Source organism: Desulfitibacter alkalitolerans DSM 16504, assembly GCF_000620305.1.
Lineage (GTDB): Bacteria > Bacillota > DSM-16504 > Desulfitibacterales > Desulfitibacteraceae > Desulfitibacter > Desulfitibacter alkalitolerans.
On sequence record NZ_KK211105.1, the window covers coordinates 60,172 to 117,842 of the forward strand.

The window sequence follows — 57,671 nt, forward strand, 5'->3', positions numbered from 1 at the left end:
TACATACAAATGATGCAGCCGGTGCCATATCTAGATTAGCAGATATGGGGATAGAGCCATATCTAACTGCTTCTTCTTTAATAGGTGTAGTAGCCCAGAGATTAATACGTACCTTGTGTCCCCATTGCAAGCTGCTTTACAATTTGTCAAGACAGGAACTGTTAAAAAGTGTTCCTGATTTTCCACTAGACAAGGGTGAGGAGGTCGTTGGTTTATATAAACCTCAGACCTGTGTCAAGTGTAATGAAACAGGTTATAGGGGCAGGGTAGGAGTCTTTGAATTATTGCTTGTAAGTGATGCCGTTAGCAAGCTGACACTATTAAGAAGCTCAGCCAGGGAAATAAGGGAAGTTGCTGTTCAAGAAGGAATGAGCACCCTTCGTCAGGAAGGCCTGATAAAGGCCAAGCAGGGGATTACATCTCTTGAAGAAGTGCTTCGAGTAATCGTGTAATTATAGGAGTTTTATTCTTTTTGATGAATTTTCTTAATTTAGGAAGGGAAGTGCTGGTGGGTGAGTGAGCCTAATATCAACAATGAATTAGAAAGGGAAACTAGGCTAAAAGATTTTATTTTAAAAAATAAGAGATTAGTTTTTTTATTAGCTATATTAGCAGTTGTAATAGCCGCTGGAATTTCAGTAAACTTATGGATTAACCAAGCAAATACTCTTGCTGAAGAAGACCTTTTGCCTCCAGATTCGGGTATTATCAAGGATCAACTGGCTGAAATTCTTCCCAAAACTGAAAGGACAGATGAAACTGAACAATACTCAACTGGCAGCACTTTAATCCCCATGGACCCTTTCATGGGACCAATGGTATTGTTGGGTGTGGTAAATTCAGGCAAGGGTGAGTGCCTGGCAATTATTAAAGCCGGCAATACAACCTTCGTTGCAAAGGAGGGAGAACAGATAGTCGATTATTGGACGCTTAATGAAGTAAAAAGAGATTATGCAGTGCTAATTTCTGAGGAAAGGCAAACCACTTTAAAACTTTCTGGCACTTCCATGGCAAAGTCTTCAACAGCTATTTCAGGAAATAACATTTCTTTTGACTTTAGAAACGCTGATGTGAGAGATGTTCTGTCAACCCTTGCAATCAAGCTAAATGCTAATCTTATCTATACAGAAAGCCCAACAAACATAACTTTAAAAGCAGAAAATGTTTCACCAGTTAAGGCTCTGGAGCTGCTTTCTCATCAGCTTGGCTATGGTTATGTTCAGCAAGGTAAACTTATTGTAGTTGGAAGCACGAATAAGCTTCATTCAGATTTTTTCAACCAAATGGTCATTACAAGATTTAATCTTAGCTTCGTTGAGGCAAGTATTATAGAGCCTATAATATCAAAACTGGCACTACCGGTAAAGAGCATTACCATTTCAACTAATCAACAGGCAATTTGGATTCAGGGTACACCACAAGCCCTTCTTAAAGTCCAGGAACTTATAGCTGCAATTGATAAGCCAGAAAATGCTGGCAAAGCCGAGGAGACAATATCCCTTGCCTATAGAAGCATCTGGACTAATGTTATCTCACCAGAGAGAGTTATTGCACTTCTTGGTCAGGCTGGTTTGGAAGTGCAGAATTCAGTTATAATTGGCAGCAGAATTCTAGTATTTGATTCAGATTTGTTTAGTAGATGGCAGGAGATAGAAGCCCTTGTAAGAGAATTAGATAATATGAACGCTATTGATTACAGAGTATTTTCCTTTTCCCTTAGGAATACTGTGGCTGGAGATGCTGCAGAAAGACTATTAGAATTTGGATATGGGGAATCTGTAAAAACAATTACATTTAACTATCCTGAGTTTGGCAGAGAATTACTTGTTATTTGTCCGCCAAACTTAGAAGCACAAGTATATAGCTCTTTAGTTGCTATTGATGGAAATAGATCTAAAGTAAAATTACCTATTACTAGTGCAACTGGCAGCAATGCCAGATCTGAGCTAATAGCTAAACGCAAGCTCCTTAGTGAATTAACTGGAATATCTGTTAATGAAATGTATATATCAGATAACATTTCAGGCAATAGTGACAGTCCGCACCATGTACTATGGATTGAACAGACACCAGATAATGTTAGACTTTTAAACAATTATATTAAGATGTTTGACCAAAAAATTCATCCATAATTTTCATTGAACAATGCTCAAGCAAAGGACGAGGTGAGTGCTTATGTTTAAGAAGAATGAAGAAGGAATCGCAATGATTGCAGCCATCCTTGCTGTCCTTGTCCTCACTATACTTGGCTTTAGCCTATGGAACTACAGCATGGCAGAAACCATTCAAACCCAAAGAGAAGAAATGAGAATGCAAGCATATTATATTGCCAGGTCAGGTGCAGAGTCTGTAGCTAATCACCTTGTGAATCAACCTATGGGCCCACTAAAGGAAGAAATTGATGATGCTTACCCCAACTCTGTTACTTCAAGTGTGGTAGATATGGGCAATGGAAGTTTTATCATAACTGCCACCAAGCTTGATTCCACCTCAGTACTAATAGAGTCAGTAGGTACTGTTGAAAATGTAACTCAAAAGGTATCTATTACACTGCAGGGTTTTTCGCAAAATTGGAGTCTATTTGAACATGCCCTCTTAGCGAAAGGGAAAATTGCCCTTGGCCCCAATAGTCAGGTTACAGGAGGCAGCATTGCCACAGTATTATCCCAATCTGATAATCCAATAGATAATAAAAGCCATAACATAAATAACGACCAATTACTCTATGGTGTAAATGCTGTTTTTCCGCCCATTGAAATTCCAGATACAGATGAATACGGGAATGCAGTGGTATATACGTTCATACCAGGGACTTATAGACCTAATTCTAACCAAACCATAAACACACATACACGGTTTAACTCTGTTGATATAAGAGGTAATCGCATTATAACGTTTGATACTAAGGGAAAAGACTTGTATATTTTTTGTGATGGTCAGTTTAGTGTTGGCGGAAACGCGACCATCAATGTCATTGGTGGTGGACGTACGTTGATTTATACTTCTAGTTTTGATTTAAGCGGAGCCATGTCTACATCAGGGAACAGCGGTATTTTTGTATTTGCTTATGGTTCCGGAACGGCCCTTCGGGTTCGTGGTACTATTAACGCAGCAGTAGCCATGTATGCAGATCAAGGCACTGCCAATTTAAATGGAGCTACAGCAACCATTTACGGCTCCATTGTTGCAACAGAAATTAATCTAGGTAACAGTAATGTGCATTTTACCCAGGTTAACGATTATGGTATTTTCAATGAAACTGCCAATGCTTACAAGATTATTCAGTGGGGAGATTAATGATGGTCACCATGTTAAGAAACAGAACTTTTCAAAAAAATAATGGCTTTACCCTAGTGGAAGTCCTGGTGGCACTATCTATTATAACAATTATTGTTATTTCCTTTACAACTCTCCTTGCGTCCAGTTATGTTAATATAGTTTCTGCTGGCAAAAAGAGCCTTGCCAGCTATAGTGTGCAGGAGGAAATGGAAGAACGCATAGCCCATGAACAGGCCACAGATGTTGGCGATCTTCAAATACCTTTTCCCAAAGCAGGTAATATCAACGTTGCTGGTGGGTTTATAGAACTCCAAAACACACAGGGTGTCCACACTTCTCAATCCACGGCATTTTTGCCGGTTCTTGTGGTAATCATTGAACCGGATCCTGAATATCACCTGGTTGGTCTTGCCCAGACAATTACTGTCAATATCAAAACCAGAAATGTAATTGATGGAAAAGTTGTTAAGGCAGCTATTTATAAACTTACAGATCCAGAAACAATTTTAGATGATACAACTGGTGTAATTAATGGCAATACAGCAACACTTTTTCTGGAGGTTTCAGCTGACTATAATCCAGGTACTAATGAAAATGATTTCAACCATATTATTAGTATTGAAATTGATGATGTTGATCGTGTATTTAAAGTGCCTTATCGAGTTTTTAGGCCAGCATTTCTTGCAGGAGCTGCTTCAGGCAAAATCTATGCTGCTTCAAATCCAGCCGATCTATGGGATGAGATAAATACGCCAGTAACCCATGATATATTGGATATTTATAGTTTGGCAAATACCTTCTTTGCTGTAGGCAGAGGTGGAACGATTCTTTTCTCTGAAAATGGTAGTACTTGGGATTCTTTAGCAAGTGGTACAACAAATGACCTATATGCAATGGCTGCTAATGGTTCTAACCTGATCATTGTTGGTCAGAAGGGAACCTTATTGTCTTCAAATAATAATGGAGTAACATGGATTGATAATAGTTCCTCTATTATTGATTTTTATGAGGAAGTGGATGATACTCCAGTATTCAAAAGTATTACAAACAATCTCCATGCTGTGGCGAATATTGGGACAAATTTTGTGGCCGTAGGCAATGGCGTTATTTTATTTTCTCAGGATAATGGTGTTTCCTGGGAAGAGGTAGTGGTTAATGGCAATATTATTTTTAATGATGTTATTTATACTGGCTCTAAATTTATTGCTGTAGGTAATGGCGGAATTATTTATATTTCATTAGATGGTGTCAATTGGTCATCACTAAATATTACTCATGCAAATTTAAATGGCATTACCTACACTACAGGAAAAATTGTTGTTGTAGGTACTGGAGGAAGTATTTTATATTCCACAGACCATGGGTCAACCTGGTCATCAGCCACAAAGGGTACTACAAATAATCTTACAGATATAACCTATGGGTATAATTCCTTTGTAGCTGTCGGTGCTAACGGTATTATTTTAAAATCAATAAATGGTGAACAATGGCAGATTATTCCAACCCCAGATATAACATTCAACCTGCTTTCGGTCACTGATCGTTAAATAAAATGTAGGTGAGCATATGAAATGTCTGTCAATTATTAAGAATATTAAAAACCAAGCAGGTCTTTCGTTAATAGAACTTGTATTAACACTAGTTTTATTAGGTATGATTTTAGCCATTGGTTATAATTTTTTCTTCCTTGGATACACATCCTTTGTGAGAGGAGAAGCCCAATCAATTATTCAGAGCTATACAAGAAATACAGCCGCTATTATTACTAAAGATTTGCGTAACGCAACTAAAATAGGGGTTTTTAATGATTTAACAGATGCTGCCGTTCAAGCTAATGAAAGGGTTTTCTATTTAGAAAATAATAGGGTATATCACCAGCAGGGGACCAGCCAAATCCTATATGAAACAGAGCCTTTCATTTCTGATATTAACTTTGAATTAGAAGTTGCTAATGATAAATATGTTTTAGTCTTTATAATTGAGGGCAATAAGGATGGAAAAACATATACTTTAGAATCAAATGTTTTATTAAATAACATTTCTGTCGGAAAAATTTTTGGTGAATCAGATATTACTGGCAAAGTCCTAAAATATAAAAAATAACTGTCCCTAATATTATAACCGGCCAGACAGGCATTTGTAATTCAACTAATTAAAAGCCAAGATATAGCATTTCAATGGGGGTGCTTAATGAATGAAGAAAATGAGCCTGATTTTTACGCTGCTTATATTAAAAACCTTTGTATTTGCAACAAGTGCTTATGCTTTTGTTACCATTCAGGATAAGTACTATGCTGCAGATAGAATGGTCAACCTGGGGATTATTCAGGGTTTTCCAGATGGATTACTTGGGCTTGAACAAAGCATTACCAGGGCTCAATTTGCCAGGATTGCTATGACATTAAAGGGTTTTAATGAAGAAGACGCCTTAAGAGAAAATTATAACTACTTTAGAGATGTTGCAGGGGGTCAGTGGTTTACCGGTTGGATTAACCTTGCATATAAGCATGAGTTTATAAGGGGGGATCCTTCGGGACATTTTAGACCCAATGATGCAATATCCTATCAAGAAGCAATTACAATAATACTTAGGCTTCTGGGATATGAAAATCTTCCAAATCATTGGCCAACAAATTATCTTGAAAAAGCTGAGGAGATAGGTCTTATTCAAGGAGTATTCCAAGGGCCGCACCTGCCTGCACCACGTGGAGATGTTTTTGTCCTTTTAAACAGGGCTTTGGACATGCATGTGGTTTCCTGGAATACTCAGGAAGGCAAGTTTTTACCCAATGAAGCTAAAGATACACTGCTAACAGCAATGCTAAGGAAGGAGAAAGAAAGGCAGATAGCAGGACAGCTCTACTACGGCATTGCTGCTGAGAATCCCATTAACAGGGGAGGCCAATGGGTTGTTAAAATCAATGTTGCTGGAGCGGGTATTGGTGAGTATATTGTAGAAAAGCGAACCACCCTTCAGCAGGGAGATTTAGTAAAGTTTAAAGCGTACAGTGATGGAGAAGTTAATATTCTTACCAGACTTAGCAGCAGTACAGCTACAAGGTTCAGAGATGTGTACAAAACAGTTGGCTCTAGAGAAGGAGATTATATTGAGTTAGAGCCCACAGCAGAAGGAGGCAGTACATTCTGGTACCAATTTACAGACGACACCTTGATCTTTGATTCTGATAATTGGCGGTACAACACCAGCCTGCAAAGATCTGCCATTAAGGAAAGGGATAGGGTTATAGTACTAGAAGAAAATAGGGTTCTTAAGGTCATCTTGAAAGTGAACTATATTAGATGACAGGAGAATAAATAAGGGTTGCTCTAAATTTAAAAAGTGTGAAATCTATCAAAATGAATTAAGAAAAAATACATGGAAAAGGGACTTATATTTGGCCATTTGGTAAAAAATAAATAGGAAATTTTGTAGTTTTTCAGACTACAGTCAGTCAGAGGCGGGGGCATAGGTGAAGGGTTATGGTATAGTTAGGGAAATAAATGGATCAAATTTAAAAAATCCAAACTGTTTATTGATTAATTGCACATTAAAGCCATATAATTAATATGTAATATTTGTATCAATAAAATGACAACGTGAGGCGGTTGGGGATGAATAATAATATTGTTTTGATAGGATTTATGGGTTCAGGAAAAACTGCTGTAGGGAAGAGATTGGCAAACAAGTTAAAAATGGGTTTTTTTGATACTGATGAAAACATAGAAAAGGTATCAGGAATGAGTATTGGAAAGATTTTTAATGATTATGGAGAGATAAGGTTTCGTTCTGAGGAAACATTAGCAGTTAAAAGGGCTTGTGCTCTTAATAATTCTGTTATAGCCACAGGTGGGGGAGCTGTGTTAATTCCTGAAAATCTTGAATTGCTTAAAAAAAGTGGAGTTATTGTGGCCCTAGATGCAAGTCCTGAAGAAATTCAAAAAAGGGTCTCTAAGAGAAACAGTTTTAGACCACTTCTAGGTAATGATAAATCCCTAGAGAACATCACCAGACTGCTTAAAAAAAGGGTACCAGTCTATCAACAAGCCAACTATAGGGTGGATACTACTGGTAAAGAGTTGGAAACAGTTGTTGATGAAATAATGGAGTTGCTAAAGAATAATGAATAAACTACACATTGGATTGGGACAAAACAGTTATGATATTTTACTATACCATGGTGCTTTAAATGAAATTAAAAATCAACTGGGTTTCTTAGGCAATACTAAAATGTGCTGTATTGTTTCTCAGAATAATATTTTCAAGCATCATGGCCTTGAACTATATAAAACATTAAAAAAAGCAGGCTTTAAGGTTCATATACATATTATTCCAGATGGGGAAGTGGCTAAAAGTACAGATTACTGCAATAGGTTGTATGAGTTTCTCCTGGCAAAAAACTATGATAGACATTCACTTCTTGTAGCCTTTGGTGGCGGCGTTGTGGGAGATTTAACAGGCTTTGTTGCTGCAACTTATATGAGGGGTATCCCCTATATACAAATTCCCACGACACTACTGTCATCTGTTGACAGCAGTGTAGGTGGAAAAACTGGCATCAATTTTGGTGGGATTAAGAATATTGTGGGATCTTTCTATCAGCCAAAGCTTGTAGTTATAGATACTAACTTTTTAAAAACCCTGCCCCTTGATGAATTTAAAGCCGGCCTGGGGGAAGTGATAAAGTATGCTATACTTGATGGCGAGGAATTTTTCACAGATTTATATAATGATATTCATATAATTAATTCTAGTCATGCCAAACTACCGCAAATTATAAAAAGATGCTGTGAAATTAAAGCCAAAATAGTGGAAGCTGATGAAAAAGAAACTTCAGGCAGCAGAATGCTTCTAAACTTAGGCCACACAATGGGCCATGCAGTTGAAGTTTTAGCAGGCTTTAAGCATGGAGAAGCTGTTAGTATTGGTATGGCTTATGCAGCTAGATTATCCAACCAATTAGGTCATTTATCTGACCATGATACTAGTCGGATAATAGAAATAATCAAAAAGTCAGGTTTGCCCTGGGAGGTACCGTGTCATTTAAGTAGTGCTGCTTTATTTAAGCTTATAGAAAAGGATAAAAAGCAAAGCAAGGGCAATATGAACTGGATCTTACCTCATGGAATAGGCGATGTTAGAATTCATTCAATAAGACAAGTGGACGCTTCCTATCTTATTAAGGTTCTCAAAAAATGCTAGCTGCCAACACTAAATAGAAACATATGTCATATTAGTATATATAAACACTAAATTAACACTTGCAAAGCAGGTGTTTTCTTACTATCAGGAAGTATAAGTTCTAAATTTTTTTAAAAATTTTCTTCAATTTTGCAGGAAATTGTATTAGTTACAAGAAATATAAGATAAAACATATTTAAACAAATTTAAAAGGATTAAGCAGGATTACCATGGATAAGAAAAATACTCAAATCAATACAGAAGTTTTAAATCTCATACCAAAATCTATTATCCTACGACACAGAGTATTTCCTATGGAATTACAGGAAAAGGTTCTCAAAGTGGCGGTAGTGGATTCCTTTAATGTAGTTGCCTTTGACGATATCTATCTTGCAACAGGTTATGAAGTTGAGCCTGTTGTAGTCAGTGAGGAAGACCTGGATCAATTGCTAGATAAATACTTTGGCTATTCGGAATTAGACAGTAACACCATTAAAGAAATTCTAGAAATAAATGAAGATGACAATTCTAGTCTTGATATTAATCAAAATTCCATTTCTGAATTAGAAATAAATGATGCTCCCATCATCAAGGTTGTTAACTCTCTGATTCACAGAGCTGTAATGCTAAAGGCCAGCGACATACATATTGAACCACTGCAGGACATGGTTAAGGTTCGCTTCCGAAAGGATGGAGTTTTAATTGACATTACAAACCTGCCAAGAGCCTTTACGTCATTAATAGCCTCAAGAATAAAGATTATTGGCAAAATGGATATTGCTGAAAAGAGACTTCCCCAGGATGGCAGAGCAAATATAACGTTGAATAAAAAACAGGTTGATTTGAGGATATCTTCCCTGCCTACAGTACATGGTGAAAAAGTCGTCATTCGTATTTTAGATAAATCAACTATGTTCCTTGGGTTGGATATGCTTGGCATGGAGGAAAGGACTCTAAGCATCTATAAAAAGCTTATCAAAAGGCCCCATGGGATGATTTTATTTACTGGACCAACTGGGAGTGGGAAAACAACATCTTTGTACGCAACTTTAAACTACTTAAAAAATCCTCTTCAAAACATTGTGACCATAGAGGACCCAGTTGAATATGTACTTCCAGGTATTAATCAGACAGGCGTTAATAATAAAATAGGATTAAATTTTGCATCAGGGTTAAGGGCTATCTTACGTCAGGACCCTGATATTATTATGTTAGGGGAGATTAGAGATAGTGAAACAGCAGGGGTAGCGGTACAGGCTGCCATCACCGGGCATCTTGTTTTTAGTACCCTGCATACAAACAATGCCTCTGGTGCAATAGCAAGACTTATTGATATGGATATCGAGCCCTTCTTGGTGTCCTCTGCAGTCATAGGAGTAATAGCCCAGCGACTAGTGAGAAAAATATGTGATGACTGCAGACTAGAATATGTGGTTCCAATAGATTCAATTGAAAGGACTATTTTAAAAAAATCACCTAATGAATCATTAATTTTATACAAGGGCAGGGGATGTAATAGATGTAATCATACTGGGTATAATGGCCGAGTGGCTTTATTTGAAATTCTCCTTATTACAGGTGATATTCATAAACTAATTCTTAATAAAGCATCTACAGGAGATATTTTTGTTAAGGCTGCTGATGAAGGTATGATGACTTTTTCTCAGGATGGTATTTCCAAGGCTTTACAGGGCATTACAACATTAGAAGAAGTAAATAGGGTTGTTTTTGGAGTAATAGATGGATACTCTTAAAAATACATCTAAAATGAGTGGTGTAAAAAATGACTATATATAACTACCGGGTAATGGACCATAAGGGTCAGTACCAGGAGGGTACAATTGAAGCTGAAGACATAAAATCTGCTGCAAATAGATTAAGAGAGCAAGGACTTTATGTTGTAAAGCTTGATACTAATAGAAGAAGTTTAGACCTTATTGATTACTTTTCCTCTGTTAAATCCATTGACCTTGCAAGTTTAAATCAGCAGCTTGGTGTACTGGTCAATGCGGGTATACCCCTTGTTTCCGCCTTGGAGGTTGTTGAAAAACAGACAGATAACCCTAAAATGCAAAAGGCTATAACCAGTGTTAAAGCTTCTCTGAGAGAAGGTAAAACCTTCTACCACAGCTTAAAACAGCATTCAAATATATTTGATTCTATGATGCTAAATATGGTGCAAGCAGGAGAATTAGGAGGGGTTTTAGGAAATATATTATTTAGACTAAGTGAGCATTACGAAAGAGAGCACGAAGTCAAGGAAAAGGTAAAGGCAGCAATGACCTATCCAGTACTGGTTTTGGTAATGTCAGTTGCCGCTGTTATATTTATGATCATTTTCATATTACCAGTATTTGCAGGAATGCTTGGCGAAATGTCTAATGCACTTCCTATACCAACCAAGATTCTAATAAGCTTTAGTGGTATTTTATTAAACTACTGGCATTTAAATCTTTTAATTTTATTTAGTATGTCGGTCTCCTTTATCCTGTATTCACGTTCGTTAACAGGAAGAGCATTAGTGGATAAGATAAGAATTGGGTTTCCCTTGCTTGGAGATTTACATAAAAAGATTATAGTGGCACGTTTTTGTAGAACTCTTGGCATCCTTCTGGGTGCAGGAGTGCCTATCCTACATGCTCTAGAGGTTACAAGTCAGACAACAGACAACTCAATTTTTATGCAGGCCTTGACCAGGTGTAGAGATGTTGTAATGGATGGTAAAAGCATGGTAAAGCCCCTGCTGGATTCAGGCATATTCCCCTACATGGTTGCCCATATGGCAAAGGTGGGAGAGGAAACTGGCAAATTAGATGTGCTGCTTATACAGGTTGGAGATTATTTTCAGAGGGAAGTTGACCGTAAAATGGATAACCTGTCTAAACTCATTGAACCGGCTATGATAATAATTGTAGGTGGCTTGGTTGGATTTTTAGTATTATCAATGGTCCTACCCATGTTTACAATAATATCCTCCTTTTGAAAATCTGTGGTGAGGTTGATTTTAATGCTTAATAAAAATTATTCAAAAGGGTTTACGTTAATAGAGCTTGTGATAGTAATTGCAATATTAGGAATTCTTATGGGAATTGCTGCACCTGTGATAAATCAAACTGTAGAAAGACATGCACTTGCTGCATATGCACGTGAATTTGCAGGTGACATCAGGCTTGTACGTCATAGAAACATTAACGGTGAATCAACAGTTAAGGTACAAATCCTAGGTGATAAATATGTAATTAAAAAAGGCACGGTAATTTTAGAAACCAAAAATGCCCCCAAAGGGGTAAGATTTCTGGACATCTTTGGCTCAGAAATATACTTTTCTGGTTTTGGAGTTCCCCTTGGAGTAGGGCCAGCTACTATAGATATAACCAACAGCTATGGAAACATTTATGAAGTTACTATTATGGTTGCCACCGGCAGGGTACGTGTTAGACCTCACCCTGATAAGTGGTGAAATTTTTTGATAAGTGTGGTGGTTAAATGATTTTTTTTTCAGATTCAAAAGGATTGACACTCATAGAGGTGGTGATAGCCTCACTTTTGCTGGTTTCAGTCCTGGCTCCCATATTTACATTGATGCACTCTTGTTTAGGCAGCTATCATTCCGCTGGAGATAGAAGTCAGCTTGTTGTGGCAGGCAAGGGTATAATGGAAGAAACCCTTGCATCAAAGGACTATACCATAAAGCAACATAGTGGATTAACCTATTCTGGAGACATCAATTTAAAATATGACTTATCCATCAGCTCTTATCAAGGTAACCATAATCTACGAAATATTGAAGTCAGGGTTTATGTAAGTGGCAAGCCTGACAAACAGCTCTATCTTAATACAATTAGGACTGTAAGATGAGAGATGAAAAGGGTTTAACCCTAATAGAATTAATAGTAACATTAACAATTATTTCCTTTCTGCTGGGTGGCATTTATGTAATATTAGGGGGTACTTTTAAGGTTTGGCTGCAGGGAAGTGAGAAGATGGATATTCAGCAAAATGCCAGGATTGCTATCAATACCTTGGAAACTGAAATTCGAAGGGCTGATAGAGTAAACGTCAATAGTAGTCCTACTAGTTTAAATCTTACCATAAATGGCCGACTTACCCGCTACTATTTAAGTGGCACCCAACTATTAAGAAATGTAAGTGGGGAGGGAAATAACCCTGTTGCTTACAATATAAAACAGCTAAAGTTTACATATTATCCAACAGTTAATTCTTGCTCACTAGTAGAAATATATATGGAGCTTGAAAGTCAGGGCTATGTGTATAAGATTGCTTCAAAGGTTAATGTTCGTGCAGCAGACTTCTAAGCAGATGATAGATAAGGAGTATGAACCATGGGAGAAAAGGGCGTTGCAATGCTTTCAGTGATACTTGTAATACTAATAACAATAGTGCTCCTCAATGGATTAATGGCAATGACAATTACGGAAGTAAAGATTTCTTTTAATGATCAATATGCAGCACAGGCTATTTATTTAGCTGAGGCAGGAAATGAACTGGCTCTAGATTATCTCTATGACAATCCATATTTTCGTGGTGAGCTTTTAAATTTATCAGCTTTTGATAAGCCTTTCTATCTAGGAGAGGGGAGGATCAATAGTATTAGAGTTGAAAACAGCTCACCTAATGTAAGGATTACTTCAACAGGGGAGGTGGAGGGAATCGTGAGAAAAGCAGCCCTCCTAGTAAGAATAAGCTTAATTCAAAATGAAGGTGAAGGTGAGGAGGTTACTGAAATTTTTATAGATAAAATAAAATGGCTATATGCTTTTTAGTTTAAAAAACCAGAGGTGGGGTATCTATGGTTATAAAGTTTAAAAGGAGAAATTCAAGACAGCTAGGAATAGAGATAAGCGGTAAAATCCTTACAGCAGTATTATGTAAACATAATACTCGTGACTTTGAATTAGAGCAGATTTCAATAGAGTTAGATGATAATTGCGTAGAAAATGGACTTTTTGTTAAACCCCGAGAAGTTTCTACATTACTTAATCAACTTGTAAAAACACACAACTGGCAGGGAATAGATACAGTTACAACCATTGTCAGTCGTCAAATGGTTGTAAGGCATTTAGATTTTCCAATAATGCAGGATAAGGAACTTAATGAGACAGTAAAATGGGAAATCACACAACATATACCCTATGCTGAAGAGGATGTAATTTATGACTGGTGCAGCCTGGGTCCCATGAAAAAAGATCAACCAAATATGAACACAATTCTTCTAGCAGCTATACCAAATGCCACAGTTAATTCATATTATCATGTTTTTAATGAGACCGGAGTTACCCTTAAGGCAATAGACATAGTTCCATCAGCTCTTCGAAGATGGCTCTTGTATTTGGGGATGAAGCAATGGCCAGATGTTCAGGTGCTGACAATTGGGGTTATTAATGTTGGAGAAGAAATGACTAATCTTGTAATTATTAAGGATGGAAACATACAATTTGCACGTTCCCTTGCATATGGAAAACAGCATCTTGCAGTGACAGGGACTGAGGAGCTATTTATAGAAGAACTTTACAGGTCAATAGAATATTATCAAAATCATTATAAGGGACAATTGGCTAGAATCATAATTACAGGTGTAATAGATGAAAAGAATCGGTTACATAATATGGTTTCCCAAATTGCCCAGGTGCGTGCAGAAGTAGGATATATAGAGATTAATAAACTAGGCCCTAAATATGCAGTAGCTGCTGGACTTGCTTTAAAGGGGGTAGTGTAAATGGCAGAAATAAACCTGCTTCCTAAAGAGAAAAGGCCCAGAAAGTCACTAATGCTTAACAAAAAACTTTTACTCGTTATGATTTGTTCAGTTTTTTTCTTAAGCTATCTATTAACACTTAATCTCCAGCTCAATAGTCATTTAAAGACAGCAGAGGAGCTAAGGATAGAAATAGACAACTACCACAGTTTAATTGAGGATATTGAAGAGATAAAAGCTTATGGGGACCTGCTGGAAAAGCAAATTCAAATATATAGTGAGTTATTAGAAGGCAGCAGTTCCTGGGGTGAAAAATTAGAAGAGATAAACAAAATGGTTCCTGAAAACTCTTTTATAACAGCTTTACATATGGAAGATAATAAGTTTCTGATGATTAAGGGCTATGCATTAACTTTGGGAGACATAGCAGCATTCATAAACTGCTTAAATGATAGACAGTACTACACGTCTGTTAGGCTGCATAATGCAATTGAAGAAACAAGAGGTGACATTACCCTGCTAAAGTATGAAATAGTATGTGGAATTTAAATAATTATTTACAATGGGGGCAGTATGAGTTTCAATATGAATTTCAAACTTAAAGATAGAGAGATTAAGCTGATTTATATATTAATAGTTTTACTTGGAGTATTTGGAGCTTTTAAACTATTAAATACACTTTTTCCTGAAACAGTTAATGCTAAACAGGAATTGGCAGAAAGAAAGTTAGAGAAGGAAAGCCTGCTTCTCACCCTTCAGAAAGCTGATGAGTTAAGAATAAAAAATGACTTACTAGAGATTCAACTGCAAGAGCTAAAGGATAAATTTCTTCTACAAAGCCAGGATGCAGCTTATGTCATGTCCCATGGTCATGGAGATGGAATACTAATCAAGTCAATTATTCCCAGGGATGTATCTGATAGTAATTACTATTATATTAGTACCTATTCAATTGACATTGAAGGAGTATATTCAGAAATAGTTAATTTTATCTCTAGATTAGAACAGAAACCAGTAAGTAAAATTATTGGAATGGATCTTAATCTGCATGTGGTGGATATGAATGTTCAGGGAACTATAGTATGGGAAATATACAGCCTCCATGAAAGAAAGATGCCTATAATTCCAGCACCAGTACAAGAGCATGGCAGACCAGATCCCTTTCAGGTTCCAAAAGAATATATAAGCTTCTTGCATGATTTCATTAATGATGAAGTGACTGACGAAATTGAGCAAGAAAAACAAAATTCAAATGAAATTGTCCGGGAAAATACTCTAGAAGATGATAATAAAATAGAATTTTTGCATAAAGGTACATATAAGTTTCCAATAAAGCAATAGAATCCTTTCCATTAGTGAAAAAACAATGTAAAATGATTAAGAGAAGTGAGGGAAAAACTTTCCAATGAAAAAATTGCTTATAGTTATTATTTTTTTAGCTTTTTTATTTCTAAATCATTCGTCATTACTAGCTTCAGGATGGATGCTTAAAGAATATAAAGGAATGACAGGAGGTATAAAAATACTAGTTAACGGTGTGCAAGTAGAAACAGAAGTGGAGCCCTTTATTTTACCTGATGAGGGGGTCACAATGGTTTCCCTGCGAGATCTGTCTGAGGCTCTTGGCTTTAATGTAGACTGGAATGATATTACAAATACAATTTCTATCACAGGTAATATGGTATCAAAAACATACACCTGGGATGGTAAAGCAAAGAAAAGAATAGAGGATTTAAAGGTAATACGGAATGTTGGCCCGTTTTATGAAAAAAAGATTAATAATTATCAAATAGCAGGGAGATTTTTTGGCTCAGGAATTGCAGTTGACATGGAGGCAGATGATAAAACTGAGTTTGTACTTGATTTAAATAGAAAATATTCAACTCTTGATGGTTATTTTGGCATCGATGATACAACAATGAATAGCCTAGGAAGCTATAAACTAAGAATTTTAGGTGATGATAGAGAGCTCTTTTTATCAGATCTGGTAAAACCATCAGATTACCCTAGATATATATACCCAGGAAGAATTGATTTAACCTATATTAACAGGTTAACTATTAGAATAGATTGGGAGGAACAAGAAATAGGGGATTATGACCAGTTAACAGCGGTACTTGCTAACTTTAATTTTTATGAGAAATAAGGACAAAAATACAGCAGAGCCATGGGGACGGTTGTGCGCCACCGTAGTGCAACGAAGGTCCGAAGGGAAGACGATGGAACCGTACTTATGGCGTAGGAATGTAGCGAAACGAGTAACCTTTCGCTGTAGTAATAGGATATTATTTCTTGGCTGAAGCATACTAAATAATAAGGGTTAAGAAGCCAATGGTCAGATAAGAGAGTAGAGATCTTCTGACTTTATAGATACATGAGGTGATAGGATTGATTAAAAAAACAGATTTGCAGGAAATTTTAGCTGTAGCAAAAAAATATGGTGGAGATTTTGCAGAAATATTCATTGAAAAAAAGAATAGCTCTGGGGTAGGGTTGGAAGCTGGTAAAATAGAAAGGGTTGTAAGTGGTGTAGATATTGGTGCGGGAATTAGGGTAATTACAGGAGAAAATACTTCCTACGCATATACAAATGACCTATCCATTGAGGCCTTGATGAACGCCGCTAGAATAGTTGCAAAATCAGCTGGAAATGATGAAAATCCAGTTTCCATTGATTTATCTAAGGAATATAAACAGAGAAATGTTCATGTAGAAAAAGAACCTGACACAATACCAATTGATAAAAAGGTTGAAAAGGTAGTAGAAGCTAACAGGGTGGCAAGAGAGGTTGATGATAGAATTAAACAGGTTATGGTTGGCTATGGAGATGTGGTTCAGGAAGTTGTCATAGCCAATTCATTGGGTGAGCTGGTTGAAGACAAAAGGATAAGAACCAGATTCGTTGTGAATTCTGTGGCAGCAGAAGGCTCGCTGATTCAGACCGGTTATGAGGCTGTTGGAAGTTTTGCCGGTTTTGAGCTTTTTGATGAAATGGATTCTATGGATATTGCCAAAAAAGCAGCAAGACGTGCTGTAAAAATGTTAGAGGCAAGACCCGCTCCTTCCGGCAGGATGCCTGTAGTAATGACATCCCAGTCTGGTGGCACAATGGTTCATGAAGCATGTGGGCATGGGTTAGAAGCCGACCTGGCACAAAAAAAGCTGTCCGTATATGCCGGCAAGAAAGGGGAGCAGGTTGCAGCACCCGAGGTTACTGTAATTGATGATGGAACAATGAAAAAATATGGTTATCTCACCTGGGATGATGAAGGTGTAAAAAGCCGCAGAAATACGCTCATCAAAAAGGGCGTACTGGAAGAATTCATGTATGATAGACTTACAGCAATGAAAGAAAAAAGAGAGTCTACAGGTAATGGAAGACGTGAATCCTATCAAAATAGGCCTATTCCCAGGATGACGAATACATACATTGACAGGGGTAGCGTTGACCCTGAAAAAATTATTAAAGAAACTAAAAAGGGACTTCTGGTAGAAAAAATGGGTGGTGGCCAGGTGAATACAACTAATGGCGACTTTGTATTTGATGTTGCCGAAGGCTACTTAATTGAGAATGGTGAAGTAAAGGAAGCTGTTAGAGGTGCTACCCTAACAGGTAATGGGCCAAAGGTTCTGAGTAAAATAGACATGGTAGGCAATGATTTAGGTTTTGCAATAGGTACCTGCGGTAAGGATGGTCAGGGTGTTCCAGTTTCAGATGCCCAGCCTACACTCCGCGTTACTGAGTTGGTAGTTGGGGGAACAGAAGCCCCAGGTACAGGACCTGAGATCAGAAGAATTCGCAGACTTTAAATCTTAAACTGCATGCTCTATAATTTATGAAAATGAGGGAAGATGATGGAACAAAAATACACGAACATTGGTAAGGATTTAGTTGCAAAAGCAAAAAACCTTGGTGTTGATGCGGCTGAAGTTTACATAATACAGTCCCAGGATTTATCCATTGAAGTATCCAATGGGGAAATAGAAACCCTAAAAAACGCCGAATCAAAGGGAATGGGAATTAGAGTATTTAAGGACGAGGGCATGGGCTATGCATTTTCTTCAGATTTTTCCAATAGTGCTCTGGAAACGGTAGTGCAGCAGGCAGTAGCAAATTCTGCTATTGTTGAAAAGGACCCTTTTAATAAAATGCCTGATGGATTTTATGATTACCCCAAATTAGACCTTTACGACCCTGAGATCGTTTCTACTGACCTGGAGGACAAAATTAATCTGGCCAAAGAAATTGAATTAGCTGCCAAAGCAGAGGATAAAAGAATAACTATTACAGAGAATTCTACATACCAGGATTCAGTTTACTCAATTACCATTGTGAGCTCCCATGGTCTTGAGGCAGTTTATAAAGGAGCCTATTGTGGTGCTTATGCATTTCTGGTTGGTGAAGAAAATGGTGACAGCCAGACTGGTTTTGCCGTTCAATATGGATTAAAATATGCTCAGCTAGACCCACAAAAAATTGGTAGAGAAGCAGCTCAAAAGGCAGTAAGAATGCTGGGAGCCAAAGAAATAGCTACTCAAAAGGCAGCAGTTGTGCTAGATCCCTATGTGGTCACAAATTTCCTTGGAGTTTTATCCCCATCTCTTTCAGCTGAATCCGTGCAAAAGGGTAAGTCCATTTTTGCAGGCAAAATTGGAGAAATAGTTGCTGCCAAAAATGTTTCTATAATAGATGATGGAACCATGCCCGGAGGAATTGCCTCCTCACCTTTTGATGGGGAAGGAGTATCGTCTCAAAAGACTTTTTTAATAGATAAAGGTAGGCTAAATGGCTTCTTATATAATACTTATACTGCAGCTAAAGACAATGTAAAGTCAACAGGCAACGGCACAAGGGGCTCATACAAATCTACACCTGAAGTTGGAACCACCAACTTTTATTTAGATAAGGGAGACATTACAAGAGAAAACCTATTAAAGACTGTGGAGAAGGGGCTTTATGTTACTGAAGTAATGGGTATACATACAGCTAATCCAATCTCTGGTGATTTTTCTGTTGGAGCTGCAGGTCTTTGGATCGAACAGGGAGAGTTTAAAGGGCCTGTCAGAGGTATTGCTATAGCAGGCAATTTAGCAACTCTATTAATGTCTATTGACGGGGTAGCTGATGATTTAACCTTCTTTGTGGGTAAGGGTGCTCCAACTGTTAGAATTAAGGAAATGGTAATAAGTGGTAACTAATGGGAAGGGGGGAAAAGTTTGAAGATATTTGTTATCAATGGCCCCAATCTAAATATGTTGGGGAAGAGGCCGCAAAGCATATATGGCAAGGTGACCTTGGATGAGATTAATAAAGATCTATCTGCCAGGGCAAAGGAATTAGGTTTAGAAGCAGAGTTTTACCAGTCCAATCATGAGGGCGAATTAATAGACATTCTACATAAGGCACATGGCGAAGCAAAGGGAATTATTGTGAATTTAGCTGCATACAGCCATTACAGTATTGCACTGCGAGATGCAGTAGAAATCCTTTCAATACCGGTGATTGAGGTGCATTTGTCAAATATCTATTCGAGAGAGAATTTTAGGCATAAGTCCCTAATCTCCCCCTTGGTTGCTGGTGTACTCTGCGGCTTTGGTCCATTAGGATATAGGCTTGCTTTAGAGGCTATTAAGGATATTTTGCAGTGAATTGCAGGTGTATTTAGTGAAGCATAGAATAGATAAAGTAAGAGCTTATTTAGAAGAAAAGGACATGGACGCCTTTTTAATAATGAAGCCTCAAAATATCAGGTACTTAAGTGGATTTACAGGAAGTAACTGTCAACTCATCATTACCAGATCAAAAAATTTTTTGATTACTGATTTTAGATATATTGAACAGGCCAAAGAGCATAGTCACAATTATCAAGTTTTAAAGCAAGAAAAAAAGATGATAGATGTTGTAAAAGATATATGCCTGCAGGAAAGAATCAAACAAATAGCATTTGAAGAAGATCAGATGGTTTATAAAATGTATGAAACATACTACCAGGCGTTAAAACCTATTTATTTTATTCCCTCATCTGAATTTTTAACCCAAATCAGGGCTATAAAAGATTATGAAGAAATTACTCTTTTAAAGAAAGCCGTTAGCTTTGCTGATCAAGCCTTTGAACATATTTTGCCCTTTATCAAGCCTGGTATTAAAGAAAAAGATATAGCCTTAGAATTGGAATTCTTTCTAAGGAAAAAGGGAGCAGATGCAAAATCCTTTGACTATATAGTTGCTTCAGGAAAAAGAGGCGCTTTGCCCCATGGAATAGCCTCTGACAAGAAGATAGCATTGGGCGAGCTGGTGACAATGGACTTTGGGTGTATTTATGAAGGGTACTGCTCTGATATTACAAGAACTGTTTGTGTAGGTAAAATAGAAAATAAACAGAGGGAAATTTACGATATTGTTTTAGAAGCTCAAACTGTGGGAGTTAATTCATTGAGTGCTAATATGAAATGCCAGGCTGCAGACAGCATAGCACGGGAAATTATAGTGAAAGCAGGGTATGGGGAATATTTTGGGCACTGCCTTGGTCATGGTGTTGGTTTAGAAGTTCATGAGGAGCCCAGATTAACCAAGGATAATGAAAGCCTGCTTCAACCAGGAATGGTTGTAACAGTTGAACCTGGTGTCTATATACCAGGCTTTGGTGGAGTAAGAATAGAGGATATGGTGTTAATTCACAAAAATCATAAAGAAATTTTGACCAAATCATATAAAGAATTGCTAATTATATGATAGAATGAGTTTGGTACATATACATAAGTTGAAAATAGGGGGTTAAAAGGGAATATGATTTCAACTAACGATTTTAGAACTGGATTAACAATTGAAATTGATGGAGATATTTTTACTGTAATCGATTTTCAACATGTTAAGCCTGGGAAGGGCGCTGCCTTTGTTCGTTCAAAGCTAAGAAATATTAGAACTGGTGCAGTAACTGAGCAAACCTTTAGAGCTGGGGAAAAGGTTGCCAAAGCCCACATAGAAAAAAAATCAATGCAGTACTTGTATAATGATGGTGAAAACTTTGTGGTAATGGACAACGATACCTATGATCAACTAAATCTACAAAAACATCACTTTGATGGAAAGGACAAGTTCCTTAAGGACAACATGGCCTTGAGTATTTTAATGTTTGGGTCAGAGGTTATTGGAGTAGAGCTGCCTAACAGTGTTGAACTTGAAGTAATTGAAACAGAACCCGGCATTAAGGGAGATACTGCAACTGGCGCAACCAAGTCAGCCACCTTGGAAACAGGTGCAGTTGTACAAGTCCCCCTATTTATTGAACAAGGTGATATTTTAAGAATTGACACAAGAACAGGTCACTACATTGAAAGGGCATAGTATGTTTTAAAAAATGCAAATTGCGGATACACTATTTAAGAATGTGATTAAAAAATGGAGGTGCAAATGGCATGGAGAATATTAAACAAAAGGTTAGTTACTTAAAAGGTCTAATGGAAGGCATGGAAATTAAGGGTGACAGCAAGGATGGAAAGATATTTGGTGCAATAGTAGATATTCTTGATGAAATGGCTGACGAAATTGAGGAGTTACATGAGGTTCAAGATGAGCTTGAAGAGTATTTAGATAACATGGATGAGGACTTAAGCGAGCTTGAAGAAGATTTTTATGATGAAGCTGAATGTTGCGGACATCACCACGATGAAGATGAAGATGAATTTGATCCAGACGAGGACTATGTAGAAGTTGTATGTCCCGATTGTGGAGATACAGTATGCTTTGAAGCAGACATTCTAGATAATGAAGATTTAATTGAAGTTACCTGTCCCAACTGTGATGCAGTAGTGTTTATTAATGATGAAGATTTTCAAGAGGAAGAAAAACCAGAGGACGAGGATTTATAAAGCTTCAAAGCTCCAAAGTTTTAAAAAATAGTCAAGCGTAAAAAGGGTAGGCTGGTATTTTTACCAGCTACCCTTTTTAATTATGTTATAACCACTTTAAATATATGTACTTTTATTCTTCTACCTTCTCAAAATCTTCTTTACCAGCCCCACATTCTGGGCATACCCAATCGTCTGAAATACTTTCAAAGGCAGTACCTGGATCAACATCATTGTCAGGATCTCCTACTTCGGGATCATAGATGTAACCACAAATTATACATTCCCACTTATCCATTAAACATATCTCCCTTCAATAATAATATTGTTCGTGTACCTTTTATTTTAGTTTTCTAGATGCTTTTGTCAAGGGCATACTACATAAACACATAAAAATTTAATACATTAATGGTCATTTTACTTTTTAAAGCATAATTTCCTTAGACTCTTAATATGAATAGATATGAGAAGGGAGTGAACAAGCCTTGTCAGTTGTTTTTAAACCAGGGTCTCAAGAAGTTCAGATAGCTAGCAATAATAAACCTCCCCAGGACATCTTAAATATTCTTCCTGAGCCTCTTAAAGAAATATTCATTAAAACATGGGAAAGAGAAACGGGTATCGAAGAGATTCGAATTAGAAAAAAGAGACCTTTGATATTTCGCTTAGCAAGGGGAGAGGTCCTTTTCCATGACATGATAGTGTCTAATGAGCTTTTTGATAATGTATTAAGAATAATTAGCAAAAACTCCATCTATGCCCTTGAAAGCGAATTTAGAAATGGCTTTATTACCATTAAAGGAGGACATAGGGTAGGCTTTGCTGGAGAAGCTGTTGTAGAAAAAGACATAATAAAAACTCAAAAAAACCTTGCCAGCCTAAATATACGAATAGCAAGGGCAGTTGTAGGCTGTAGTGTTGAGATTATACCCCATATTATAGATATCTCCAAAAAATCCTTAATGCATTTATTAATTGTTTCTCCCCCTGGATGCGGGAAAACCACTCTATTAAGAGATTTAATAAGGTCTATCAGCCTTGGAATACCAAAATATAATCTAGCCCCCATGCAGGTTGGTCTGGTGGATGAGAGGTCAGAAATTGCCGGCTGCTACCAGGGCATTCCCCAATTAGATGTTGGACCAAGGACAGACATCCTGGATAGATGTCCCAAGGATCAAGGAATGATAATGCTTATTCGGTCCATGGGCCCCGAGGTTATAGCAACAGATGAGCTAGGTGGGCCAAAGGATGTAGAAGCTGTTAGACAGGTTGTAAATGCAGGGATTAAATTTTTAGCTACTGTTCACGGAGACAGCTATGAACAGTTAACCAAAAGACCCTATTTAAAGGAATTGTTAGCAATGGGTATATTCCAAAGATATATTTTCTTAAATAAATTTGGTCCTGGCAAGTGGGTTAAGGATATATTAAATCATCAAGGCGAAAGTGTATTTAAGTTTAAAATGGCCGGACCATAACAGGGGTGCTTCTATGATAGTAAAGATTACAGGATGTATATTAATAATTGGTGCCTGCAGCTACATGGGCTTCTCTTTAGGAAAACAATATAGTGCCAGGTTTGAACAGCTTAGAAAATTAAGAAGCTCTCTGAAAATGCTGGAAACTGAAATCAACTATTCAATGAATCCACTGCCAGAAGCTCTTTTTAAGGTAGGGTCACGAATTTCCTGGCCTGTGGGGATCCTATATGCATATACAGCTGACCTGTTAGCAAAAAACATGGGTCTTCCTATGGAGCAGGTATGGAGAGCAGGTTTAAATAGGCTGGCTGAAGAAAGCTCACTTAAAACAGAAGAACTGGATGTTCTAGATGATTTTGGTATTGGGTTAGGAGGTTCTGACAGAGAGGAACAGCTAAAAAATTTGCACCTTGTTCAAGAGCACTTACGGATCATTGAATTAAAAGCAGAAAGCGATAGGAACAAGTATGAAAGAATGTACAAAACACTAGGAGTGCTTGCAGGTGCAGCACTAGCACTGGTTATAATATAGCCCAATTAAGAACTCATGGAGGGAAGTTTAAATGGCAAATTTAGATTTGGTTTTTAAGTTAGCTGGGCTTGCTATGATTATTACTGTGATACATGCTCTTTTGAAACAGGCGGGAAGAGATGAATATGCGTCCTTATCCTTACTGGCAGGTGTAACTATAGCTTTATTATGGGTACTACCTGCAATTGTTGAACTGCTTTCTACTGTGAGGTCTGTATTCCAACTATACTAAAGGGCGGTGGCTAAAATGGAAATCTTGCAGATTGTAGGTTTAGGAATCTTAGCTGCCATCATCATAGTTCTAGTAAAGCAGGCCAATTTTCCAACAGCTGCTATAATTCTTAGTATCCTTGTTGGAGCAACGATCTTTCTTATGATGCTTACAAAGATTGGTGCTATTATTGATATTCTCCAACAGCTAGCAGACCGGGCAAATGTAAATCAGTTTTATTTAGCTACAATCCTCAAAATAATTGGTATAGCATATATAGCTGAATTTGGATCACAAATGTGCAGGGATTCAGGAGAATCTGCAATAGCAAGCAAAATCGAGTTTGCTGCAAAAATTTTAATAATGATTTTAGCCATACCTATATTTGCAGCCATTCTCGAGTCTATAATTCGTCTGTTGCCGTGAGGTGTAAATATGAGAAAACTAATTATTATGGCATTTGTTTTCCTAATCTTTGCATTAGCCTGCCCAGTAATGGCGGATACGGAAGAGGCCTATACTTATGATTTAGAAGAACAGATCAATGAACAGCTGGATAATTTAAACCTAACTGAGATTGAAGAATTTATTAACCAGATAGATCAGGAAATTGGACAATATATACCGGAAATATCATTAACTAAAACAATCCAGGGTATTAGAGATGGAGATATCAGTCTGCAGCTGGGGGATATCTTTAATGGAATAATAAGGTTTATTTTTAGAGAGTTTATTGCTCACTCGGCTCTTTTAGGAAAGCTTATAGTGTTGGCAATGATATGTGTGCTTTTGCAAAACCTGCAATCGGCCTTTGCAGGAAGTACAGTTGGAAGGCTATCCTATGGAATTACCTATCTAGTATTAATAACAATAGCAGTGAGTTCCTTTATCCTGGTAGTTGAAACAGGAAAAACGGCCATTGAACAGATGGTAACCTTCGTACAAGCCCTGCTGCCTATCCTGTTGACCCTTCTAGCAGCCATGGGCGGCCTTACAAGTGCAGCCTTTATCCATCCCTTTATGATGGTAGCCCTAGCTGTTATTACCACAATTATAAGTACAATAGTCTTTCCAATGATTCATTTTTATGCTGTGTTGAGTATTGTCAGCCACATATCAGAGAAGTTTAAGGTTAGCCAATTAGCTGCTTTAATAAAAGACATTACAATGGGAATAATGATGCTTTGTATGACTCTGTTTGTGGGGGCCCTGGGATTTCAGGGAGTAACTGGTGTAGTAGCAGATTCCCTGACCTTGAGGACAGCTAAATTTTTAACAGGTTCTTTTATACCAGTTGTTGGGCATATGCTTACAGACGCATTAGAGGCTGTTGTTGGAACCTCCATTCTACTAAAAAATGCTATTGGTCTGGTAGGAGTATTGGTGTTAGTGATAATCTGGGTATTTCCAATGCTGAAGATTTTAGTAATAGGAATAATATATAGGCTTGCGGGAGCCCTAGTGCAGCCCTTTGGAGAAAGTCAGATAGGGGATGCACTTCAAACAATGTCCAGGTGTATAAATCTTGTATTTGCTGCGGTAGCTGCTGTGGGACTTATGTTTTTCATTGGTGTGAGCATTATTATAGGTCTAGGCAACGTAACTGTTATGATGAGGTAGGTGTTCATGGTGCTGGAAACACTAGGGGGATTAGTTAGTAATATAGCTGTAATTGTCATATTAGCGGTTTTTGTAGAAATGCTTCTGCCAAACAATGATATAACAAAATATCTCAGGCTGATTATGGGCTTGTTTATAATAGTTACCATTCTTGCTCCAATAATGACCTTACTTGAAAAGGAGGATTCCTTCGAAGTGGCTACATGGAATTTTGCAGCTGATAACAGACAACTGGAATCCATATTAAAAAAAGGTGAAGACATGGGGAAGTCAAATATTGAAAAGGCTTCACAGGAATATATAAAAAGAATAGAGGGCCAAATCATCGCCCTGGTTAGACTTATTCCTGAGGTAGACAAGGTAAGTGCTGCAATTGCAGTTCATAGCAATGAAGATGTGAGATTTGGCAGTATAAAGGGAGTAATAATCTGGGCTGCCCTGTCAGAAAGTGAACCTTTAAAGGAGGATTTAATCCCTAAAATAGATCCTATAGACATAGATTTAAGCAAAATTTCAGAAGAAGCTGAGCAACCCAAGGAAGTAGTAAAAAACCATCATGACATCAACAAAATAGAAAATCAAATCCGAGATACCATATCTAGCTTTTATGGTTTACAAAAAAGCCAAATTCAAATCAAATGGAATTAACGGGAGGGATTTAAATGGATGGTAAAAAAATAAAAGGTCTTAAGCTGCCGGAGATTAGACTGCCTGAAAAGCAAAAAAAAGTTCTATTGATTGCAGTATTAGTGCTTGGTTTTGGTGTGCTATTGGCAGGCTATAGGGGCATACCTTCAGCTAACAATAATATGCGTGTAGACGAGCAAATACCCAATCTAACAACTGTTGTTTCCTATACATCAGCTATTACACAGGCAGAGGCAGCCCTTGAGCAAAGGCTTGAAAGAATCCTGACTAAAATGGATGGAGTTGGCAATGTTTCTGTATCAGTGGTTTTTAAGGAAAGCCCAGAATATGAATATGCAGTTAATGTTAGTACATCAGAAAAATCCATAACTGAAAGTGACCAATCCGGCGGCAATAGGGTTACTCTAGATACTACAGAGAGCGGACAGCTTGTTTTAGTTCGGTCTGCTAATAACACAGGTGAAAAGCCTGTTGTGGTAAAAGAAATCAAGCCAGAAATCTTAGGAGTCCTTGTTGTGGCCCAGGGAGCCAGCAATCCCCTTGTGAAAGCAGAATTAACCAGAGCAGTCCAGACTCTTCTTGGAATTAGTCTAGATCAGGTTACAGTAGTCTCAGGAGAAGGTAGGTGAAAAAAATGACCATCATAACCAATAGATATACTTTAGGTCTTATACTTGTAGCACTGTTTTCTGCCATGCTGTATATAGGGTACATGGAATTAAAGCCATATGATGAAGCCTTAATACTTGAAACTGCTACAAAGCAAAAGGATGAACAGTTTGGGTGGTTAAATGAGGATTACGTAAATCTCAGCAAGGTTTCTGATGATGCCGTTTTTTTTGTGGAATATAGACTAGATAGGGATAGGACCAGGGGAAAGCAGTTAGAGCTAATGAAAAAAATAGTTGAAGATCCTAACTCGGTAGCAGAAACAAGACAGGAGGCCCAACAAAAAATAATTCAAATCACCAATTATTTAGAGCAGGAGTTACAGCTTGAGAATTTAATAAAAGCCAAAGGCTTTAAGGACGCGGTTATTTTTATCCAGCCCCAATCAGTTACTGCTGTTGTCAATCAAAGGGAGTTTACAAAAGATGAAATAGCCCAAATTACTGATTTGATAATAACTGTTACAGGACAAGGTATAGAAAATATCTATATAGTTCCCAATGGAGGCGAAAAACAATAAGTTATGTTTACACTTCCAGGCAATATGGTATAATATAGAAAATATACTTTAAGGAGGTCTATAGTATGGAAAATACTGAATATACCCTAGGTAAAGTTAAGATAGCTGATGAGGTGGTTGCTACCATTGCTGGTTTAGCTGCCACAGAAATCCCAGGAGTAGCTGCAATGAGCGGTGGAGTTGTGGGAGGCATAGCTGAAAAGCTTGGCAGAAAGAACCTTTCCAAGGGAGTTAAGGTTGAGGTTGGAGAGAAAGAAGCTGCAATAGACCTATTTGTTATCGTTAATTTTGGTGCAAGAATTCCTGATGTAGCTCTCAAAATTCAGGAAAATGTAGAAAAGGCAGTTCAATCATATACTGGATTAAAGGTTGTTGAGGTAAATATTCATGTTCAAGGCGTATACTTTAAGGCTGAGGAAGGATCAGAGGAGGAACCAAGGGTTAAATAGAGTATATTTTCAAGGGAGGTTTAAAGGTGAAAACAGGAAAAGTAGAAAAAACTGAATTTCAACATGGACAAATAAAAATGGCTGACGAGGTGGTTGCTATCATAGCAGCACTGGCAGCTACAGAGGTTAAGGGTGTCAAAGCAATGAGTGGTGGAATTGTTGATGGCATTGCTGAGGTTCTTAGACGCAAAAACCTTACCAAGGGTGTAAAGGTAGAAGTAGGCGAAAAAGAAGCAGCAGTTGATCTTAATATTATTGTTGAGTATGGGGCAAAGATTCCTGATGTAGCTTCAATGATACAAGATAGCGTTTCAAAGGCAATTGAAAGCATGACTGGACTTAAGGTTGTTGAAGTGAATATTAATGTTCAGGGAGTATCTTTTAAGGATGAACCTGTTGCCGAAGACACTCAAAGAGTAAAGTAGAAAAGAGGTGCAGCATTGAGCTTTGGGAATAGATTGTCAAATGTTTTCTTTTCTTTGTTGGGACTAGCCCTGGCCATCGTTATTTTTGCAGCATCCCTGGGCTGGGGGTTGCCCATTAGATTATTATTAGAACAGCTTGAAATAAGAGATGTACGGTTGGCCATGGCTGCAGTTTCCTTGGTTGTAGCAATATGGGCCATTTACTCGTTACAAATTGGCTTAAGGAAAAAGCCTGAGGTAAAATATACACAAATAGATTCCACAGAACATGGGCAAATACATATTACCATGGAAGCAATAGAAAACTTTGTTACACGAGCAGCTGGTACAATTAAAGAAGTAAAAGAAGTAAAGCCGCGCATTAAAATACTCCCTGAAGGAATGGCTTTATTACTTAAAATAACAATAATCCCAGATACTAACGTTCCCAATGTAACCAGGGATATTCAGGAAAAGGTGTCACATTATCTTAAAGAATATGGCGGTATTGAAGTTTTTGATGTGGAAGTAGTAGTTGATAAGATAGCCCAGCCAGTTAGAAGTAGGGTAGATTAAGAGGTGTCAGTTATGGACTGGAGCAAAATTGTTGTAGATGTTTTAACTTTTCATAGGGGTAAACTAATTGGAGCTACAATAGGTCTGGTATTTGGCTTGTTTACCATCCTATTCGGATTCTGGAAGGCATTCTTTCTTGGCATCTGTATTTTTGTAGGATACTTTTTAGGTCGCAGAATAGATGAGAACAAAGATTTTAAGGCGCTAATAAAAAAGCTTTGGAGCGATTCATAGCAAAGGCCAATTAAAGGAGGACGTTGTTTTGAGCAGAAAGGCTGCCAGGGAAAAGGCCATGCAGGCCCTTTTCCAAATAGAGCTAACAAAGGTTGATCCAGAGGAAGCAATTAAAAATGTTGTAGGAGAATCTGAACTTGATGAGCAAAGCAAGGCCTTTGCCCGCAGTTTAATTATAGGAACCCTAGAAAAGCTTGATGTAATAGATAAGAAAATTAGAGAAAATGCACATAAATGGCAACTTGAACGTATAGGAAACGTTGAAAAGACGGCCTTAAGGATAGCGGTTTATGAGGTGCTATATGTTGAGGATGTACCAAATGCAGTAGCAATAAATGAAGCAATTAACCTGGTTAAGGTTTTCAGCACAGAAAAAGCAGCTCCCTTTGTCAATGGTATTTTAGACAAAATAGCTAATGAAAATAGAGGGTGACAATTTGTTTTTAGGTTTAGACACGAGCTGTTATACTACTTCAGCAGCTGTAGTTGACAAGGATGAAGGTTTGATATGGAATAAAAGCAAGCTATTGCTTGTACCAGAAGGGGAAAAAGGGCTTCCACAATCTGAAGCACTGTTTAACCATTTAAAAAGGCTGCCCCAGTTATTACAAGATACTGGTCAGCTTTTTTGTTATTCCCAGATACAGGCCGTATGTGCAAGCACCAGACCACGACCCCAGGAAAATTCATATATGCCGGTATTTACAGTTTCTGAAAACATTGGCAGGATTCTAGCAACATCCCTTGGAGTTCCCTTCATTGAAACCAGCCATCAAGAAAATCATTTGAGGGCAGGTGTTTGGTCCGGGAAAATACCATGTAAAGAATTCCTGGCACTCCATGTGTCAGGAGGTACCTCTGAGCTGTTAAAGGTATGTTGGCAAAAGGGACGTCCCTTTAAGATAAACCTGCTTGGGGGAACTATTGATCTCCACGCAGGTCAATTCATAGACAGGGTGGGTGTAAGCCTAAACTTACCCTTTCCTGCTGGTCCACATATGGAAAGAATTGGACGTGATAGTGATAAGCTTTTGGAAATACCGTCATGGGTAAGGGAGTACTCCATTAGTTTTTCAGGTCCAGAGGCTGCAGCACAACGATTAATTGCTGCAAAGGAAAGCCCAGCAAATATAGCCAGGGCAGTTGAGAACTGCATAGCTAAGACTCTAGAGAAACTATTGCTTAATGCCATGGGTAAAGAAAAATTCACTAATATCTTACTTGTAGGTGGCGTCTGTGCAAATACATACATCAAAAAAAGATTAAAAAATCGTTTAGAGCATCAGGCTGTAGGAGCCAAGCTGTATTTTGCTGCTCCGGAATACAGCAGTGATAATGCAGTTGGAACAGCCTTAATTGGAAAAGACATGCACATTTAGTAAAATACCCGCTGGATTGAAATACTGACTTCATAGTTTCCTTAAAATATGCTATAATTATTTTCGTATTGTGTGCTTGGGGCATATTGAGGAAAAAGCGCAAAATTTGTGATAATTTAGGATGTGGGAATTAACTCCTAATTAAAATTTCTAGAAGTAAAGGGGAATGCATTATGGCTATTGAAAAGGTCACATTTGATGTTAAATTAGATGATGATCAAATGCTGCAAAAGGTTGAGGAGATTGTCACCAGATTTGAAACAAAGCGTGGTGCCGCAATTCCAATTCTCCAAAGTATCCAAACAGAATTTGGATATGTACCAAAACCATCATTAAAAAAGGTTTCATCGCTTACAGGGATCCCAGCCAGTGATCTCTTTAGTATTGTAACCTTCTATGCCCAGTTTAGACTGCAGCCCATTGGAGATAATCTTATTCAAGTTTGTCATGGGACAGCCTGCCACCTGGCTGGAGCTGAGGAAATCACAGGTGCTCTTTTAAGAGCTGCTAAAATCCAAGAAGGTAATACTAGTCCTGACAGAAAGTTTACCATTGAAAAGGTTGCTTGTTTAGGGTGCTGCAGTCTTGCTCCTGTTTTAACAATAAACGGTGAAACCTTTGGTAAGCTTACTCCAGAATCAGCGGTTCGTTTGTTAAAGAAAATCTAGTTGGTTCTACTAACAATTAGTGGAAATAATGAAAATCCCACTAACTGAAGTTTCACTTTATGGGGGAGGCGAATTACTTATGAAAAATACTGTAAATGTTGGAATTGCCAGCTGCGGTATTGCTGCTGGTGCCCAAAAGGTATATGACTACCTTAATGCAAACCTGCCTGATGACAATTCCAAAGTTCATAAAGTAGGCTGTATCGGCATGTGCTTCAATGAACCTTTAGTTGAGGTTACCAACGAAAAGGGTTCATTCCTATATGGAAATATAGACGAGAAAAAGGCTCAACGTATTATAGATGAACATTTAAAGGGTGGACAGCCAATAAGTGAATGGTTGGTATATTCCTCTGTTGAAACAATTGGAGATGGTGACTATATATCCAAGCAAACAAGAATTCTCCTTAAAAATAGTGGTGCAATAAATCCTGAAAGCATTGACAGCTACCTTTCAGTTGGCGGTTACCAGGGGTTTCATAAAGCGGTTACTTCAATGACACCAGAAGAAGTAATTGAAGAAATAGAAAGGTCTGGTCTAAGAGGCCGTGGTGGAGCAGGCTTTCCCACTTACCTTAAATGGAAGTTTACCCGTCAAACTGACAGCTTTCCAAAATATGTTGTATGTAATGCAGATGAGGGAGATCCAGGTGCATTTATGGATAGAAGCATTCTAGAAAGTGATCCCCACAGCGTTCTAGAAGGAATGGCAATAGCTGCCTATGCAATTGGTGCGTCTCAGGGCTACATCTATATCCGTGCAGAGTATCCACTAGCGGTGAAAAGACTGCTAATGGCTATAGAACAGGCTGAAGAAAAAGGCTATCTTGGTAAGAATATTCAGGGCTCAGGCTTTGACTTTACAATTGAAATTCGTGAAGGTGCAGGTGCCTTTGTTTGTGGTGAAGAAACTGCGTTAATAGCCAGTATTGAAGGTCACAGGGGTATGCCAAAATTCAAGCCGCCCTTCCCAGCTCAAAAGGGATTATGGGATCAGCCCACGGCCATTAACAATGTGGAGACCCTTGCCAATGTGAGCAGAATTTTATATGAGGGAGCAGAAGCATACAGCCAGTGTGGAACAGATAAGAGCAAGGGTACCAAGGTTTTTGCTCTTGCAGGAAAGATTAAGAGAGGTGGATTAATTGAAGTACCCATGGGTATTACAATTAATGATATAGTTTTTGATATTGGTGGAGGCATTTCCTCTGGAAAGCCATTTAAAGCAGTACAGACAGGAGGTCCATCTGGTGGATGTATTCCAGCGAGCATGGGTGATACACCTGTAGATTACGAATCATTACAGCAAATTGGTGCAATCATGGGTTCAGGTGGACTTCTGGTTATGGATGAGGATACTTGTATGGTTGACGTTGCTCGTTTCTTCCTGGAGTTTACTACAGAGGAATCCTGTGGTAAGTGTACCTTTTGTAGAATTGGTACAAAGCACATGCTTGACATCCTTAATAGGATTACAGAAGGTAGGGGAAAACCTGAAGATCTTGAGCAGCTGGAAAAGCTGGGACACAATATTATCAAGGGCTCACTTTGTGGTTTAGGCCAGACTGCTCCAAATCCGGTTCTGACCACACTAAAGTATTTTAGAGATGAGTATGAAGCCCACGTTAATGAAAAGAGATGTCCTGCGAGAAAGTGTAAAGAGCTTATTGCCTTTAGAGTTATAGAGGAGAAATGTACGGGATGTACTTTATGTAAGAAACAGTGTCCAGTGGAGGCCATTTCTGGCGAAAGAAAAGAGGCTCATGTGATAGATACAGATAAGTGTATTGCTTGTCGTTTATGTTATTCTGCCTGTAAGTTTGATGCAATTGAGATTTATTCAGATGGAATTAAGGCTAATGACTGGGTTGAGGGGAGGGAGTAAACATGGAACAAGTTAGATTACAGATAGATGGTAAAGAGGTTGTTGTAGAAAAGGGAGTTACCATTATTGAGGCAGCAAGGCAGGCCGGAATTGATATTCCAAGCTTGTGCCATGATCCAAGGTTGGAACCCTTTGGTGCTTGTCGTCTATGCTTTGTAAATGTAAAAGATGCTCCAAAGGCGGTAACTGCCTGTTCCACTACAGCTGCTGATGGAATGGTGGTTACAACTGAAGATGAAATATTAGCTGACATTAGAAAGAGTGCATTGGAACTGCTTCTTTCCAATCACCATGGAGACTGTATAGCACCATGTCAGGCAGCTTGTCCAGCCAGCATTGACATTCAAGGGTATATTGCGTATATAGCAGATGGACAGCATTTAGAGGCTGCCAAGCTAATTAAAGATAAACTACCTTTTGCTTCTGCTGTAGGCCGTGTTTGTCCTAGATTTTGTGAAGCTGCTTGTAGAAGACAAATAGTAGATGAACCAGTAGCAATTTGTACCCTAAAGGGTTATGCCGGAGATCAAGATCTAGCTTCTGATGTGCCTTTTACTCCAGAAGTAAAACCTGAAACAGGCAAGAGGGTAGCAGTAATTGGTGGTGGACCAGCTGGCTTAACAGCAGCATACTATATTGGACAAGCAGGTCATAAGGTGACCATTTTTGAGGGAGAAGAAAAATTAGGAGGCATGCTTCGCTATGGTATTCCTGAATACAGGCTTCCAAAGAAGCATTTAGATAGAGAAATTGACCAGATAATCAAGATTGGCATTGACGTTAAATACAACGTTAGAATGGGCAAGGACTTTACTGTTAAGTCTCTAAAAGAAGATGGTTTCGATGCCATTTTCATAGCCATTGGCTGCTGGGAAAATACAGCAGTTGATCTCCCGGGTAAAGACTTACCAGGAGTATACTCAGGAATTGGCATGTTAAGAGAAGTTATTTATGGCAACAAGGTTGAACTTGGTGAAAAGGTAGCCATCATGGGTGGTGGAAACACAGCCATGGATGCTGCTAGAACAGCAGTTAGATTAGGGGCCAAGGAAGTTACTGTTATTTATAGAAGAACTGAAAAGGAAATGCCTGCTGACCCAAGAGAGGTTAAGGACGCCAGGGAAGAAGGAGTTAAATTCCAATTCCTTACCAACCCAACAAAAATCATAGGTACAGACAGAATCGCTGCTGTAGAGTGTGTTGAAATGGTATTGGGTGAACCAGATGCTAGCGGCAGACGTCGTCCAATTGTTAAGGAAAACTCAGAATTTCAGATACCAGTTGATTCACTGATTCTGGCTATTGGTCAAATAGTAGATCTTTCATCCTTAAAGGGTAGTGAAGAGATCGATCTGGATAAATGGAATTGTATAGGTTCAAGGGAAACAACCATGGTAACATCTGTAGAAGGTGTTTTCACTGCAGGTGACTGTGCAATGGGTGCAAGAACTGTGGTTGAGGCAGTTGGTCAGGCCAGGAAGGCTGCTGTATCTGTAATACAATATCTGGCTGGTCAGGAAATTGTTCCAGAAGTTGTAGAATATAATCATACCAAGGGTAAGCTGGAGGAAGTAAACCCTGAGGAATTTAAAGATGTAGTAAGAAAAGAAAGGGTTAAGCAGAATCACCTTGCTCCTGAGGATAGAAGGGATAATTTCAAGGAGGTTGAAATACCCTTTACAGAGGAAATGGCAATGAAGGAAGCACAGCGCTGCCTTTCCTGTGGATGTCAGGATGCATTTGGATGTCGTTTAAGAGATTTATCAACTAGATATAGTATTGCTGAAGAAGACATTATGAAGCTGGGCTACACCCATCCAATCATTGATGATCACAGCTATATTCAGAGAGATAACAACAAGTGTGTCCTTTGTGGCAACTGTGTGAGAATTTGTAAAGAGGTTCAAGGGGCAAGTGCCCTGGGCTTTATCGCAAGGGGATTGGAAACTGTTGTTAAACCAACTCTAGACGAGCCCCTGGCAGACTCACCATGTGAATCCTGTGGTCAATGTGTGTCCACCTGTCCAACAGGCGCATTAGTTGCCAAGGCTGCTCTTCCCAAGCCAGGACCATGGCGCACTGAAAAGATTCATACTATCTGCCCACACTGTTCTATTGGATGTAATATGACAGTTCACATGGCAGGTAATAAGCTGGTGGAAGTAACTGCAGTTGATTCTGAAATAAATAAAGGTAACCTTTGTGTGAAAGGCTCCTTTGAATTCAGTCCAAAATATGCTGGTGGACGCATTGCTGCTCCAATGCTGGTTAATGGTGCTGGGCTTGAAGAAGCTTCCTGGGATGCTTCCCTTGAAGCAGCGGTTTCAGGACTACAAAATGTGCTAAAAACTAGTGGACCCGACAGTGTTGCCGTACTTGTGTCACCAAAGCAAACTAACGAAACCGCATACATGTCAGCACAACTGGCCGGAAGTGCATTAGGAACCAATAATTTTGATGTAATAGGACAGGCTGCACCTGAATTAACATCATATATAACTGCTAGTGGAGCTGTATCCTTTGATAAAATGGAAGCTAGCGATCTGGTAGTTCTATTTAACGCAGATGTTGCTGAAAAATATCCTGTTATAGCTCAAAGAATTAGAAAAGCTGTAGCCAAGAGCACCTCTCTGGTAATTGTTTCTGACAAGGAAACCAAGCTGGATAGAAAGGCTTCAGGCAGGTTGACACTAGATGGCATTAAGGATTTAGAAGCTTTAGAACAATTTGCTTCGGCACAGAGTGTATTTATTATATGTGATAGTCAAAATGTCACAATAGACCAGTTAAATTCCTTGAGTGAATTATCTAAAGGAAAGAACGCTTCAATTTCAATTCTTGAGCCGGCTTGCAATTACAGAGGTATAAGAATTGTTGGGGCTCACCAGGCAGCTGATAACAAGGGACTAAGCTATGATCGCATTGTAAAAGGTCTTCAGAATGGAGCAATAAAAGGTCTTGTAGTTGTTGCAGATGAGGATGGAGTAGATCCACAGCTTCTTGCAAATACTCATGTATTTACAGTGGTTATCACACCTGTTGTACAGGATGAGCTTGCAAATGCCAAGGTGGTTCTACCTGGTACAGCCTTTGTTGAGACAAGGGGCAGCTACATTAACTCAGAAGGCAAACAGCAGATAGCAGCTAATGCTTTAATGCCTCTAGCTGGCAGGGAAGTATGGAGCATTCTTTCTGACCTGAGCTCAATGATTACAGGTGAAGCTTCAGTAGAGTATGATAAACTTACTCATGAAGTTAATGCCCTTTTTTAAAACTAATATTGCATGAATTACTGGGTACTGATAAACTTTAAATACTTTTATCAGTACCCAATTACTATTAATTTGATACATATTCATATTCTATGGCAAGGAGCATGATTGTGTGGTTAGGAACCAAAAGGTTTTAACAGTAACCCAATTAACTGAATATCTAAAAAATATCATTGAAACAGATGCTCGTCTCTCTAACCTATGGTTAAGAGGTGAAGTTTCTAACGCTACTAAGCCTTCCTCAGGCCATTTATATTTAACATTAAAGGATGAAGAATGTACCTTAAAAGCAGTAATGTTCAGATCTGATTATACCAAGCTTCTGTTTAAAGTGGAAAATGGTTTGGAAGTTGTTGTAAGGGGAAGAATAGCCATCTATCAAAAGGGCGGCATCTATCAATTATACATACAGGAAATGTTTCCCCAGGGTATTGGCAGTCTGGAGCTTGCTTTTCAGCAGCTAAAGGAAGCGCTTGCCAATAAAGGCTATTTTGATCCTGCATCTAAAAAGCCCATACCAAAAATGCCTCATAGAATCGGCATAGTAACCTCACCAACAGGATCAGTAATTAGAGATTTTTTAAAAGTGGTTCGTAGAAGATTTCCTGCAGTAGATATATTTTTAATACCCACCACAGTTCAGGGTGAAGAGGCTCCTCCACAAATAACAAGAGCCATCAAAATCTTCAATGAGGAATTTCCTGTAGATGTGATAGTTCTTGCCAGGGGTGGGGGCTCTCTTGAAGAATTATGGGCCTTTAATACTGAGGAGGTAGCCAGGGCTATTTTTGCTTCCAAGATTCCCATTGTATCAGCTGTAGGCCATGAGACTGATTTTACCATTGCCGATTGGGTAGCTGACTTGAGGGCTGCAACGCCTTCAGTAGCTGGGGAGCTTGTAGTGTTATCTTTAGAGGAGTTAAAGAACAGGCTTAATAAGCTTGAAAGACATTTATATCAATCTGCTAACAGCATGATCAAGCACCATCTAGAAAAGCTAAATGGCATAGAAAAAAGACTCCACTTGGCTGGTCAAGGTTTAATATTAAAAAAGGAAAACCAGTTGGCCAAGCTAGCTGTTCAACTGGATGCCTTAAGTCCTCTTAAGGTTTTGCAAAGAGGATATTCTGTGTGCCAGGATGTTAAAGGGCAGACTGTCCTTTGCAGCAGTCAGGTAGATGTGGGGGACCAGGTTACTATCATTCTAAAGAAGGGCTCTCTTGGATGTGCAGTAAGCTCCAAAATAGACTAACCAAGGTTAATTTGTGAAAGGGTGATATTATCATGACCCAGGCATTTGAAAATGATATGAAAAGGTTAGAGGAAATAGTTAATCTCCTAAATAGTGATAAAATATCTCTGCATGAGGGCCTGGAGCTTTTAGAGGAGGGTGTAGGCCTTGTAAAGAAGTGTAATGGACAGCTTGAAAAGGGCAAAGGCAAGCTGCAGATGCTTCTTGAAGGGGATAAGGGTGTTGCTGTTTGGGATGCATGTGAATTGGAAGGTGACATGTAATGAATTTTGACCTAAAAACTTATTTACAAGAAAAACAAGATTTGGTGAATGAAAATCTGGAAAAATACCTTCCAGTTGAAGGAGACTATCCTATTGAAATTGTTGAGGCAATGCGATACAGTCTCCTTGCTGGGGGCAAAAGGCTTAGACCAATTTTAACCATTGCTGCCTGCGAAACCGTTGGAGGAATGGCCCTGGATGCCATGAAGGTAGCCTGCGCCATGGAATGTATTCACACCTACTCTCTTATTCATGATGATCTTCCGGCAATGGACGATGATGATTATCGTAGAGGGATGCTTACCTGTCATAAGGTTTATGGTGAAGCAATGGCAATTCTTGCTGGAGATGGCTTATTAACATATGCATTTGAATTATTAGCTGATTCTGATAAAAGTAATGATTTAAATATTAACAGTAAATTAATTATGATAATAAAAGAAATAGCAATGGCTGCAGGTGTTAAAGGCATGATAGCAGGTCAGGTAGCTGATATGCTGTCAGAAAAAGCTCAAAGGGAAAAATCTACTGAGCTGTTAGATTATATCCATAAAAACAAGACTGCCGCCTTATTTAAAGCATCTATCAAAAGCGGTGCTCTAATAGCTGGCGCCAATGACACAGAATTGACAGCATTAGACTCATATGCCCATCATTTCGGTTTGGCCTTTCAGATAACTGATGATATACTTGATATTGAAGGTAGCTCTGGTGAGTTGGGTAAACCTGTTGGAAGTGACGAGAGAAATCAAAAGCTCACCTACCCATCACTATATGGTTTGGAAAAATCAAAGCAAATGGCTTTTGATAATGTAAATGCAGCTGTAAACAGCTTAAATATTTTTGGTAGTAAGGCTATTCCATTAATATCGTTAGCACAATATGTATTAACTAGGAGAAAGTAGTATTGCATTTATTTGAGACGTATGTTATAATTCTTCTCTAATTGAACTGATAGATGGAGCAGTATCCTAGTCGGGATCCATTTTCTTGAAGACGGGCCTAAAAATCCGTCAAGGGCACATCGATGAAGTTCCTGGTGCTGGCTGCTGACGCCCAGTTGGGGGTTGGTGCTGGGAGTTAAGGGGGCGGGGCGATCTGCAATGGCATGTAGGCGTTGACCCTACCCCCGCGGAGACCCAAGTACGTGGTTTTTGCTCACCGGGCAAAAGGTACGGCTTGGGATAGAAACCTGTATCTTGGTACGTAAGTGCTAGGTGCAGTGTAGCCTGCCTTGAGCGGTGCTAGTGGGATGTAGCACATAGTATTGTATGCTAAAGGGCCCTTTAGTATACAATATGTTACAGAAGCTTCAACCGCAAAAGAGGATAAAGATTATTGGAACCGTCGAAGAAAATTCCTAGGCTGTTCATCTTTTTAGATGAGATTGATCAAGGATTAAAGTGCGTACTAAGTGGCAATCTAGCACTATCTACGGCAACGAGGTAGAACAGTTCTTAAAGGGAAACCGCTAAAGTGGCAACGCTTAGTGAACTGTTGGGAAAACCAGCTGGACCTAAGACGCAACATTTACTTGATTGATTTCCATCTATCAGTACAGGTTAGTTATAATTTAGGAGGAAGTATTATATTGGCTAAATCCACAAATAATATACATAATGCTCTCAGACACGGTTTCATAATTGGTGCAGGAGCTTTTTTTTTAGCAATTTTAGCTAGCCTAGCTGCAAAGATACTATTAGATAATATAGCATCATTAATTATATCATTAATATTATTGTTAATAATTATACTTATCGGCATTATTTTTGATATTGTAGGAGTTGCAGTTGCAGCAGCAGACGAATCACCCCTACATGCTAAATGTGCAAAAAGGCTTTATGGTGCAGGATATTCTATTAAGCTAGTTCGTAATGCAGCCAAAGTAGCAAGCTTTTGCAATGATGTTGTTGGTGACATTTGTGGTACTCTCAGCGGAGCTGTTGGAGCAATAATTGTCCTGAGAATTTTACTTCATGCACCTACAATCAACGAGGTTATAGTAAGTATTTTAATGACAAGCTTGATAGCTGCATTCACCGTGGCAGGAAAGGCCTTTGGCAAATATTATGCAATTCGCAGGGCCACGGATATTATTTTCCATACAGGTAAGATACTTGAATGGATGGAAAGAAATCTACATATCAGAATTTTAAATGGAAACAAAAAGGGGAGGCTTAAATGATAATAGAAAAAATTTCTGAGCCGCAGGACCTAAAGAAGCTATCCATTGCGGAATTAGAAAAGTTAGCCGTTGAAATTCGTGCTATGCTTCTGGATACAGTATCTAAAACTGGTGGACACCTTGCGCCTAGCTTGGGTGTAGTGGAATTAACCCTGGCTTTACACTCAGTATACAACTCACCCTACGATAAAATAATCTGGGATGTAGGTCATCAATCCTATGTACACAAAATCATTTGTGGGCGATACGAAAGATTTCATACATTAAGACAATATGGTGGCATTAGCGGCTTCCCCAAAAGGGAGGAATCTGTTCATGACCACTTCAATACAGGCCACAGCTCAACGTCTATTTCTGCTGCTTTAGGAATGGCATTGGCTAGAGATTTAAGACAACAAAAGAATTCTGTGGTGGCTGTCATTGGCGATGGAGCATTGACTGGCGGCATGGCCTTTGAGGCTTTAAACTATGCTGGGGATTTACAGGTAGATCTTACAGTTATTCTTAATGACAACAAAATGTCTATTGCTGGCAATGTTGGAGCCATGTCCAGTTATCTATCCAGACTTCGTACAGATCCAAAGTATTCAAAGGGCAAAGAAGAGCTGGAAGCCATATTAAAGCGCCTTCCAAAAATTGGCACTACTGTAGTGCGTTTAGCAGATAGACTAAAGGATGCATTTAAATACCTTGTGGTACCAGGAATGCTTTTTGAGGAGTTGGGTTATACATACCTGGGACCAGTAGATGGTCATAATATTCAATTAGTTCAACAGATACTCAAAAATGCCAAAACAACAAAGGGACCTGTATTAGTACATGTTATAACCACAAAAGGTAAAGGTTATGAGCCAGCAGAAACAAATCCTAATGCTTTTCATGGGACAGGCCCATTTGATTTAAAGGCGGGTAAATCTCAAAAGGCAGATGCAGTTCCCAGCTATACTGAGGTATTTGGTAAAACCCTTGTAGATTTGGCTAAAAAGAATAAAAGCATCCTGGCTATTACTGCAGCCATGCCAGATGGTACAGGCCTAAACTATTTTGCCAGGGAGTTTCCTTCAAGATACTTTGATGTTGGTATAGCAGAGCAAAATGCTGTTACAATGGCCGCTGGTCTGGCTGCAGAAGGTTTTGTTCCAGTAGTGGCTGTTTACTCTACCTTTTTACAAAGAGCTTATGACCAGATAGTTCATGATGTTTGTCTTCAGAAATTACCTGTGATTTTTGCCATTGATCGTGCCGGACTGGTTGGTGAGGACGGAGAGACCCACCATGGTTTATTTGATATCTCTTATCTAAGAAGCATACCCAACCTTCTCTATATGGCCCCCAAGGATGAAGCGGAATTACAGCAAATGCTTCAGACTGCTGTTAATAGCAACAGACCTGCTGCTATTCGTTATCCAAGGGGTGCTGGAATAGGAGTGCCTCTTTTTAAAGAAGATATTCCCCCATTAGAAATAGGCCAGGGTGAAGTCCTTTTAACTGGAAAACACCTTACTATAGCTGCAGTTGGACCACATGTCTATACTGCATTAACTGCTGCGGATTTGTTACAAAAGCAGGGCCTGAGTTGTTCAGTAATTAACCCAAGATTCATTAAACCTCTTGACTTTAATCTTATTTTAGATTCCATAAAGCAAACAAAAAGGTTAATTACTATTGAGGAAAACTATGTGGCAGGCGGCTTTGGATCCTCTATAGTTGAATTACTTGCTGAATATGGTATTAATGGTGTTGAGATTAGAAATATTGGTGTAAAGGACAACTTTGTAACCCATGGCTCAGTACAAATATTAAGACAGCAGTTAGGCCTGACCCCTGAAGGAATTGTTCAAGCAGCAGCCTCAATGGTTGGGTTAAAGGTTGCTAACAGGTAGAAGCAATGACCAGGGAACGTTTAGATGTGCTTGTAGTTAACAGAAACTTATTTGAAAGCAGGGAACAGGCCCAAAGGTCCATCATGGCCGGGGAAATTCTTGTAAATGATATTAGAATAACCAAGCCTGGCACAAAGGTTAATGATGATGCAGTCATAAGGTATACGGGAAAAGGACTGCCTTATGTAAGCAGAGGGGGCCTGAAGCTTAAAAGGGCAATAGACGCCTTTTCCATAGACTTTAATGAAAAGATAGTATTAGATGTTGGAGCCTCTACTGGTGGATTTACTGACTGCGCCCTTAAACACGGGGCCAAGAAAGTATATTCAGTAGATGTTGGATATGGACAGCTTGCCTGGAGCCTGCGCAGCGATCCAAGGGTTGTTGTTATGGAAAGAACAAATGCCAGGGAACTTAAACCTGATATGTTTTATGAAAAGCTAGATATTATCACCATGGATGTTTCCTTTATATCAATAACCAAGATACTGCCCCAGCTGCCAGCCTTAATAAATGAATGTGGAATAATAATTACACTCATCAAGCCCCAATTTGAGGCTGGTAAAGAAAATGTGGGCAAAAGGGGTGTTGTTAAGGATGTAAACATACATATGGCTGTTATTAAAAATGTTATAAAAGAGGCAGAAAAATCAGGCCTATATGCAAATAAACTAGACCATTCCCCTATAAAGGGTCCTGAGGGAAATATAGAATTTTTGCTCTTGTTGGACACTAAGGGCAAGGTGGAAATTGATGAAAAAATAATCTACGAGACTGTTGAGGCAAGTCAGCAGATTAACTAGGCTTTAAAAGTGCTCTAAAGAGCACTTTTTCTATTATTTAAAAAGGAAAACTTATACAATCTGTTGAATAAAGTATCAGAGGTGGTAAGGCGTGTCTTTTTATGATCTAGGATTTTTAATTTTGATAATTAGTGCATATTTGTTTTATAATAGTTTTAAAAAGTATAAGCATAATAGACAGCTGGAGATGTCCGCATCCCTGGGAAAAAAAGAGCAGGATCTTTTAGAAAGCATTCTAGAAAAAGGCTATAAGATTAAGGAAGTATATCCAGAGGTTTCTGGAAGTGTTGATGAAGACTATAAAACCTATTCAGAACATTTCAGATATCCCTTTATAATTTCTAAAAATAAGAGAGATTATTTAGTTAAAGTTAGAAAGGATAAGGAATCCATTCGTTTGTCCAGCAGTAGATATCGCAGGAGTCTTATTACAGAATGCTCTATTTTTAATGTCCAGGGAATTGTGATTGCAGATTTGACTGGTAAGCTTAGAGAGTTTAATATTACAATACCAAGAAAAAATACCATGCCATGGACTATATTAATAATCATAACAGCCTTCATTTCAGGTTTTTATATAGCATATAAGTTTTTTTAAATATATTTCATAAGGGGTTATTCAATGAAAAAAATAGGTTTTATAGTTAATATGAGAAAAGAATCAGCATCTGCCATTGCACAGCAGGTAATTAATTGGCTTATAGAGAATGATATGGAAGTTTATTTAACTAACGAAACTGCAAATAAATTATCATTTTTTAATCACGGGGTTAAGACAGATGACTTGTTTTCCATGTCTGACTGTATTCTGGTACTTGGTGGAGATGGCACACTTTTAAATACTGCCAGATTTGCAGCCGGCAAAAACATACCCCTTCTTGGAATTAACCTGGGTCAGTTAGGATTTCTTACTGAGCTAGAGGTTGATAAGCTTATATATGGACTAGAGGAATTAAAAACTGGCCATTTTCATATTGAAGAAAGAATGATGCTGGAAGCCTATGTATATAGAAATGGGAAGATAGTTGGAAATTTTCATGCATTAAATGATATAGTCATAACCAAGGGTGCTTTTGCTAGAATGATTGAAATGAAAACTTATATTGACAATGAGTTTTTAACCACATATCCGGCAGATGGACTTATTATTTCCTCGCCAACTGGTTCAACTGCCTATTCATTATCGGCTGGAGGACCCATTGTTTCACCTGATCTTGATGTTATAATCATTACACCTATCTGCCCTCATACCCTGTATGCAAGACCAGTTGTAATATCCCATAATCAAAATGTAAGGGTAGTTCTGGTTTCTGATACTGGTGAGGTAATGCTTACTGTAGATGGCCAGGACGGCTTTCTTCTAAAAGCGAAGGACGAAATTATTGTAAAGAAGTCCAATCTGACAACAAAGCTCATTAAACTGCGCAATAGGTCCTTTTATGACATTCTGAGAGAAAAATTAAAGGACGGGAGTAAAAATCGTGTCTGATATTTTTGCCAGGGCAACATCTATAAATCATGATTTTATCAGCAGGTTAATTACTCCCGGTGATAAGGCTGTGGATGCAACTGTTGGAAACGGGCATGATACCATATTCCTGGCTAATTTAGTAGGTGATACTGGCAAGGTCTACGGATTTGATATACAGGATATGGCTATTGAAAGGACAAAAAATCTACTTTCGGCACATAACCTATCTAATCGGGTATTACTTATTGCTGATGGTCATGAAAATATTGATAAATATATACAGCATCCTGTAAAGGTAATTATGTTTAACCTGGGTTATCTGCCTGGTGGAGATCATGGGATTATAACCAGGGAGGAAACTACAATAGCTGCTCTCAAAAAGTCCCTTTCTCTACTGACACCACATGGTGTTCTATCAGTAGTTGTATACTCTAGACATCATGGAGGAGAAAGGGAAAAGCAAGCAGTTGAGAGCTTTTTCGAAAGCATCCCAAAAACTGAATTCCATGTGGTGAAAATAAACCACTTAAATAGATTAAGTAGTTCTCCCTATATTATTATAGCTCAAAGAAATGATTAATCAGGAGAAAGGAGAGAAGGGACAAGCCTTTAATAAGGTGTGTCTGTGAATTATGAAAAATTTAAGACAACGAAAAATATTAGATTTAATTAAAGAACATGACGTGGAAACCCAAGAGGATTTAGTTAATAAGCTCAGAGAAAATGGTTTTGATGTAACTCAAGCCACAGTATCTAGAGATATTAAAGAACTAAGTTTAATAAAAATTGCCACAGATAAAAATACCTACAAGTATTTTGTTGCTTCTGAACCAAGGCATAACTTGAATGAGAATAGGCTTAGTAAGCTTTTAAAGGATTCAGCAACAAGTATTGATTACAGCGATAACCTTATAGTTATCAAAACCCTGCCTGGAGTTGCAAATGCCATTGCATCCTGCATAGATCATATCCAATGGCCTGAAATAATTGGCACCATTGCTGGTGACGACACGCTTCTCCTGATTGTTAAACCAAGGGAGGCCGTGGAAAAATATTTAAATATGCTTGATAAGCTCTTGGAATGAGGTGAAACACCATGCTGCAGGAAATACACATTGAAAATTTTGCTTTAATTGAGGAAGTAACCATAGAATTTGAAAAGGGTTTTAATGTATTGTCAGGAGAAACTGGAGCAGGCAAATCTATTCTTATAGATGCAGTTGGCCTACTACTAGGTGATAGAGCTTCAAGTGATTATGTGAGAACAGGATGTGAGAAGGCAATCATCCAGGGAGTATTCACCTTTTCTCCCACTGAAAGTCTAACATACAATACCATTCTTCAGGATCTTGGCATAACCCCAGAAGAAGATGGTACCATCATTCTTACTAGAGAAATTAGCGATACCGGCAAAAATGCATGCCGTATTAATGGGCGAACTGTTACCCTATCATGCTTTCAAAATCTTAGTCCTTTGCTGGTTGAAATTCACGGACAAAATACTACCCAACAGTTAATCTCTGTATCCAAGCAGGCTGAGCTCCTTGACAGGCTTGGAGGAGCCAGACTACAGACTCTGCGCAATGATATAAATGATAAATATAAAAAAATTAGCCAGTATGAAAGGGAAATAAAGAGACTAAAGGAAATAGTCACACTTGGACTTCGTGAAAGGGATTTTCTTCAGCATCAAATAGAGGAAATAATCCAGGCCAGTCTATTGCCTGGTGAAGAGGAGAGTTTAGAAAAGGAACTCAAGATCCTGGGAAGCTCCCAAGAACTTCAGGCTGCTTGTGAGGAGGCTAATTCCCTGCTTTTATCAGGAGAGGGTACAGCTGTTAGCGCTTATGATTTAATAGGTAGAGTGGTAGATAGGTTTCGAAATCTTCAGGGTTTAAATCAAGAACTGGACAATTCCATTTCAGAACTAGAAAATGCCATGTGCCAGGTACAGGAACTGGCTCATAATTTTAAAAGCTATCCACAAGATATGGATTATGATCCATATAAAATGCAGGAAATAGAGGATAGACTTGCTTTAATCAGCAAGCTAAAAAGAAAGTATGGAAATAATATTGAAGACATTATTAGTTTAAAAGACAAACTCACATCTGAGCTATATGAGATAGAAAATGCAGAAGATATGCTTAAAGCCAATGAGAACAAATATAATGAAATATCCAGGGAATATGACGCCCTTGCACAAAAAATTCACTCTGTAAGAAGACAGGTGGCTGATGAATTAGAGGTAAAAATCATGAAGGCATTAAATGATCTGGTAATGCCTAATGTAAAATTCAAAATTTCAATTGATTTATTAAAGGATAGGGGACCCTTTGGCAGGGATAAAATTGAATTCCTTATTTCCCCAAATCCAGGTGAGCCCCTTAAACCTCTAGCAAAAATAGCTTCTGGAGGGGAAATTGCCAGAATCATGTTATCACTTAAAAGTATTCTGGCAGAAGTGGATAATGTTCCTGTTTTAATTTTTGACGAAATTGATTCCGGAATTGGAGGTCTTGTATTAAAGCCTGTGGCAGAAAAGCTCTCTGAGACCAGTAAATTCTGCCAGGTGATTTGTGTTACTCATTCTCCCCAAATAGCAGCCCATGCAAATTCCCATTATTTAATTCAAAAACATAGTGAAAACAATAAAACTTTGACAAAAGTATCCAAGCTAAAAACAGAAGAAGAAAGAATAGAAGAATTGTCCAGAATGTTGGGAGCAACTTCCAAGGCCAAAGAACATGCTTTAGAATTGAGAAAACAAAACTAAAAGTGCAGTTAATATTAACTGTACTTTTTTATATTTACTTGGATAGTGAGTATTGCCAGGATATTAAAATCTTCTGCAGCCACACTAGATATAAAGATAAATAATTTTTTATAATTTACGGGGGTGAAATTCAAATCGGGGAGACTAAAGTATTGGAGTGAATAAGGTTTGCGCAAAAGCATATTCAGCAGAGTCTATGCATTCATTATTATTGCTGCAATTCTGGCCATAAGCTTCAGTCCCCAGATGCAAAGCTATTTCCTGCTTCCAACAAATCAAAGATTATCAGTTGGTGATGAATTTAATTTACCATTAGTTTTCCCAAAAAAAATAGTAAATAATTTAAAAATGCAAATTCATGATGAAAGTGGTTTAATAGAGTCTCTAAATCTGTCAGGTGCAAAGGAATTCAACAGAAGCGGAAAATATACTGCTAAATTAAGTCTATTTGGTTTAATTCCGTTGAAAGAAATTGTTGTTGATGTTGTTCCAGAAATCAAGGTTTATCCCTCTGGACATTCAATTGGTGTTTTCTTAAGAGCCCAGGGAGTTATGGTGGTAGGTTTTTCACCTGTTACAAATGATGTAGGCATGGAAGTACAGCCTGCCAGGGATCAGGGAATACAGATTGGAGATATAATTTCCAAAATTAATAATCAACCTGTAGGAAGCGACAAAGAATTAGCAGAGCTTATTGACAAGTACGGCAGTTCAGATAAACAGATCACATTGCAAGTAATTAGAAATGGACTGAAAATGGATTTTTATCTAGAACCAATAAAGTGCGGAGATACAGACAGGTATAGAATAGGTCTCTATGTTAGAGATACAGCAGCTGGTATAGGTACTTTAACCTTCTTTGAACCCGACAAGGGCAAGTATGGTGCTTTAGGCCATGTAATAGCCAATGTGGATATAAAGGAAGAATTAAAGGATGGCATGGGTAGAATAATGTCAGCCTCTATTCAAAAGATCAATCAGGGAAAAAAAGGCTTTCCAGGTGAGAAAATAGGAAGCTTTAGCAGCAACTCCTCCCTATCAGGGGTTATAATGAAAAACTGTAATCTGGGGATTTATGGAGTTCTCGATAAAATACCAACTAATACCTATTATAGCGAACCAATACCTGTAGCCTATGCCAATCAGATAACTCCAGGTACAGCCCATATATTAACTGTCTTAGAAGGTGACAAAATTGAAAAATTTGAAATAGAAATTGAAAGAGTAATTTCGCACCAGAGACCAAATGGAAAGGGCCTAGTGATTAAAGTTACTGATAAAAAATTAATTGAAAAGACAGGTGGTATAATTCAAGGTATGAGTGGCAGCCCAATCATTCAAAATGGCAAGCTCATAGGTGCAGTAACACATGTTTTTGTACAAGAACCTACCAGGGGATATGGTATTCTTGCAGAATGGATGATTGAAGAGATAGGTATAATACCTGAAGAGCTTGTCACAGATTCAGTTTTGTCAGCATCATAAATGATACAACATACAGCATGTTCCCAAATACTGCTGTGTGTTTTTCTTTGTGAAAAAGTAAAATTTTTGTTGAATTTTAACTAATATTGGGATATTGCAAAAAGTGGCAGGAAAAGGCAAATTTATGTTGAAATAATAAAACCATACAGAAAAAACAAAATACAGGGGGCGTGGGTAAACGTGGATGAACCAATAAATGTTTTAGTGGTGGATGACAACAAAGATTTTTGTGGAATACTAAGTGAATACTTTTCTGACCAAAGAGACTTAAACCTTTGTGGTACAGCTTATAATGGTATCGAGGCTGTCAAAGCTATCCAAGAAAAGGAACCGGATGTAGTAATTCTGGATATAATAATGCCTCATTTAGATGGAATTGGTGTTCTTGAAAAACTGAATTCCACAGAATTAAGTGTAAGGCCAAAAATCATTGTATTAACCACTTTAGGTCAGGAAATTATGACACAACAATCCTGTGATTTAGGAGCAGACTATTACATACTAAAGCCCTTTGATCTGGATGTATTAGGAACTAGAATAAAGCAATTGGTAAGAGGGGAAACAACTGGCAGCGGGCCTAAAAATGGGATTGTCAAAGGAAAAAGCCTGGATGTTGAAGTAACTAAGATAATTCACCAAATGGGAGTGCCTGCACACATCAAAGGCTATCAATATTTAAGAGATGCAATTTTAATGGTCATTGAAGAAGTTAATTTGTTAGGTGCAGTTACAAAGGAGCTGTATCCACTTATTGCTAAAAAATATATGACTACACCTAGCAGGGTAGAAAGAGCCATCCGCCACGCTATAGAATTAGCCTGGGATCGTGGCAATGTTGACATGATGAACCGTTTCTTTGGCTACACAATTAATGTTGAAAGAGGCAAACCCACCAACTCAGAGTTTATAGCTATGGTAGCTGATAAGCTAAGGATTGGTACAAAGGTAAGTTAATCATGTAGTTAATTATATAAATATATTAAGATAAAACATATTCGCAGAGGAATAGTTGGAAAAATACCGGCTATCCTCTTTTTTGTTTTATAGTTAAAATTATCTGTTAACCATAAAATAAAATCCTTTCGTCAATTTTTAGGGTAAATTTACTCCATATACTAAATCCTTGCAGTTTAATAAAGGCCCTAGAAATCTCATTGTCGTTTTAAAGAAAAATTCCTGTCGAATGTACATAGAATAACAGAATATATGTAAAAAAGTTTAATTTTTCTACGTGTATTTTTCGTAGGATTTTTTGTTCTAACTAATACTTAAATCCTTCCTTGGGCAACCTAAAAAAGGGTGTTAGAAATGAAAAACACAATTAAAGGGCGGGTTTTAAAAAATCGTAGAACAAAAGAGTTGGTGCCAAATTTAAAACCAGGGGACATTGCATTGATTGCCCATGAGGATTTAGATGAAATAGCAGCTAATTCTCTTATTGAGGCCAAGGTTAAGGCTGTCATCAATGTGAAAAGGTCCAGTACAGGTAAATATCCCAATCCTGGTCCTTTAAACCTGCTTGAAAAGGGAATAGCTATAATTGAATGTGTTAATGATGAAATCTGGGATACTGTTGATGATGGTGATGAGATTAGCATTATTGGCGGAACAATATATAACAGCTCAGGTGGTCATCTGACACAGGGAAAGTTATTAAATTTACAGGGTGTTAAGGCTGCATTAAAAAAGGCCAAGGAAAACTTTAATCCCCAGCTTGAAAAATTTATAAAAAACACCATTGAGTATGCAAAAAGTGAGCTTGAAGTAATTTTTAAAGAGATAGATTTATCCCATATCCAAACTGCTTTCAAGGGAAAGCATTGCTTAATAGTTGTCAGGGGACAAAAGTACAAGGAGGATTTACAGGCTCTTAGAAGCTATATTAGAGAAATGAAGCCAGTTTTAATTGGCGTTGATGGCGGGGCGGATGCCTTACTTGAAAACGGACTCAAGCCTAACCTCATAATAGGGGACATGGATAGTGTATCTGATAAGGCCTTAAAGTGTGGTGCAGAAATTGTTGTCCATGCTTATCGTAATGGTAAGGCTCCTGGTATAGATAGGATGAAAAACTTAGGTATCAGCAATTACAAGGTACTTCCCACCTTTGGAACTAGCGAAGATGTTGCAATGCTGGTGGCCTATGAGAAGGGTGCAGAGCTCATAGTGGCTGTTGGGACCCATTCCAATGTAATTGATTTTTTAGAAAAGGGCAGGCAGGGCATGTCCAGCACCTTTTTAGTAAGATTAAAGATAGGCTCTATTCTAATGGATGCAAGAGGAGTAAATCAGCTATATAAGCAAAAATTTAAACTAAAATATTTTGCAGCAATGGTTATGGCCGCACTTATTCCCCTATTTATTGTATTTATTATTTCACCGCCAGCCTTTCAATTTGTTAGATTATTATATCTAAGGCTGCGTCTAATACTCCAGGTTTAGGAGGCTATTTATGAAAGCTGTATCGGTAGTCATACCTGCCTACAACGAAGAGCAGCATATTGTAGAAACCATCAAGGCAGTAAAAAAGGTTCAAGGTGTTAAACAGATAATTGTTGTTGATGATGGAAGCAGCGATAATACTGCCCAGCTAGCTGAGGATACTGGAGTTGAGGTTATTAGGATAGAGCATAATAGAGGTAAGGGCAATGCCTTAAACCTTGGTTGTCTGCAGTGTAATCAAGAATTAATTGCCTTGATTGATGCTGATTTAGGAGCCAGTGCTGGTGAGCTTGCAAAGCTGATAGAGCCTGTTGTCAATGGTAAAGCTGACATGACAATTGCTGCCTTTCCAAAAGCTAAGAAAAAAGGCGGAATTGGCCTGGTAAAAGGTCTGGCAAATGTAGTTATTAGGATATATGGTGGGCAAAAATTAAGGGCTCCCTTGTCTGGGCAAAGGGTTATGAATAGACAAGCCTTTGCAGCTTTGTTTCCCTTTGCAGAAGGATTTGGTGTTGAGATATTGGCAACCATAAAAGCTTTAAATAAGGGTCTCTGTGTCATGGAAATTGAGACCAAAATGCATCATAGAGAAACTGGTAGAAGCATTTCTGACTTTAAGCATCGTGGAAAACAGTTTTATCATATACTAATAGCTTTATTTAAAATTAGGCTTTTAAGGAGTTAGATTAGATGCTTGGTGCTTTTGCAGCTTATATAATAACAAGAGTTTTTATTCCCCTTGGTGTTAAAGGATTTGGGTTATTAGATTGGACAAAGGAAAACTTTATGGGAAGGAATATCCCAATAGGCATTGGAATCCTGCTAATTCCCTTAAGTGTAGCATTACCCTTTGCATGGTATGACATCATTTCCCCTTCAACTATTGTCTTTTATGGAAGTGCATTAATAATAATGGGGTTTGTTGGTTTATATGATGATATATTTGGTGATACCAAAATCAAGGGTTTCAAAGGTCATTTTAGCCTACTTTTTAAGGGAAGGGTCACATCTGGAACAATAAAGGCCTTTACAGGAATCATAATTGCATTTTTTGGAGCTTTTTTGTTTGCAGTAAACCTTTTAGAGTTTATGGTGGCATTTTTAGTAATTCTGCTATTTACAAATGCTTTTAATCTCTTTGACTTAAGGCCGGGCAGGTGTATTAAAGTATTTTTTTTAGTAGCTGCTTTTTTAATTTTTATGGCCTATTATTTAGGAAATAAGAATATAATGTTATTATATCCAATTTTAGGGTGCACCCTGGCCTATGCTCCCTTTGATTTTAAGGGGAGATCCATGCTTGGAGATGCGGGCTCTAATACTATAGGCATGAGCGTGGGTATTATAAGCTTTCTTGTATTACCTTTTTTAATAAATATTATAATAGTTCTTGTCTTAATAATGCTGCATTGGTATACTGAGAAAAATTCATTAAATTCTCTTATAGAAAGTAATCAGTTCCTAAGCCGTATTGATAATTGGGGTAGGAGCTAATTATATATACTTCAGGGGAGGGCCAAGGGTGATAACAAAGAAAATCGGAAAGGTAGTAGGGATTGATAAAGAAAATGCTGATGTGCAGTGGATAAAGGTTACCATTGGCGATGAAGAGTTTTCTGCCATTAATTATCCTTCCACAACAGGAATCGTAAAGCCAGGGGATGAGGTTGTGTTAAATACAACAGCAGTAGAGCACGGCCTTGGTACAGGCGGATACCATTTAGTTATGCTAAATTTGGCTAATATGGAAAGCACAGCTAAAGAAAAGGGTCATATTATGAAGCTGAGGTATACGCCCTATCAGATTAAGGTGCTGGCAGTAGAAGAGCAGACAAATCCCCACCATGGTAAAATTGCAAGCTTTAAAAACCTAAATGGGATGCCAGTTATGATAGGCAGTCTGCATAGCAAGCTAGCTCCAGCAGCCCTGGGATATAAGCTCATGAAACCCAAGGGGAAAGTGGTTTACATAATGACAGACGGGGGAGCCTTACCCATTGCCTTTAGTAAAACTGTAGCCACCCTAAAGGAATTAGAATTGATTGACGGTACAGTCACTGTTGGTCATGCTTTTGGTGGCGATTACGAAGCGGTAAATGTTTATTCAGGCCTGATTGCAGCAAAAGAAGTACTAAATGCAGATGCTGTAATTATTTGTATGGGACCTGGAGTTGTGGGGACAGGAACTAAATGGGGCTTTACCGGCATAGAACAGGGTGACATAATAAATGCTGTAAATATTCTTAAGGGCAGGGCCATAGCAATTCCTAGAATTACCTTTAAGGACAAACGAGACAGGCACAAGGGGCTCAGCCACCATACACTAACAATATTAGAAAAGGTAGCACTACAGCCTGCCGAGGTTTGTCTTCCTGTGCTGCCTAGACATGAAAGTGAGTTTCTACGGGAACAGATTCGAGAAAGAAGGTTAGATGATAAGCATACCTTTGTATCAATTAATGCTGAACAGGTTTTAGACTATGCAAATCATTTAAGAATACCCTTTTCAACAATGGGAAGATCAGTTGAAGAAGAACGTTACTACTTTTTAGCTGCAGGCGCTGCAGGGATTTTAGCGGCCCAAGACTAACTACACTTGTTAATGGAGCTTACTTTTAATGAATTGGGCTACAGTAGTATATTCTGTATTCAATTCATTTAAATTTTTTCGCAGTTCTTTAACCTTACCAATAAAGTAAAAGCTTTTTTTATTTACAATAATAAACATATTAGCTCCTCCAGTATTATATTTAGGGTATTAGCTTATGTAGCTTATGTCAGATTATGCCTTGTTCAGTTAAAACTTATAAAAGTGGGTGGTTTTGGTGAGTAATAGAGAAAATACAATAAGCTCTCAGTGCTTCTTTGAAGGCAGGATCCTGCGTTTAAGAGTTGATAAAGTTGAGCTAAAAGGGGGAAGGATAGGGCAGAGAGAAATTGTTGAGCATCCAGGTGCTGTAGCCATAGTAGCTATTACCCAGGATAAAAAGGTTTTGCTAGTTACCCAATATAGGAAGCCAATGGAAAAGGAGCTTATGGAAATTCCTGCTGGTAAGCTTGAAAAAAATGAAATACCTTTATCGTGTGCACAAAGGGAACTTTTAGAGGAAACAGGCTATGTGGCCAATAATTGGCAGGAATTACTTGCTGTTTATACATCTCCAGGCTTTAGTAACGAGAAGGTGGTAATTTTTTTGGCAACAGACCTATCCAGGACATTAAACACTCCCATGGATACAGAGGAAATTAGCCACCTTGACTTGTTACCCTTAGGGGAAGTAATAGATCTAATTAAGGAAAACAAAATTGAGGACGCAAAAACTGCTGCCGGCATTCTTGCTGCTAAGGTTTTTTATGAAGACGAAACAACCTAAAGTTTATATGACAGTAGATGCAAGTGGAGCCTATAATGCGGCAATTAATGGTCATGTAGTGGTTATAGTAGACATTATAGATATGTCTACCAGCCTGGAAACTGCCCTGGAGATGGGTGCTGCAGCAGTATTTGGTGCCAGTCCTGACCATACTTCTGCTCCTGTTCCAGTCAACCCTGAGAAAATTGCAGGGGATGCTGCCTTTATGGCCCATGAATTAAATATGGAAGTGGTAATAATTGGTGAACCTAGATTTGCAAGTAAAGAAGAACAAAAGAAAAACTGTCAAAGATTGGTTAATAAGCTCATTAAAATGAATACAAAAATTAGTGATTTTGTCCCCAATGTGGGTAAAGAGCTTTGGGCCTTTGCTCCTCTTAACAACAAAATTGCCATAGCTGCTACCAGCACAGGTGGAGTTGCCTTTGACGCTGCGTACAATGCCGGAGGTATTGTCACTACCGCAACCATTGCCCGAACCAGGCATATGAAGGGAAAAGCTCCAGCCTTAAAAGGGATTCATAGAGCTTATAGCCTTGCTGTCAGGCTGCAGAGGGACATATCCTATGCAGCAGCAAGCTCCAAATCCTATGAAGACATTTTGGCGGCAAAGTATTTGTGTGATCTCACAAAGGGCTTGTCATAAAACAAGCCTTCCTGCATATCATTAAAATAGAAGTGATATGGGGGGACAACACTAATGATAAAAGCCCTGCTAAAATTATGGTTTAACCATATACGAGATCACATGGTGTTGTATATACTTTCAACACTTATGTTTCTAGGTGGCAGTTCCCTTGGCGCATTCACTGTTAGTACCTTAAATGAATATCAGCTTCAAGAACTAGTGGATTATTTTGACTATTTTCTAAAGGGCCTTACAGGTTGGAACATTAATTCTGTTTTAGTGGCACAGGATGCCATTTTTAATAATCTCAAATTTATATTTTTAACCTGGGCCTTAGGCCTAACTGTTATTGGTATTCCCATTATTTTATTGATAGTCTCCTTTAAAGGCTTCATTATGGGCTTTACAGTTGGCTTTCTAATACTACAAAAGGGTTTAGCTGGAATGCTCATAGCTATTTTTGCAGTGTTGCCACAGAATTTCTTTTACGTGCCCAGCCTAATGATTTGTGCTGTAGCCTCAATAACCTTTTCCTTATGCTTGTTAAGGGGCACAATGGGTGGAAGAAAACTTTCCATTTCTCAAATGTTTATTAATTATATACTACTGCTGCTGGTATTTTGTGTTTTCACTGTAATAGGTGGATTAATAGAGGGCTACGGAGCACCTCTGACCATGAAAATCATAATAACATATTTTCAATAGCATAATATTTAGTCTAAAATATAAACTTCCCTCATACTTTTTAACATGTGAATGTTTAAAACCAGGGAGGTTTGTTTAATGATTGTTGTGACCATTCCAAATTGGCGTAAAAAGCTTATTATTTTAGCTTGTATAATTCTTTTAGCTGCCGCATTTAGTATAGGTTTAAACTATTACAAAAGCATCAACACTACTATAGAATTTGAGGAAATGTTTGACAATCCAATTGGCTCTGAGGTACAGGCTCTAGAGGGTGAAGAAGAGGCTGCAGCAGAAGGTGCTCAAGGGGAAGCTGCACAAGCACAACCTGGAAATGAAGTAGAAGTAGTTAAACATGACCAAACTAATGAGGCATGTGAAGATGAAAAACAGGAAAAGGAATCCCCTGAAGATAAAGATTTAGAACAGGAGTTTAAGGAAAAAGAAGTGAAAAAGGGATTTTGGCAAAAAATTCTAGAAAAGTTTCGCAAAGAATAATTTATTGACAGGAATTTCCCATCTCTTGTGGAAGTAATGTATATTCCAGCAAGTGATGGGAGTTATTTATTATGAGGGTTTTGCTAGAAAGATTCATACATTATCTTGCAGTCGAAAGAGGTCTGTCTGATAATACTTTATCCTCTTATTTGAGTGACCTTGAACAATTCATAACCTTTCTCGAGGAAGAGAATATTAATTCTGTGCATGCGCTTAACAATCAGCACCTAATAGAATATATTCTGCTTCTTAAGTCAAATGGCAAAGCACCTACAACCATTTCTAGAAATAGGGCAGCCATCAAAACCTTTATGAAGTTTCTTGTTAATGAGGGCATACTTGAAAATAATCCATCAGAGAATCTACAGTCACCCAAGTTAAGCAGAAAGCTTCCAATGACCCTGACCATGGAGCAGGTGGACAATCTGCTTCAAAGACCTAGAATAAAAACAACTATAGGTCTAAGAGACAGGGCCATGCTGGAGGTGCTTTATGCATCAGGTCTAAGGGTTACTGAACTGGTCTCTCTTGACCTTGGAGATATGGAGTTAAACAAGGGGTTTATCAGGTGCTATGGAAAAGGTTCAAAGGAAAGGATAGTTCCCCTGGGCTCAATGGCTATTTTTTTTGTTACTCAATATTTAGAACAGTCACGGGTTAAACTAATCAAGAAGCCAGGTGAAAAGGCGGTATTTGTTAATAATATGGGCAACCGATTAACAAGACAGGGCCTGTGGAAAATCCTAAAAAAATATGCCAGGGCTGCGGGAATTAGTGAAATTACCCCACATACTTTGAGGCATTCCTTTGCAACACATTTGTTGGAAAATGGGGCTGATTTAAGAGCTGTCCAAGAAATGCTTGGGCATGCTGACATTTCTACAACTCAGATCTATACCCATTTAACAAATAGTCATTTACGAAAGGTTTATGATAGTACCCATCCCAGGGCAAAAAATACATAACTTTAAAAAATGAGGGATAAAATGATTCAACGAGTAATTTTAATTGTGTTAGATAGTGTTGGAGTTGGAGAACTACCTGATGCCCACCTTTATGGTGATACTGGAAGTAATACTTTAAAAAACCTGGCTGCTGCTGTGGGAGGAATAAATGTACCCAACCTTGAAGGCATGGGATTGGGACATATTATTGACATAATGGGTGTCGCCAGAGTAGATGAACCCCTTGGAGCTTTTGGGAAAATGGCTGAAAGGTCTGCCGGCAAGGATACGACTACAGGCCATTGGGAGATGGCTGGGCAAATACTTGAAAATCCCTTTCCTACATATCCAAATGGATTTCCCCCGGAGGTTTTAGAAGAATTTAAAGCTAGAATTGGCAGGGATGTTCT

66 protein-coding genes and 1 pseudogene (2 of these 67 only partly in view) are annotated in these 57,671 nt (G+C 38.2%); 65 read left to right on the top strand and 2 right to left on the bottom strand.

Translation table 11 applies throughout. The features are described 5' to 3' along the window. From K364_RS0119870 to K364_RS0119985, 25 genes and pseudogenes are all read left to right on the top strand, one after another. Positions 1 to 452, top strand: the end of a protein-coding gene (locus K364_RS0119870) for a GspE/PulE family protein (RefSeq protein ID WP_028309457.1). It extends 1,231 nt beyond the left edge of the window; only the last 452 of its 1,683 coding nucleotides appear in the window; its start codon lies beyond the left edge, outside the window; the stop codon is at positions 450 to 452. 60 nt (positions 453 to 512) lie between these two features. Next, on the top strand, positions 513 to 2,132 hold the full coding sequence (locus tag K364_RS24965; RefSeq protein ID WP_051534261.1) for a hypothetical protein: 1,620 nt from the start codon (positions 513 to 515) through the stop codon (positions 2,130 to 2,132). Between the two features lie 43 nt (positions 2,133 to 2,175). Then, complete coding sequence (locus tag K364_RS0119880) at positions 2,176 to 3,297, top strand: DUF7305 domain-containing protein (protein WP_028309458.1); 1,122 nt, start codon at positions 2,176 to 2,178, stop codon at positions 3,295 to 3,297. Beyond that, positions 3,297 to 4,826 carry a DUF6242 domain-containing protein gene (locus K364_RS0119885; RefSeq protein WP_028309459.1) on the top strand — a complete coding sequence of 510 codons (1,530 nt, stop codon included), beginning with the start codon at positions 3,297 to 3,299 and terminating at the stop codon, positions 4,824 to 4,826. Before K364_RS0119880 ends, K364_RS0119885 begins: the two co-directional genes overlap by 1 nt. Positions 4,827 to 4,845: 19 nt before the next feature. Beyond that, positions 4,846 to 4,944: pseudogene (locus K364_RS28020) on the top strand (prepilin-type N-terminal cleavage/methylation domain-containing protein); the annotation flags it as partial. 39 nt (positions 4,945 to 4,983) lie between these two features. After that, entirely contained in the window at positions 4,984 to 5,382 is a 399-nt protein-coding gene (locus tag K364_RS0119890; RefSeq protein ID WP_242841759.1) for a hypothetical protein, read from the top strand. Positions 5,383 to 5,473: 91 nt separating this feature from the next. Beyond that, on the top strand, positions 5,474 to 6,583 hold the full coding sequence (locus K364_RS0119895) for an S-layer homology domain-containing protein (protein ID WP_028309461.1): 1,110 nt from the start codon (positions 5,474 to 5,476) through the stop codon (positions 6,581 to 6,583). A gap of 308 nt (positions 6,584 to 6,891) precedes the next feature. Continuing rightward, positions 6,892 to 7,407, top strand: a complete 516-nt coding sequence (locus tag K364_RS0119900) for a shikimate kinase (protein ID WP_028309462.1) — start codon at positions 6,892 to 6,894, stop codon at positions 7,405 to 7,407. Continuing rightward, complete coding sequence (gene aroB, locus K364_RS0119905; protein ID WP_035270435.1) at positions 7,400 to 8,479, top strand: 3-dehydroquinate synthase; 1,080 nt, start codon at positions 7,400 to 7,402, stop codon at positions 8,477 to 8,479. The genes K364_RS0119900 and aroB overlap by 8 nt, the downstream gene beginning before the upstream one ends. Positions 8,480 to 8,688: 209 nt before the next feature. Then, positions 8,689 to 10,212 carry a GspE/PulE family protein gene (locus tag K364_RS24970; RefSeq protein WP_051534262.1) on the top strand — a complete coding sequence of 508 codons (1,524 nt, stop codon included), beginning with the start codon at positions 8,689 to 8,691 and terminating at the stop codon, positions 10,210 to 10,212. Between the two features lie 29 nt (positions 10,213 to 10,241). Next, positions 10,242 to 11,441, top strand: coding sequence for a type II secretion system F family protein (locus K364_RS24975; protein ID WP_084296126.1), 1,200 nt, complete (start codon positions 10,242 to 10,244; stop codon positions 11,439 to 11,441). A 24-nt stretch (positions 11,442 to 11,465) separates the two neighbouring features. Further along, complete coding sequence (locus tag K364_RS27420) at positions 11,466 to 11,918, top strand: pilus assembly FimT family protein (RefSeq protein WP_028309464.1); 453 nt, start codon at positions 11,466 to 11,468, stop codon at positions 11,916 to 11,918. A 26-nt stretch (positions 11,919 to 11,944) separates the two neighbouring features. Beyond that, a complete protein-coding gene (locus K364_RS0119925) occupies positions 11,945 to 12,316 on the top strand; it encodes a type IV pilus modification PilV family protein (RefSeq protein ID WP_028309465.1) in 372 nt (123 codons plus the stop codon). Continuing rightward, the gene (locus K364_RS0119930; protein WP_028309466.1) at positions 12,313 to 12,774 is read left to right on the top strand and encodes a PilW family protein; all 462 of its coding nucleotides are present in this window, start codon (positions 12,313 to 12,315) and stop codon (positions 12,772 to 12,774) included. The genes K364_RS0119925 and K364_RS0119930 overlap by 4 nt, the downstream gene beginning before the upstream one ends. A 27-nt stretch (positions 12,775 to 12,801) precedes the next feature. Continuing rightward, entirely contained in the window at positions 12,802 to 13,242 is a 441-nt protein-coding gene (locus K364_RS0119935) for a pilus assembly PilX N-terminal domain-containing protein (protein WP_028309467.1), read from the top strand. Between the two features lie 26 nt (positions 13,243 to 13,268). Next, on the top strand, positions 13,269 to 14,195 hold the full coding sequence (gene pilM, locus K364_RS0119940; RefSeq protein ID WP_028309468.1) for a type IV pilus biogenesis protein PilM: 927 nt from the start codon (positions 13,269 to 13,271) through the stop codon (positions 14,193 to 14,195). Continuing rightward, on the top strand, positions 14,196 to 14,723 hold the full coding sequence (locus K364_RS0119945) for a PilN domain-containing protein (protein WP_028309469.1): 528 nt from the start codon (positions 14,196 to 14,198) through the stop codon (positions 14,721 to 14,723). It abuts the gene before it with no gap. A 24-nt stretch (positions 14,724 to 14,747) separates the two neighbouring features. Beyond that, complete coding sequence (locus tag K364_RS0119950; RefSeq protein ID WP_028309470.1) at positions 14,748 to 15,515, top strand: hypothetical protein; 768 nt, start codon at positions 14,748 to 14,750, stop codon at positions 15,513 to 15,515. A 64-nt stretch (positions 15,516 to 15,579) separates the two neighbouring features. Next, entirely contained in the window at positions 15,580 to 16,320 is a 741-nt protein-coding gene (locus K364_RS0119955) for a stalk domain-containing protein (protein ID WP_028309471.1), read from the top strand. A gap of 242 nt (positions 16,321 to 16,562) precedes the next feature. Continuing rightward, positions 16,563 to 17,984, top strand: a complete 1,422-nt coding sequence (locus K364_RS0119960) for a TldD/PmbA family protein (RefSeq protein WP_028309472.1) — start codon at positions 16,563 to 16,565, stop codon at positions 17,982 to 17,984. 42 nt (positions 17,985 to 18,026) lie between these two features. Next, positions 18,027 to 19,373: a TldD/PmbA family protein gene (locus K364_RS0119965; RefSeq protein ID WP_028309473.1), complete on the top strand. Its 1,347-nt coding sequence runs from the start codon at positions 18,027 to 18,029 to the stop codon at positions 19,371 to 19,373. Positions 19,374 to 19,391: 18 nt separating this feature from the next. After that, positions 19,392 to 19,823: a type II 3-dehydroquinate dehydratase gene (gene aroQ, locus K364_RS0119970; RefSeq protein ID WP_028309474.1), complete on the top strand. Its 432-nt coding sequence runs from the start codon at positions 19,392 to 19,394 to the stop codon at positions 19,821 to 19,823. A 16-nt stretch (positions 19,824 to 19,839) separates the two neighbouring features. After that, positions 19,840 to 20,907 carry a M24 family metallopeptidase gene (locus K364_RS0119975; protein ID WP_028309475.1) on the top strand — a complete coding sequence of 356 codons (1,068 nt, stop codon included), beginning with the start codon at positions 19,840 to 19,842 and terminating at the stop codon, positions 20,905 to 20,907. 54 nt (positions 20,908 to 20,961) lie between these two features. Beyond that, complete coding sequence (efp, locus tag K364_RS0119980) at positions 20,962 to 21,519, top strand: elongation factor P (RefSeq protein ID WP_028309476.1); 558 nt, start codon at positions 20,962 to 20,964, stop codon at positions 21,517 to 21,519. A 71-nt stretch (positions 21,520 to 21,590) separates the two neighbouring features. Continuing rightward, a complete protein-coding gene (locus K364_RS0119985) occupies positions 21,591 to 22,043 on the top strand; it encodes a CD1247 N-terminal domain-containing protein (protein ID WP_028309477.1) in 453 nt (150 codons plus the stop codon). Between the two features lie 112 nt (positions 22,044 to 22,155). Here K364_RS0119985 and rd read toward each other — a convergent pair whose 3' ends face one another. Further along, positions 22,156 to 22,320 (bottom strand): rubredoxin, encoded by a 165-nt coding sequence (gene rd, locus K364_RS26460; protein WP_084296127.1) that lies wholly within the window; start codon positions 22,318 to 22,320, stop codon positions 22,156 to 22,158. A gap of 187 nt (positions 22,321 to 22,507) precedes the next feature. Between rd and spoIIIAA the strand changes: the two genes are divergently transcribed. The 34 genes from spoIIIAA (at position 22,508) to K364_RS0120160 (ending at position 53,723) form a co-directional block, all read left to right on the top strand. Next, complete coding sequence (spoIIIAA, locus tag K364_RS0119995) at positions 22,508 to 23,503, top strand: stage III sporulation protein AA (protein WP_051534263.1); 996 nt, start codon at positions 22,508 to 22,510, stop codon at positions 23,501 to 23,503. Positions 23,504 to 23,516: 13 nt separating this feature from the next. Next, positions 23,517 to 24,038: a stage III sporulation protein SpoIIIAB gene (gene spoIIIAB, locus K364_RS0120000; protein WP_051534264.1), complete on the top strand. Its 522-nt coding sequence runs from the start codon at positions 23,517 to 23,519 to the stop codon at positions 24,036 to 24,038. A gap of 31 nt (positions 24,039 to 24,069) precedes the next feature. Next, a complete protein-coding gene (gene spoIIIAC, locus K364_RS0120005; RefSeq protein WP_028309480.1) occupies positions 24,070 to 24,270 on the top strand; it encodes a stage III sporulation protein AC in 201 nt (66 codons plus the stop codon). 15 nt (positions 24,271 to 24,285) lie between these two features. Then, positions 24,286 to 24,675, top strand: coding sequence for a stage III sporulation protein AD (gene spoIIIAD, locus K364_RS0120010; RefSeq protein WP_028309481.1), 390 nt, complete (start codon positions 24,286 to 24,288; stop codon positions 24,673 to 24,675). A 9-nt stretch (positions 24,676 to 24,684) separates the two neighbouring features. After that, positions 24,685 to 25,869, top strand: a complete 1,185-nt coding sequence (gene spoIIIAE, locus K364_RS0120015) for a stage III sporulation protein AE (protein ID WP_028309482.1) — start codon at positions 24,685 to 24,687, stop codon at positions 25,867 to 25,869. Between the two features lie 6 nt (positions 25,870 to 25,875). Continuing rightward, positions 25,876 to 26,517: a stage III sporulation protein AF gene (spoIIIAF, locus tag K364_RS0120020; protein WP_028309483.1), complete on the top strand. Its 642-nt coding sequence runs from the start codon at positions 25,876 to 25,878 to the stop codon at positions 26,515 to 26,517. A gap of 14 nt (positions 26,518 to 26,531) precedes the next feature. Next, positions 26,532 to 27,146: a hypothetical protein gene (locus K364_RS24980; RefSeq protein ID WP_051534265.1), complete on the top strand. Its 615-nt coding sequence runs from the start codon at positions 26,532 to 26,534 to the stop codon at positions 27,144 to 27,146. 5 nt (positions 27,147 to 27,151) lie between these two features. Beyond that, positions 27,152 to 27,706: a SpoIIIAH-like family protein gene (locus tag K364_RS25870; protein WP_242841762.1), complete on the top strand. Its 555-nt coding sequence runs from the start codon at positions 27,152 to 27,154 to the stop codon at positions 27,704 to 27,706. Positions 27,707 to 27,771: 65 nt separating this feature from the next. Continuing rightward, positions 27,772 to 28,155 carry an Asp23/Gls24 family envelope stress response protein gene (locus tag K364_RS0120035; RefSeq protein WP_028309484.1) on the top strand — a complete coding sequence of 128 codons (384 nt, stop codon included), beginning with the start codon at positions 27,772 to 27,774 and terminating at the stop codon, positions 28,153 to 28,155. A gap of 26 nt (positions 28,156 to 28,181) precedes the next feature. Then, a complete protein-coding gene (locus K364_RS0120040) occupies positions 28,182 to 28,580 on the top strand; it encodes an Asp23/Gls24 family envelope stress response protein (protein ID WP_028309485.1) in 399 nt (132 codons plus the stop codon). A 15-nt stretch (positions 28,581 to 28,595) separates the two neighbouring features. Continuing rightward, on the top strand, positions 28,596 to 29,135 hold the full coding sequence (gene amaP, locus K364_RS25875) for an alkaline shock response membrane anchor protein AmaP (RefSeq protein ID WP_051534267.1): 540 nt from the start codon (positions 28,596 to 28,598) through the stop codon (positions 29,133 to 29,135). Between the two features lie 12 nt (positions 29,136 to 29,147). Further along, positions 29,148 to 29,369, top strand: coding sequence for a DUF2273 domain-containing protein (locus tag K364_RS0120050; RefSeq protein WP_028309486.1), 222 nt, complete (start codon positions 29,148 to 29,150; stop codon positions 29,367 to 29,369). A 28-nt stretch (positions 29,370 to 29,397) separates the two neighbouring features. Further along, positions 29,398 to 29,802 (top strand): transcription antitermination factor NusB, encoded by a 405-nt coding sequence (nusB, locus tag K364_RS0120055; RefSeq protein ID WP_028309487.1) that lies wholly within the window; start codon positions 29,398 to 29,400, stop codon positions 29,800 to 29,802. 4 nt (positions 29,803 to 29,806) lie between these two features. Continuing rightward, the gene (locus K364_RS0120060) at positions 29,807 to 30,748 is read left to right on the top strand and encodes a Kae1-like domain-containing protein (RefSeq protein WP_277995623.1); all 942 of its coding nucleotides are present in this window, start codon (positions 29,807 to 29,809) and stop codon (positions 30,746 to 30,748) included. Between the two features lie 173 nt (positions 30,749 to 30,921). Next, positions 30,922 to 31,416 carry an NADH-quinone oxidoreductase subunit NuoE gene (nuoE, locus tag K364_RS0120065; RefSeq protein WP_051534268.1) on the top strand — a complete coding sequence of 165 codons (495 nt, stop codon included), beginning with the start codon at positions 30,922 to 30,924 and terminating at the stop codon, positions 31,414 to 31,416. 79 nt (positions 31,417 to 31,495) lie between these two features. Next, positions 31,496 to 33,301, top strand: a complete 1,806-nt coding sequence (locus K364_RS24995; protein ID WP_051534269.1) for an NADH-quinone oxidoreductase subunit NuoF — start codon at positions 31,496 to 31,498, stop codon at positions 33,299 to 33,301. 2 nt (positions 33,302 to 33,303) lie between these two features. Beyond that, positions 33,304 to 36,573: an FAD-dependent oxidoreductase gene (locus K364_RS0120075; protein ID WP_028309490.1), complete on the top strand. Its 3,270-nt coding sequence runs from the start codon at positions 33,304 to 33,306 to the stop codon at positions 36,571 to 36,573. Positions 36,574 to 36,685: 112 nt separating this feature from the next. Next, positions 36,686 to 37,825: an exodeoxyribonuclease VII large subunit gene (xseA, locus tag K364_RS0120080; RefSeq protein ID WP_028309491.1), complete on the top strand. Its 1,140-nt coding sequence runs from the start codon at positions 36,686 to 36,688 to the stop codon at positions 37,823 to 37,825. A gap of 32 nt (positions 37,826 to 37,857) precedes the next feature. Continuing rightward, positions 37,858 to 38,088, top strand: coding sequence for an exodeoxyribonuclease VII small subunit (xseB, locus tag K364_RS25000; RefSeq protein WP_051534270.1), 231 nt, complete (start codon positions 37,858 to 37,860; stop codon positions 38,086 to 38,088). Continuing rightward, entirely contained in the window at positions 38,088 to 38,993 is a 906-nt protein-coding gene (locus tag K364_RS0120090; RefSeq protein ID WP_028309492.1) for a polyprenyl synthetase family protein, read from the top strand. Before xseB ends, K364_RS0120090 begins: the two co-directional genes overlap by 1 nt. A gap of 686 nt (positions 38,994 to 39,679) precedes the next feature. Beyond that, on the top strand, positions 39,680 to 40,273 hold the full coding sequence (locus tag K364_RS0120095; protein WP_084296128.1) for a hypothetical protein: 594 nt from the start codon (positions 39,680 to 39,682) through the stop codon (positions 40,271 to 40,273). Next, positions 40,270 to 42,156, top strand: a complete 1,887-nt coding sequence (gene dxs / locus K364_RS0120100; protein ID WP_028309494.1) for a 1-deoxy-D-xylulose-5-phosphate synthase — start codon at positions 40,270 to 40,272, stop codon at positions 42,154 to 42,156. The genes K364_RS0120095 and dxs overlap by 4 nt, the downstream gene beginning before the upstream one ends. Before the next feature lie 5 nt (positions 42,157 to 42,161). Beyond that, entirely contained in the window at positions 42,162 to 42,959 is a 798-nt protein-coding gene (locus K364_RS0120105; protein WP_028309495.1) for a TlyA family RNA methyltransferase, read from the top strand. 91 nt (positions 42,960 to 43,050) lie between these two features. Beyond that, positions 43,051 to 43,557 carry a hypothetical protein gene (locus K364_RS0120110; protein WP_028309496.1) on the top strand — a complete coding sequence of 169 codons (507 nt, stop codon included), beginning with the start codon at positions 43,051 to 43,053 and terminating at the stop codon, positions 43,555 to 43,557. Between the two features lie 24 nt (positions 43,558 to 43,581). After that, positions 43,582 to 44,448 (top strand): NAD(+)/NADH kinase, encoded by an 867-nt coding sequence (locus K364_RS0120115; protein ID WP_028309497.1) that lies wholly within the window; start codon positions 43,582 to 43,584, stop codon positions 44,446 to 44,448. Further along, entirely contained in the window at positions 44,441 to 45,010 is a 570-nt protein-coding gene (gene mnmM / locus K364_RS0120120; RefSeq protein ID WP_028309498.1) for a tRNA 5-(aminomethyl)-2-thiouridylate-methyltransferase MnmM, read from the top strand. Before K364_RS0120115 ends, mnmM begins: the two co-directional genes overlap by 8 nt. Before the next feature lie 52 nt (positions 45,011 to 45,062). Then, complete coding sequence (gene argR / locus K364_RS0120125) at positions 45,063 to 45,515, top strand: arginine repressor (RefSeq protein ID WP_028309499.1); 453 nt, start codon at positions 45,063 to 45,065, stop codon at positions 45,513 to 45,515. An 11-nt stretch (positions 45,516 to 45,526) separates the two neighbouring features. After that, positions 45,527 to 47,206: a DNA repair protein RecN gene (gene recN / locus K364_RS0120130; protein ID WP_028309500.1), complete on the top strand. Its 1,680-nt coding sequence runs from the start codon at positions 45,527 to 45,529 to the stop codon at positions 47,204 to 47,206. A gap of 168 nt (positions 47,207 to 47,374) precedes the next feature. After that, positions 47,375 to 48,691 (top strand): SpoIVB peptidase, encoded by a 1,317-nt coding sequence (gene spoIVB, locus K364_RS0120135; RefSeq protein WP_051534272.1) that lies wholly within the window; start codon positions 47,375 to 47,377, stop codon positions 48,689 to 48,691. Positions 48,692 to 48,871: 180 nt separating this feature from the next. Beyond that, positions 48,872 to 49,645, top strand: coding sequence for a sporulation transcription factor Spo0A (gene spo0A / locus K364_RS0120140; protein WP_028309502.1), 774 nt, complete (start codon positions 48,872 to 48,874; stop codon positions 49,643 to 49,645). A gap of 354 nt (positions 49,646 to 49,999) precedes the next feature. Further along, positions 50,000 to 51,133: a putative cytokinetic ring protein SteA gene (steA, locus tag K364_RS0120145; protein WP_028309503.1), complete on the top strand. Its 1,134-nt coding sequence runs from the start codon at positions 50,000 to 50,002 to the stop codon at positions 51,131 to 51,133. 10 nt (positions 51,134 to 51,143) lie between these two features. Continuing rightward, positions 51,144 to 51,818, top strand: coding sequence for a glycosyltransferase family 2 protein (locus K364_RS25005; protein WP_035270443.1), 675 nt, complete (start codon positions 51,144 to 51,146; stop codon positions 51,816 to 51,818). A gap of 5 nt (positions 51,819 to 51,823) precedes the next feature. After that, the gene (locus K364_RS25010) at positions 51,824 to 52,627 is read left to right on the top strand and encodes an MraY family glycosyltransferase (protein ID WP_051534273.1); all 804 of its coding nucleotides are present in this window, start codon (positions 51,824 to 51,826) and stop codon (positions 52,625 to 52,627) included. A 28-nt stretch (positions 52,628 to 52,655) separates the two neighbouring features. After that, positions 52,656 to 53,723 (top strand): DUF3866 family protein, encoded by a 1,068-nt coding sequence (locus tag K364_RS0120160; protein ID WP_028309504.1) that lies wholly within the window; start codon positions 52,656 to 52,658, stop codon positions 53,721 to 53,723. A 9-nt stretch (positions 53,724 to 53,732) separates the two neighbouring features. Here the strand turns inward: K364_RS0120160 and K364_RS27675 are convergent, their stop codons facing one another. After that, on the bottom strand, positions 53,733 to 53,861 hold the full coding sequence (locus K364_RS27675; RefSeq protein WP_277995624.1) for a hypothetical protein: 129 nt from the start codon (positions 53,859 to 53,861) through the stop codon (positions 53,733 to 53,735). A gap of 97 nt (positions 53,862 to 53,958) precedes the next feature. On the opposite strand from K364_RS27675, the gene K364_RS25015 reads away from it, so the two are divergent. The 6 genes from K364_RS25015 to K364_RS25020 all read left to right on the top strand — a co-directional run. Continuing rightward, the gene (locus tag K364_RS25015; protein WP_035270446.1) at positions 53,959 to 54,507 is read left to right on the top strand and encodes an NUDIX hydrolase; all 549 of its coding nucleotides are present in this window, start codon (positions 53,959 to 53,961) and stop codon (positions 54,505 to 54,507) included. Next, positions 54,488 to 55,153, top strand: coding sequence for a hypothetical protein (locus K364_RS0120175; protein ID WP_028309505.1), 666 nt, complete (start codon positions 54,488 to 54,490; stop codon positions 55,151 to 55,153). Before K364_RS25015 ends, K364_RS0120175 begins: the two co-directional genes overlap by 20 nt. 54 nt (positions 55,154 to 55,207) lie before the next feature. After that, complete coding sequence (spoIIM, locus tag K364_RS0120180; protein ID WP_028309506.1) at positions 55,208 to 55,840, top strand: stage II sporulation protein M; 633 nt, start codon at positions 55,208 to 55,210, stop codon at positions 55,838 to 55,840. 78 nt (positions 55,841 to 55,918) lie between these two features. Next, entirely contained in the window at positions 55,919 to 56,317 is a 399-nt protein-coding gene (locus K364_RS0120185; RefSeq protein ID WP_028309507.1) for a hypothetical protein, read from the top strand. A 71-nt stretch (positions 56,318 to 56,388) separates the two neighbouring features. Further along, positions 56,389 to 57,282 carry a site-specific tyrosine recombinase XerD gene (xerD, locus tag K364_RS0120190; protein ID WP_028309508.1) on the top strand — a complete coding sequence of 298 codons (894 nt, stop codon included), beginning with the start codon at positions 56,389 to 56,391 and terminating at the stop codon, positions 57,280 to 57,282. 21 nt (positions 57,283 to 57,303) lie between these two features. After that, positions 57,304 to 57,671, top strand: the start of a protein-coding gene (locus K364_RS25020) for a phosphopentomutase (RefSeq protein WP_035270449.1). It continues 808 nt past the right edge of the window; the window shows 368 of its 1,176 coding nt (coding positions 1-368); its start codon is at positions 57,304 to 57,306; its stop codon lies off the right edge, out of view.

Excerpts from the sequence above, each read along its gene's own strand:
- xseB (WP_051534270.1), top strand. The coding sequence starts at position 37,858 with ATGACCCAGGCATTTGAAAATGATATGAAAAGGTTAGAGGAAATAGTT.
- K364_RS24980 (WP_051534265.1), top strand. The coding sequence starts at position 26,532 with ATGGATGGTAAAAAAATAAAAGGTCTTAAGCTGCCGGAGATTAGACTG.
- K364_RS25010 (WP_051534273.1), top strand. The coding sequence starts at position 51,824 with ATGCTTGGTGCTTTTGCAGCTTATATAATAACAAGAGTTTTTATTCCC.
- K364_RS0120075 (WP_028309490.1), top strand. The coding sequence starts at position 33,304 with ATGGAACAAGTTAGATTACAGATAGATGGTAAAGAGGTTGTTGTAGAA.
- recN (WP_028309500.1), top strand. The coding sequence starts at position 45,527 with ATGCTGCAGGAAATACACATTGAAAATTTTGCTTTAATTGAGGAAGTA.
- K364_RS24970 (WP_051534262.1), top strand. The coding sequence starts at position 8,689 with ATGGATAAGAAAAATACTCAAATCAATACAGAAGTTTTAAATCTCATA.
- K364_RS0120175 (WP_028309505.1), top strand. The coding sequence starts at position 54,488 with ATGAAGACGAAACAACCTAAAGTTTATATGACAGTAGATGCAAGTGGA.
- K364_RS27675 (WP_277995624.1), bottom strand. The coding sequence starts at position 53,861 with ATGTTTATTATTGTAAATAAAAAAAGCTTTTACTTTATTGGTAAGGTT.
- K364_RS0120050 (WP_028309486.1), top strand. The coding sequence starts at position 29,148 with ATGGACTGGAGCAAAATTGTTGTAGATGTTTTAACTTTTCATAGGGGT.
- spoIIIAF (WP_028309483.1), top strand. The coding sequence starts at position 25,876 with ATGGTGCTGGAAACACTAGGGGGATTAGTTAGTAATATAGCTGTAATT.
- K364_RS0120115 (WP_028309497.1), top strand. The coding sequence starts at position 43,582 with ATGAAAAAAATAGGTTTTATAGTTAATATGAGAAAAGAATCAGCATCT.
- K364_RS25005 (WP_035270443.1), top strand. The coding sequence starts at position 51,144 with ATGAAAGCTGTATCGGTAGTCATACCTGCCTACAACGAAGAGCAGCAT.
- K364_RS24995 (WP_051534269.1), top strand. The coding sequence starts at position 31,496 with ATGAAAAATACTGTAAATGTTGGAATTGCCAGCTGCGGTATTGCTGCT.
- K364_RS0120090 (WP_028309492.1), top strand. The coding sequence starts at position 38,088 with ATGAATTTTGACCTAAAAACTTATTTACAAGAAAAACAAGATTTGGTG.
- K364_RS0119965 (WP_028309473.1), top strand. The coding sequence starts at position 18,027 with ATGATGGAACAAAAATACACGAACATTGGTAAGGATTTAGTTGCAAAA.
- pilM (WP_028309468.1), top strand. The coding sequence starts at position 13,269 with ATGGTTATAAAGTTTAAAAGGAGAAATTCAAGACAGCTAGGAATAGAG.
- K364_RS0119950 (WP_028309470.1), top strand. The coding sequence starts at position 14,748 with ATGAGTTTCAATATGAATTTCAAACTTAAAGATAGAGAGATTAAGCTG.
- spoIIM (WP_028309506.1), top strand. The coding sequence starts at position 55,208 with ATGATAAAAGCCCTGCTAAAATTATGGTTTAACCATATACGAGATCAC.
- spoIIIAE (WP_028309482.1), top strand. The coding sequence starts at position 24,685 with ATGAGAAAACTAATTATTATGGCATTTGTTTTCCTAATCTTTGCATTA.
- K364_RS24975 (WP_084296126.1), top strand. The coding sequence starts at position 10,242 with ATGACTATATATAACTACCGGGTAATGGACCATAAGGGTCAGTACCAG.
- K364_RS27420 (WP_028309464.1), top strand. The coding sequence starts at position 11,466 with ATGCTTAATAAAAATTATTCAAAAGGGTTTACGTTAATAGAGCTTGTG.
- argR (WP_028309499.1), top strand. The coding sequence starts at position 45,063 with ATGAAAAATTTAAGACAACGAAAAATATTAGATTTAATTAAAGAACAT.
- K364_RS0119895 (WP_028309461.1), top strand. The coding sequence starts at position 5,474 with ATGAAGAAAATGAGCCTGATTTTTACGCTGCTTATATTAAAAACCTTT.
- rd (WP_084296127.1), bottom strand. The coding sequence starts at position 22,320 with ATGGATAAGTGGGAATGTATAATTTGTGGTTACATCTATGATCCCGAA.
- aroB (WP_035270435.1), top strand. The coding sequence starts at position 7,400 with ATGAATAAACTACACATTGGATTGGGACAAAACAGTTATGATATTTTA.
- K364_RS0119985 (WP_028309477.1), top strand. The coding sequence starts at position 21,591 with ATGGAGAATATTAAACAAAAGGTTAGTTACTTAAAAGGTCTAATGGAA.
- K364_RS0120105 (WP_028309495.1), top strand. The coding sequence starts at position 42,162 with ATGACCAGGGAACGTTTAGATGTGCTTGTAGTTAACAGAAACTTATTT.
- K364_RS0119955 (WP_028309471.1), top strand. The coding sequence starts at position 15,580 with ATGAAAAAATTGCTTATAGTTATTATTTTTTTAGCTTTTTTATTTCTA.
- K364_RS0119885 (WP_028309459.1), top strand. The coding sequence starts at position 3,297 with ATGATGGTCACCATGTTAAGAAACAGAACTTTTCAAAAAAATAATGGC.
- K364_RS0119925 (WP_028309465.1), top strand. The coding sequence starts at position 11,945 with ATGATTTTTTTTTCAGATTCAAAAGGATTGACACTCATAGAGGTGGTG.
- spoIIIAD (WP_028309481.1), top strand. The coding sequence starts at position 24,286 with ATGGAAATCTTGCAGATTGTAGGTTTAGGAATCTTAGCTGCCATCATC.
- K364_RS0120185 (WP_028309507.1), top strand. The coding sequence starts at position 55,919 with ATGATTGTTGTGACCATTCCAAATTGGCGTAAAAAGCTTATTATTTTA.
- steA (WP_028309503.1), top strand. The coding sequence starts at position 50,000 with ATGAAAAACACAATTAAAGGGCGGGTTTTAAAAAATCGTAGAACAAAA.
- xerD (WP_028309508.1), top strand. The coding sequence starts at position 56,389 with ATGAGGGTTTTGCTAGAAAGATTCATACATTATCTTGCAGTCGAAAGA.
- K364_RS0119935 (WP_028309467.1), top strand. The coding sequence starts at position 12,802 with ATGGGAGAAAAGGGCGTTGCAATGCTTTCAGTGATACTTGTAATACTA.
- dxs (WP_028309494.1), top strand. The coding sequence starts at position 40,270 with ATGATAATAGAAAAAATTTCTGAGCCGCAGGACCTAAAGAAGCTATCC.
- K364_RS0119880 (WP_028309458.1), top strand. The coding sequence starts at position 2,176 with ATGTTTAAGAAGAATGAAGAAGGAATCGCAATGATTGCAGCCATCCTT.
- spoIIIAB (WP_051534264.1), top strand. The coding sequence starts at position 23,517 with ATGATAGTAAAGATTACAGGATGTATATTAATAATTGGTGCCTGCAGC.
- K364_RS0119900 (WP_028309462.1), top strand. The coding sequence starts at position 6,892 with ATGAATAATAATATTGTTTTGATAGGATTTATGGGTTCAGGAAAAACT.
- K364_RS25870 (WP_242841762.1), top strand. The coding sequence starts at position 27,152 with ATGACCATCATAACCAATAGATATACTTTAGGTCTTATACTTGTAGCA.
- K364_RS0120035 (WP_028309484.1), top strand. The coding sequence starts at position 27,772 with ATGGAAAATACTGAATATACCCTAGGTAAAGTTAAGATAGCTGATGAG.
- K364_RS0119945 (WP_028309469.1), top strand. The coding sequence starts at position 14,196 with ATGGCAGAAATAAACCTGCTTCCTAAAGAGAAAAGGCCCAGAAAGTCA.
- K364_RS0119930 (WP_028309466.1), top strand. The coding sequence starts at position 12,313 with ATGAGAGATGAAAAGGGTTTAACCCTAATAGAATTAATAGTAACATTA.
- spoIIIAC (WP_028309480.1), top strand. The coding sequence starts at position 24,070 with ATGGCAAATTTAGATTTGGTTTTTAAGTTAGCTGGGCTTGCTATGATT.
- efp (WP_028309476.1), top strand. The coding sequence starts at position 20,962 with ATGATTTCAACTAACGATTTTAGAACTGGATTAACAATTGAAATTGAT.
- nuoE (WP_051534268.1), top strand. The coding sequence starts at position 30,922 with ATGGCTATTGAAAAGGTCACATTTGATGTTAAATTAGATGATGATCAA.